Annotated in this window: 52 protein-coding genes and 5 tRNA genes (1 of these 57 only partly in view); 18 read left to right on the forward strand and 39 right to left on the reverse strand. The window is 55.1% G+C overall.

From position 1 onward, the window contains the following. The coding region (locus IAD09_03860) for an SEL1-like repeat protein (protein HIT81362.1) at nt 1-1817 on the reverse strand (1817 nt) is incomplete at its 3' end. 838 nt (nt 1818-2655) lie between these two features. Here IAD09_03860 and IAD09_03865 point away from each other — a divergent pair. Beyond that, entirely contained in the window at nt 2656-4122 is a 1467-nt protein-coding gene (locus IAD09_03865) for a DEAD/DEAH box helicase (protein ID HIT81363.1), read from the forward strand. A gap of 75 nt (nt 4123-4197) precedes the next feature. Here IAD09_03865 and IAD09_03870 read toward each other — a convergent pair whose 3' ends face one another. The 6 genes from IAD09_03870 to IAD09_03895 all read right to left on the reverse strand — a co-directional run bounded on the left by IAD09_03870 (nt 4198) and on the right by IAD09_03895 (nt 10669). Further along, nucleotides 4198-4761, reverse strand: a complete 564-nt coding sequence (locus tag IAD09_03870) for a hypothetical protein (protein HIT81364.1) — start codon at nt 4759-4761, stop codon at nt 4198-4200. 5 nt (nt 4762-4766) lie between these two features. After that, a complete protein-coding gene (locus IAD09_03875; GenBank protein ID HIT81365.1) occupies nt 4767-5327 on the reverse strand; it encodes a sugar O-acetyltransferase in 561 nt (186 codons plus the stop codon). 208 nt (nt 5328-5535) lie between these two features. Continuing rightward, nucleotides 5536-7695 carry a S46 family peptidase gene (locus tag IAD09_03880; GenBank protein HIT81366.1) on the reverse strand — a complete coding sequence of 720 codons (2160 nt, stop codon included), beginning with the start codon at nt 7693-7695 and terminating at the stop codon, nt 5536-5538. 47 nt (nt 7696-7742) lie between these two features. Further along, complete coding sequence (locus IAD09_03885; protein HIT81367.1) at nt 7743-8594, reverse strand: SDR family NAD(P)-dependent oxidoreductase; 852 nt, start codon at nt 8592-8594, stop codon at nt 7743-7745. A 74-nt stretch (nt 8595-8668) separates the two neighbouring features. Beyond that, nucleotides 8669-9886 (reverse strand): NADH:flavin oxidoreductase, encoded by a 1218-nt coding sequence (locus IAD09_03890; GenBank protein HIT81368.1) that lies wholly within the window; start codon nt 9884-9886, stop codon nt 8669-8671. A 21-nt stretch (nt 9887-9907) separates the two neighbouring features. Then, the gene (locus tag IAD09_03895; protein HIT81369.1) at nt 9908-10669 is read right to left on the reverse strand and encodes a DUF1295 domain-containing protein; all 762 of its coding nucleotides are present in this window, start codon (nt 10667-10669) and stop codon (nt 9908-9910) included. 284 nt (nt 10670-10953) lie between these two features. On the opposite strand from IAD09_03895, the gene IAD09_03900 reads away from it, so the two are divergent. From IAD09_03900 to IAD09_03910, 3 genes are all read left to right on the forward strand, one after another. Further along, complete coding sequence (locus tag IAD09_03900; protein ID HIT81370.1) at nt 10954-11307, forward strand: CidA/LrgA family protein; 354 nt, start codon at nt 10954-10956, stop codon at nt 11305-11307. Continuing rightward, complete coding sequence (locus tag IAD09_03905) at nt 11288-11983, forward strand: LrgB family protein (protein HIT81371.1); 696 nt, start codon at nt 11288-11290, stop codon at nt 11981-11983. Before IAD09_03900 ends, IAD09_03905 begins: the two co-directional genes overlap by 20 nt. Nucleotides 11984-12588: 605 nt before the next feature. After that, nucleotides 12589-13206 carry a hypothetical protein gene (locus IAD09_03910; protein ID HIT81372.1) on the forward strand — a complete coding sequence of 206 codons (618 nt, stop codon included), beginning with the start codon at nt 12589-12591 and terminating at the stop codon, nt 13204-13206. 57 nt (nt 13207-13263) lie between these two features. On the opposite strand, the gene IAD09_03915 is transcribed toward IAD09_03910, so the two are convergent. The 12 genes from IAD09_03915 to IAD09_03970 form a co-directional block, all read right to left on the reverse strand. Continuing rightward, a tRNA-Gln gene (locus IAD09_03915) sits at nt 13264-13334 on the reverse strand. Nucleotides 13335-13402: 68 nt separating this feature from the next. Further along, nucleotides 13403-14143: a 1-acyl-sn-glycerol-3-phosphate acyltransferase gene (locus IAD09_03920; protein HIT81373.1), complete on the reverse strand. Its 741-nt coding sequence runs from the start codon at nt 14141-14143 to the stop codon at nt 13403-13405. Nucleotides 14144-14212: 69 nt separating this feature from the next. Continuing rightward, nucleotides 14213-14299, reverse strand: a tRNA-Leu gene (locus tag IAD09_03925). 25 nt (nt 14300-14324) lie between these two features. Next, nucleotides 14325-14409, reverse strand: a tRNA-Leu gene (locus IAD09_03930). 21 nt (nt 14410-14430) lie between these two features. Beyond that, nucleotides 14431-14506: transfer RNA gene (locus IAD09_03935), tRNA-Gly, on the reverse strand. Between the two features lie 29 nt (nt 14507-14535). Next, nucleotides 14536-14608 (reverse strand) — tRNA-Gly (locus IAD09_03940). A 96-nt stretch (nt 14609-14704) separates the two neighbouring features. Further along, the gene (gene folE, locus IAD09_03945) at nt 14705-15304 is read right to left on the reverse strand and encodes a GTP cyclohydrolase I FolE (GenBank protein ID HIT81374.1); all 600 of its coding nucleotides are present in this window, start codon (nt 15302-15304) and stop codon (nt 14705-14707) included. A 3-nt stretch (nt 15305-15307) separates the two neighbouring features. Beyond that, nucleotides 15308-15793, reverse strand: coding sequence for an SPOR domain-containing protein (locus IAD09_03950; GenBank protein ID HIT81375.1), 486 nt, complete (start codon nt 15791-15793; stop codon nt 15308-15310). 74 nt (nt 15794-15867) lie between these two features. Then, nucleotides 15868-16623 (reverse strand): triose-phosphate isomerase, encoded by a 756-nt coding sequence (locus IAD09_03955; protein ID HIT81376.1) that lies wholly within the window; start codon nt 16621-16623, stop codon nt 15868-15870. A 13-nt stretch (nt 16624-16636) separates the two neighbouring features. Next, nucleotides 16637-17986 carry a DoxX family protein gene (locus IAD09_03960; GenBank protein ID HIT81377.1) on the reverse strand — a complete coding sequence of 450 codons (1350 nt, stop codon included), beginning with the start codon at nt 17984-17986 and terminating at the stop codon, nt 16637-16639. Beyond that, nucleotides 17976-18518 carry a DUF1599 domain-containing protein gene (locus IAD09_03965; GenBank protein ID HIT81378.1) on the reverse strand — a complete coding sequence of 181 codons (543 nt, stop codon included), beginning with the start codon at nt 18516-18518 and terminating at the stop codon, nt 17976-17978. The genes IAD09_03960 and IAD09_03965 overlap by 11 nt, the downstream gene beginning before the upstream one ends. 70 nt (nt 18519-18588) lie before the next feature. After that, nucleotides 18589-19860 carry a glycosyltransferase family 4 protein gene (locus tag IAD09_03970; protein HIT81379.1) on the reverse strand — a complete coding sequence of 424 codons (1272 nt, stop codon included), beginning with the start codon at nt 19858-19860 and terminating at the stop codon, nt 18589-18591. A gap of 185 nt (nt 19861-20045) precedes the next feature. On the opposite strand from IAD09_03970, the gene wecC reads away from it, so the two are divergent. Both wecC and wecB read left to right on the forward strand, forming a co-directional pair. Then, nucleotides 20046-21248, forward strand: a complete 1203-nt coding sequence (wecC, locus tag IAD09_03975; protein HIT81380.1) for a UDP-N-acetyl-D-mannosamine dehydrogenase — start codon at nt 20046-20048, stop codon at nt 21246-21248. 32 nt (nt 21249-21280) lie between these two features. Continuing rightward, a complete protein-coding gene (gene wecB / locus IAD09_03980) occupies nt 21281-22411 on the forward strand; it encodes a UDP-N-acetylglucosamine 2-epimerase (non-hydrolyzing) (GenBank protein ID HIT81381.1) in 1131 nt (376 codons plus the stop codon). Nucleotides 22412-22554: 143 nt separating this feature from the next. Here wecB and IAD09_03985 read toward each other — a convergent pair whose 3' ends face one another. From IAD09_03985 to IAD09_04000, 4 genes are all read right to left on the reverse strand, one after another. Then, nucleotides 22555-23463: a LicD family protein gene (locus tag IAD09_03985; protein HIT81382.1), complete on the reverse strand. Its 909-nt coding sequence runs from the start codon at nt 23461-23463 to the stop codon at nt 22555-22557. 14 nt (nt 23464-23477) lie between these two features. Further along, nucleotides 23478-24503 carry a glycosyltransferase gene (locus IAD09_03990; GenBank protein HIT81383.1) on the reverse strand — a complete coding sequence of 342 codons (1026 nt, stop codon included), beginning with the start codon at nt 24501-24503 and terminating at the stop codon, nt 23478-23480. A 12-nt stretch (nt 24504-24515) separates the two neighbouring features. After that, nucleotides 24516-25970: a lipopolysaccharide biosynthesis protein gene (locus tag IAD09_03995; GenBank protein ID HIT81384.1), complete on the reverse strand. Its 1455-nt coding sequence runs from the start codon at nt 25968-25970 to the stop codon at nt 24516-24518. A 145-nt stretch (nt 25971-26115) separates the two neighbouring features. After that, complete coding sequence (locus IAD09_04000) at nt 26116-26628, reverse strand: GNAT family N-acetyltransferase (protein HIT81385.1); 513 nt, start codon at nt 26626-26628, stop codon at nt 26116-26118. Between the two features lie 429 nt (nt 26629-27057). Here IAD09_04000 and IAD09_04005 point away from each other — a divergent pair, with 429 nt between their 5' ends. Beyond that, on the forward strand, nt 27058-28575 hold the full coding sequence (locus IAD09_04005; GenBank protein HIT81386.1) for a rhamnogalacturonan acetylesterase: 1518 nt from the start codon (nt 27058-27060) through the stop codon (nt 28573-28575). Nucleotides 28576-28606: 31 nt separating this feature from the next. After that, a complete protein-coding gene (locus tag IAD09_04010) occupies nt 28607-30013 on the forward strand; it encodes an exo-alpha-sialidase (protein HIT81387.1) in 1407 nt (468 codons plus the stop codon). A 98-nt stretch (nt 30014-30111) separates the two neighbouring features. Here IAD09_04010 and IAD09_04015 read toward each other — a convergent pair whose 3' ends face one another. The 4 genes from IAD09_04015 to IAD09_04030 all read right to left on the reverse strand — a co-directional run bounded on the left by IAD09_04015 (nt 30112) and on the right by IAD09_04030 (nt 36023). Then, entirely contained in the window at nt 30112-32145 is a 2034-nt protein-coding gene (locus IAD09_04015) for an alpha-glucuronidase (GenBank protein HIT81388.1), read from the reverse strand. A gap of 7 nt (nt 32146-32152) precedes the next feature. Then, nucleotides 32153-34096, reverse strand: a complete 1944-nt coding sequence (locus tag IAD09_04020; protein ID HIT81389.1) for a beta galactosidase jelly roll domain-containing protein — start codon at nt 34094-34096, stop codon at nt 32153-32155. Between the two features lie 145 nt (nt 34097-34241). Further along, the gene (locus tag IAD09_04025) at nt 34242-34706 is read right to left on the reverse strand and encodes a DUF695 domain-containing protein (GenBank protein HIT81390.1); all 465 of its coding nucleotides are present in this window, start codon (nt 34704-34706) and stop codon (nt 34242-34244) included. Nucleotides 34707-35114: 408 nt separating this feature from the next. Continuing rightward, the gene (locus IAD09_04030) at nt 35115-36023 is read right to left on the reverse strand and encodes a DUF3078 domain-containing protein (protein HIT81391.1); all 909 of its coding nucleotides are present in this window, start codon (nt 36021-36023) and stop codon (nt 35115-35117) included. Nucleotides 36024-36183: 160 nt separating this feature from the next. On the opposite strand from IAD09_04030, the gene IAD09_04035 reads away from it, so the two are divergent. Further along, nucleotides 36184-36348: a rubredoxin gene (locus IAD09_04035; protein HIT81392.1), complete on the forward strand. Its 165-nt coding sequence runs from the start codon at nt 36184-36186 to the stop codon at nt 36346-36348. 119 nt (nt 36349-36467) lie between these two features. Here IAD09_04035 and IAD09_04040 read toward each other — a convergent pair whose 3' ends face one another. From IAD09_04040 to IAD09_04075, 8 genes are read right to left on the reverse strand one after another with little or no spacing between them, the layout of a single operon-like run. Further along, nucleotides 36468-36662 (reverse strand): hypothetical protein, encoded by a 195-nt coding sequence (locus IAD09_04040; protein ID HIT81393.1) that lies wholly within the window; start codon nt 36660-36662, stop codon nt 36468-36470. Between the two features lie 4 nt (nt 36663-36666). Then, nucleotides 36667-37128, reverse strand: a complete 462-nt coding sequence (locus tag IAD09_04045) for a hydrogenase maturation protease (GenBank protein HIT81394.1) — start codon at nt 37126-37128, stop codon at nt 36667-36669. Continuing rightward, nucleotides 37125-37910 (reverse strand): Ni/Fe-hydrogenase, b-type cytochrome subunit, encoded by a 786-nt coding sequence (gene cybH / locus IAD09_04050; protein HIT81395.1) that lies wholly within the window; start codon nt 37908-37910, stop codon nt 37125-37127. The genes IAD09_04045 and cybH overlap by 4 nt, the downstream gene beginning before the upstream one ends. Nucleotides 37911-37934: 24 nt before the next feature. Then, nucleotides 37935-39653 (reverse strand): nickel-dependent hydrogenase large subunit, encoded by a 1719-nt coding sequence (locus IAD09_04055; protein HIT81396.1) that lies wholly within the window; start codon nt 39651-39653, stop codon nt 37935-37937. Between the two features lie 3 nt (nt 39654-39656). Continuing rightward, nucleotides 39657-40859 carry a hydrogenase small subunit gene (locus tag IAD09_04060; protein HIT81397.1) on the reverse strand — a complete coding sequence of 401 codons (1203 nt, stop codon included), beginning with the start codon at nt 40857-40859 and terminating at the stop codon, nt 39657-39659. A 20-nt stretch (nt 40860-40879) separates the two neighbouring features. Then, nucleotides 40880-41920 (reverse strand): hydrogenase expression/formation protein HypE, encoded by a 1041-nt coding sequence (gene hypE / locus IAD09_04065; GenBank protein HIT81398.1) that lies wholly within the window; start codon nt 41918-41920, stop codon nt 40880-40882. Nucleotides 41921-41930: 10 nt separating this feature from the next. After that, nucleotides 41931-43004 (reverse strand): hydrogenase formation protein HypD, encoded by a 1074-nt coding sequence (hypD, locus tag IAD09_04070; GenBank protein HIT81399.1) that lies wholly within the window; start codon nt 43002-43004, stop codon nt 41931-41933. Continuing rightward, a complete protein-coding gene (locus tag IAD09_04075; GenBank protein HIT81400.1) occupies nt 42973-43245 on the reverse strand; it encodes a HypC/HybG/HupF family hydrogenase formation chaperone in 273 nt (90 codons plus the stop codon). The genes hypD and IAD09_04075 overlap by 32 nt, the downstream gene beginning before the upstream one ends. A 55-nt stretch (nt 43246-43300) precedes the next feature. On the opposite strand from IAD09_04075, the gene hypF reads away from it, so the two are divergent. The 4 genes from hypF to IAD09_04095 are packed head-to-tail and all read left to right on the forward strand — an operon-like array spanning nt 43301 to nt 47310. After that, on the forward strand, nt 43301-45571 hold the full coding sequence (hypF, locus tag IAD09_04080) for a carbamoyltransferase HypF (protein HIT81401.1): 2271 nt from the start codon (nt 43301-43303) through the stop codon (nt 45569-45571). Nucleotides 45572-45589: 18 nt separating this feature from the next. Then, complete coding sequence (locus IAD09_04085) at nt 45590-45931, forward strand: hydrogenase maturation nickel metallochaperone HypA (GenBank protein ID HIT81402.1); 342 nt, start codon at nt 45590-45592, stop codon at nt 45929-45931. Nucleotides 45932-45944: 13 nt separating this feature from the next. Then, nucleotides 45945-46688 carry a hydrogenase nickel incorporation protein HypB gene (hypB, locus tag IAD09_04090; GenBank protein ID HIT81403.1) on the forward strand — a complete coding sequence of 248 codons (744 nt, stop codon included), beginning with the start codon at nt 45945-45947 and terminating at the stop codon, nt 46686-46688. A 13-nt stretch (nt 46689-46701) separates the two neighbouring features. Further along, nucleotides 46702-47310 (forward strand): class I SAM-dependent methyltransferase, encoded by a 609-nt coding sequence (locus tag IAD09_04095; GenBank protein ID HIT81404.1) that lies wholly within the window; start codon nt 46702-46704, stop codon nt 47308-47310. Between the two features lie 92 nt (nt 47311-47402). On the opposite strand, the gene IAD09_04100 is transcribed toward IAD09_04095, so the two are convergent. Together IAD09_04100 and trmD are read right to left on the reverse strand one after the other, a co-directional pair. Further along, entirely contained in the window at nt 47403-48911 is a 1509-nt protein-coding gene (locus IAD09_04100; GenBank protein HIT81405.1) for a potassium/proton antiporter, read from the reverse strand. A gap of 218 nt (nt 48912-49129) precedes the next feature. Next, nucleotides 49130-49810 (reverse strand): tRNA (guanosine(37)-N1)-methyltransferase TrmD, encoded by a 681-nt coding sequence (gene trmD, locus IAD09_04105; GenBank protein HIT81406.1) that lies wholly within the window; start codon nt 49808-49810, stop codon nt 49130-49132. 440 nt (nt 49811-50250) lie between these two features. On the opposite strand from trmD, the gene ligA reads away from it, so the two are divergent. From ligA to IAD09_04125, 4 genes are read left to right on the forward strand one after another with little or no spacing between them, the layout of a single operon-like run. Then, nucleotides 50251-52260, forward strand: coding sequence for an NAD-dependent DNA ligase LigA (gene ligA, locus IAD09_04110; protein HIT81407.1), 2010 nt, complete (start codon nt 50251-50253; stop codon nt 52258-52260). 10 nt (nt 52261-52270) lie between these two features. Continuing rightward, entirely contained in the window at nt 52271-52813 is a 543-nt protein-coding gene (locus IAD09_04115; GenBank protein HIT81408.1) for a hypothetical protein, read from the forward strand. A 30-nt stretch (nt 52814-52843) separates the two neighbouring features. After that, entirely contained in the window at nt 52844-53737 is an 894-nt protein-coding gene (locus tag IAD09_04120) for a 4-hydroxy-tetrahydrodipicolinate synthase (protein ID HIT81409.1), read from the forward strand. A 52-nt stretch (nt 53738-53789) separates the two neighbouring features. Then, a complete protein-coding gene (locus IAD09_04125) occupies nt 53790-54251 on the forward strand; it encodes a DUF4293 domain-containing protein (protein HIT81410.1) in 462 nt (153 codons plus the stop codon). A gap of 86 nt (nt 54252-54337) precedes the next feature. Here the strand turns inward: IAD09_04125 and miaA are convergent, their stop codons facing one another. Beyond that, nucleotides 54338-55243: a tRNA (adenosine(37)-N6)-dimethylallyltransferase MiaA gene (gene miaA / locus IAD09_04130; protein ID HIT81411.1), complete on the reverse strand. Its 906-nt coding sequence runs from the start codon at nt 55241-55243 to the stop codon at nt 54338-54340. 71 nt (nt 55244-55314) lie between these two features. Continuing rightward, nucleotides 55315-56538: a peptidase T gene (gene pepT, locus IAD09_04135; GenBank protein ID HIT81412.1), complete on the reverse strand. Its 1224-nt coding sequence runs from the start codon at nt 56536-56538 to the stop codon at nt 55315-55317. Nucleotides 56539-56707: 169 nt separating this feature from the next. Here pepT and IAD09_04140 point away from each other — a divergent pair, with 169 nt between their 5' ends. Next, a protein-coding gene (locus tag IAD09_04140; GenBank protein ID HIT81413.1) for a DNA/RNA non-specific endonuclease crosses the window boundary here: on the forward strand, nt 56708-57195 show its 5' portion. The gene runs 448 nt beyond the window's last position; only the first 488 of its 936 coding nucleotides appear in the window; its start codon is at nt 56708-56710; its stop codon lies off the right edge, out of view.

Genomic DNA, 57195 nt, shown 5'->3' on the forward strand with positions numbered 1-57195 from the left:
TGCTCGGCGGCTTTGCGGAACCAGTAGACGGCTTGTGCGGAATCTTTTGTGACCCCTTGGCCTTTGCCATAGCAGTATCCGAGGTTGTTTTGGGCTGCGGCATTTCCCTGCTCGGCGGCTTTGCGGTACCAGTTGACGGCCTGTGTGTAATCCTTGGTGACTCCTTGGCCTTTGCCATAGCAGTATCCGAGAAAATATTGCGCTGTGCCATTTCCCTGCTCTGCGGCTTTGCGGTACCAGTCGGCGGCCTGTGCGTAGTCTTTTGAGACTCCTCGGCCGTATTCATAGCAGAATCCAAGCCTGAATTGAGCTGCGGTATCTCCTTGTTCTGCGGCTTTGCGGTACCAACTGACGGCCTGTGCGTAATCTTGTGTCACGCCTTGACCGTCGTAATAACAATCTCCGAGGTTGTTTTGGGCCGTAGCATAACCTTGCTCAGCCGCTTGACGGAAACAGTTGACGGCTTTTGCATAATCTTGCGTCACACCATCGCCGTTGTAATAGCGCAGGCCGATGTTGTAGAGTGTCTCGGAGTCGTCTTGCAGGGTGAAGTCGAGGGGAAGTACCTGCCCCTCTTCGACGGTGATGCGCTGCTCGATGGGGGCGCAGCCCGCCTTGGTGAGGGTGAAGGTGTGGTCGCCGATGAGTACGTCGGTGTAGATGTTGGGGGTTGTGCCCGGGAGGGTTACGCCGTCGATGGCCACGGTGGCACCGCTCGGTCGGGTGCTTACGTTGAGCGAGCCGTAGCGGGGTACGGGAGCCGCCAGGTCGATGTGCCGCTGTTCACCCGCTGCGATTTCGACAGTCTGCCGGGTGGGGTAGTGTGACGCCTTGCGTGCCTCGATGGTGTAGAGCCCGGTCGTCAGTCGGCCGCTCCATCGGCCGTTTCCTTTCCGTTCGTCATTGACATAAATATCGGCATCGCCGGCCGCCGTGATGGTCGTCAGGGCGAAGTTGGGCGGCAACGTGGCCCGCACGGGCTGTGTCGACCCGTCGCCCGGCACGGTGATGTCGAGGGCGTGGTTCTTATATTCGGCCCGCTTGAACAGCAGCCGGTGTTGCCCTGGAACAAGACGTTTGGTGGTGAACGGCGTGGTGCCGGCCGACTCGTAATCGCCGTCGATATACACCTCGGCGCCGGTCGGGTCCGATTCGATTTGCAGCAGACCGTAGGCCGGCCGCAAGGTCACTGCCATCTCTTTCTTGGTGTTGCCCATGTCGATTTGTCCCACCTCGGGCTCGTGCAGGGCGGCCGATACGCGATAGGTGTGTTTGCCATATTTGAGGAAGACGGTCACTTCGTCGTTTTCCACCTCATAGGGCACCTCGTCGATGCTCACCTCGGCGTTGGAGGGGGAGACCTTCATCACCAAATATTGCCCGCCGGCACTCTCCTGCACGACGGTCGTCACCCGACCGGTAGCCAGCACCATCTCGTAGGTGCGCCCCGCCTCGATGGATATGGGGTAGAAATAGTCGCGTAACACGCCCAATTGCGGGTGAGAAATGGTGATTTTGCGGGATTTGGGCGGCACATACACCCATATCTCGCCGGCACGTTGGGTCGTGCCCACGATACCCAGCATGCCGCCGTCGAAGACGAAGTCGGTTTCGGTGGTAACGACTTTTATGAGGGCGGCCGTTTCGTTGTTCTGGTCTTTTTTCAGTGTGCCGGCGGTGTTGGCCGTGAGGTCGGTCTCCAACAGGCGGAAACTTTTCACCGAGATGTTCTGAGCCGACAAGCCAGTGCCGGAGAGTCCGAAAATAATCAGAAGAATAAAAACAAGTCCTCTTTGGGATATTCTTGTGTGAGCCATGTTGCTGAGTCTAAATCCTTTGTTGGGTGCGGTTTTGGGTGCGACCGCACCTCATGTGCAAAAATAGAATGTTTTCACAAATTTACAAAATTTCACCGAGAAGCAATTTTTGTTTTTGTCATTCCCCTTTTCTGCCATTCCCCACATGATGGGGAATCCACAAAACGCCCTCTTTCACACCACTGGATTCCCGCTCCGTGGCGGGAATGACAGAGGGGTCGCAGGAATGGCAAAAGGGTGTCATTCCCCGCATGATGGGGAATCCATGGGGTTTTTTGTTCATTCTTCTCTTCGGTGAGAAGAACGAACCAAGAAGAACCGCCGCCCGGTATCGGGCTTTTTCGCTCGGTCGCCGACGCCTCGCTCGGGGGCTGCGGAACTCGCTGCGCTCACACAGTCCTCGCCCTCTTTCCGCTCTCGGCTGCCGCCCTCCCTGCCCGATAAGGGCGTTTTTTTCTTTTTTCCCTATTTGCGCGTATTTGCTTGTATCCCTTTTGTTCCCTTCACCCTTTTCCCTTGAAGGGTGAGGGTACTGTTATTCCCTGCTCGACGGGGAATCCATAAAACGACCTTTTTCACACCACTGGATTCCCGCTCTGTGGCGGGAATGACAGAAAGAAACGCCCGGAATGACAGAGAGGAGTGGCGGAATGATACAGAGAGAGGAACGCTCGGGAATGACAGGGGGCACCCGGAATGATTGAGAGAAGGGGCGGGAATGAAGACGCTCGGAATGACAAATGACGCGGCTCGGCATAGTCAATGATGAAAACGTTGTTTTCTCCTTGCCTCTGCGCTCGCCTTTCACTATCTTTGTCCCTCGAAAAAAAAAGTAAATATGAAATTTGAAGATTTTGATCTTGAACCCGATGTGCTGGAAGGTCTCGATGCGATGAACTTCAAAGAGGCGACGCCCGTGCAGGAGGCCACCATTCCCGTCGTTCTCGAAGGGAAAGACCTCATTGCTTGTGCCCAGACCGGTACCGGCAAGACGGCCGCCTATATATTGCCGTTGCTCAACCTGCTCACCCGCCGCCCTTCGTCGCGCGATTGTGTGCGGGCCATCGTCATAGCGCCCACCCGTGAATTGGCGCAGCAGATCGACATGCAGTTCGAAGGTTTTTCCTATTTCCTCCCCATCTCGACGTTTGTCGTTGCCGGCGGTGGAGATGGCGCCCAATGGGACCAGCAGAAACGCGGCCTGCAAATGGGCGCCGATGTGATGATTGCCACGCCCGGCCGTCTCATATCGCACCTGCTCAACACCAAGGGCGATCTCTCCGGGGTCGAATATCTCGTGCTCGACGAGGCCGACCGCATGCTCGACATGGGATTCTACGATGACATCATGCAAATCTGTTCGTTCCTGCCCAAAGAGGGGCGTCAGACCCTGCTTTTCTCGGCGACCATGCCGCCCAAGATACGGCAACTTGCCCGTCAGATTCTTCACGAACCGGCCGAAGTGAACATCGCCATATCCAAGCCCAACGAGTCGATACGCCAATCGGCCTACATCTGCTACGAACCCCAGAAAATGGGCATCATCAATGCTATTTTTGCCCAAGGCGTCAAAGGGAAAACCATCATTTTTTCTTCGTCGAAACTCAAAGTAAAACAACTCACGACGACACTCTGCCGGCGTCATTACAACGCCCGGGCCATGCACTCCGACCTCGACCAGCCCCAGCGCGAAGAGGTCATGCTCGACTACAAAAACGGCAAGATAGATATTCTTGTGGCGACCGACATCGTGTCACGAGGCATCGACATTACCGATATTGTGCTGGTTATCAACTACGACGTGCCGCACGACCCCGAAGATTATATCCACCGTATCGGCCGCACCGCCCGGGCCAATGCCGAGGGCGAAGCCATCACGTTTGTCTCGGTCGATGACCAGGAGCGTTTCTACCGTATCGAGAAATTCCTCGAACGCGAAATTCCCAAGACACCGCTGCCCGAGGGGCTGGGTGAAGCTCCCGACTATGACATACTCGCGCTCGACCGCCGCTCTTCCCGCAAAGGCGGACGCGGCCGTTCGCGGAAGGGGGGAGGAGGCGCATCGGGTCGCTCTTCCCGTGAAGTCCGCCCGGGGAAGGACGAGAATCGTCGCAACCGTACGAAAACGTCCGCCGAAGTGCCGGCGCCCGATTCCACGGCAGCACCCGCCACACCGTCGTCTTCGGCCGGAAGCGATGCTCCACAAAAGAAATCCCGCCGCCGCAATCACCGTCGTCGCCGGGGAGGCAACGGCGGGAACAATTCTCCGGCCGGTAATACCCCGGCTCCGGCACAGGACGAATAGATATTCTGTAACGACAAGAAGGGGCTGCTTCCCCCGGGAAGCAGCCCCTTCTTGTCGTTAGATGCTTGAATATATTTATTCAAAACGGATTGTGATGTTTTCCCCACCCACGCTATGTGCCAGTCCAGCAGGATTGTCGATGTGTCCTATTCGAGTGTAGCTATATGGACTCGAGAAAGTCTTGTAAAATAAGACCAGGCAGTCGTTGCCCCACAGCATGATGTCTCCTGCGTAGATGGTTCCCGGTTGATAAGAGTCGGTGGGCAGGCTTTGCGGCAGGTAGTAAAACTTTTCATTACCGGCGTGTTCTTCCATTACAACCGTCATCGGGAGTAGTGCTTTGAGTGCAGTGGTGGTAGGGGTGTTTTCGAGTATGGCGGTAAAAGTGGCATTGCCTATTTTTACATGCATCATATTGGTCTCGGTTGGGACGTCATCTTCATTGTTGTCATTCCCTTCGGGGTTTTCTACATCGCTGTCTCCTGCCGAACTTTCGTTGCCAATGTTTTCATCTGGGGTGGAAGTTGGCGTTGTCTGAGTCGGGGTATCCGAGGGCATAGGGGGCTCGTCGGTCGAACAGGCAATGGTACCTGCCGACAAACATACGACGAACAACAGAATGGAGAGTCGGTTTTTCATGGCAATTATATTTTTATGTTGCGGATAAATCGAGCCGGATTCCCGGCATAAATCGCATTGGCAGGAACATCTTTTGTGACAACCGAACCGGCGCCCACAATAGCATTTTCACCCACCGTGATGCCGGGCAAGACGATGGCGCCGGCGCCTATCCAAGCGTTGCGTTTGATGACAATGGGGCGAGTGTAGACGTTGTGTCGCAAATGAGGCTCTTCGGGGTGATTTTCTGTGATGAGACATACTTGCGGGCCGATGAAAACATCATCTTCGAGTGTGATGCCACCTCGGTCGAGAAAGGTGCACCCCGAGTTGATAAAGACATTTTTCCCTAATCGGGTAAATCGGCCAAATACGGTGTGGAAAGGAAGGAATATACGCACCGTGTCGTCGATGTGGCTGTCTGTGAGCCGACCGAGAATCTCTCGAACCTCTTCGTCGGTGTGAGGTTTGTTGTTGAGTTCATTGACAAGTTTCAGTCCCGACTCGAAGGCTTCCTGTAACAAGTAATAGTCGGGGTCATTTTCGAGAATCAGTTCGCCTGCTCTCATTCTTTCAAAAATATCCATGTTTTTTTTGTAGAAGTTGCGAAGCAAAAGTAGAAAGCTCGGTTTATTTACCAAGTAGACATGTTACAGAAAGAAAGCCCTCAATTACTGTTTTTTTTTGATTGAATAGTATTCATTGCCAAGTTGGCTCGATTTATTTTTACGGCTAAAATAAGGCGGGCCGCTTTCGTAAAGCGGCCCGCCGTGTGATTGACGAGAGGAAACGTCTTTATCGTATGATGGTCATTTCGTCGATGAGGTTCTGTGCGCCGGCATATTTGTCGATGATGAAGAGAATGTATCGTATGTCGACGTTGATGCAGCGTTGCAGGTCTTTCTCAAAGACGATGTCGCCGCTCATGGCTTCCCAGTTGCCGTCGAAGGCGGCGCCGATGAGTTCACCCTTGGCGTTGATGACAGGGCTGCCCGAGTTGCCGCCCGTGATGTCGTTGTTGCTCAGGAAGCAGCAGGGCAGGTCGCCGTTGGCCATGGCATACTCGCCGAAGTCCTTTTTGAGAATGAGCTCTTTGAGCTTGGCCGGTACCACAAATTCCCAGTTGTCGGGGTCTTCTTTTTCGAGAATGCCGCGTTGGGTGGTGTAGTAGCGGTAGTCGACACCGTCGGCCGGGGAGTAGGGCAGCACGTTTCCGTAGGTGAGACGTATGGTGAAGTTGGCATCGGGATAGGTGGGGGCATCACCGGCCATGTCGAGCAGACCTTTGATATACACCTTCTTGGCGCGGGTGAGGCGGTCGCTCAGCGGTTTGCGCTCGGCCGCCAGTTCGAGCGACTTCTCGATGTAGGCGTTGCGCAGGGCAACCATGAGGTCGTTTTCGAGCGTCTTGGCCGAGGGCTTTTTGCAGAATTTCTCGAAGTTGGCCTGGCTGGCGAATACCGATTTCTCGAAAGCGGCGTCGACATAGCGGTCGATGTCGCCCTTGAATTTCTTGTCGATGAGGTCGAAGATGGCGATGCGTTCACCCTCGGGCACGGCATCGCGGTAGGCTTTCAGCATGGCTTTGGCCACCCGGCGGTCGACTTGTGCGTTGTAGTCTTTGTCGGCAAATTGGGCGTAGTTCTCTTTCAGTATCGTCATCAGGGAGTCGACACGCGGTTGGTTTTTCTCTTTGAGGGCTTTTATCAAGGCGGCCGTGGGAGGTACCTGGGTATATTCGATGGCGATGGCCACGCCTTCGAGCAGTTGGTAATAGGCGAGATTGACGGCCGACATTTCGTCCATGACGGCGGCGATGCTGTCGAGGGCGGCGATGTACTCGGGGTGGTTGTTGGCGCGGGCCCATTGGCGCAAAGCCTCTTCGCCCGCTTGTTTTTCGCCGATGACGTTCAACTTGTCGATGCCGCGGTTCATGCCGATGGCGTTTTTATGATAGTTGCTCGAACGGGCGTATTTGCTGGCATATTGTATGCGCACGGCAGGGTCGGCCAGCATCTCGTCGAGCAACTCGGCCTGACGCACTCCCCGCATGGCGATGCGGGTGGCATTCACTACGTCGCGCATGTCTTTTACCTCCCAGGAGGTGTAGTAGCGGTTGGTCGTCCCGGGGAAACCCATAATCATGGTATAGTCGTTCTCGGTTACCCCTTTGAGCGAGATGTTGAAGTAACGTTTGGGTTTCATCGGCACGTTGTCGGCGCTGTACTCGGCCGGTTTGCCGTCGGGTGAGGTGTAGACGCGGAAGAGCGAGAAGTCGCCCGTGTGGCGCGGCCACATCCAGTTGTCGGTGTCGGCCCCGAATTTGCCTATCGACGAGGGGGGAGCGCCTACCATGCGTATGTCGTTGTAGACGGTGATGGTGAACATGAAGTACCGGTTGCCGCCGTAGAACGGTTTGATGACTACTTCGGTGAAGGGGTTTTCGGCCAGGAATTTCTCGCCGGCCATTTTACGGGCCTGTTTGTTGAGAAATGCGGCGTTGTAGGCATTCATCTCGTCGCCCGACTCTTCGACGGCCTTGTCGATGGAGTCGGTCACCTCGACGATTTTCTCGATAAACCGCACTTGCAGTCCCGGGGTGGGCAGCTCATCTTTCTTGCTCATGGCCCAGAATCCGTCGGTGAGGTAGTCGTGCTCGACCGTGCTGTGTTGTTGTATGGCGTCGTAACCGCAGTGGTGGTTGGTGAGAATCAGTCCTTCGGAGGAGATGATTTCGCCGGTGCAACCGCCGCCGAAGATGACTACGGCGTCTTTCATCGAGGTGCTGTCGGGGTTGTAGATGTCGTCGACATCGATGAGCAGACCGGCCTTTTTCAGCTGTTCGCTGTTTTGCTGTTTGAGGAAGGGCAGGAGCCACATGCCTTCATCGGCCATGGCCGGCGAGAGGGCGAGGGTTGCGGCAAGGAGGGTTGCCAATCTTTTTCTTAACTTCATAAGGTTTTGTTTTTAGTGCGTATGTTCGGTTATAAAATATGCGGATTTCAGGACAGGTATTTCTTGACGATTTTCTCGGTCTCGTCCCACAAGGTTTGACGCATGGGGTGTTCGGTGTATTTGGCCGATAGTGGTTTTACCCGGCAACTGGCGTTGAACGTTCCCGTGCGGCCTTCGGCTTCGGGCGAAAGCAGCAGGCCGATGGCCGTGGCGGCTCCTTGCCGGGGGGTGCGAATGAACGGCCTGAAAAAGAGGTCGCACAGGGTGTCGATGACCGGGTTGTGCATCTTGATGATGTTGGTCGACACGATACCCGGGTCGGCGGCGTTTACGGTGATGCCTTGCTCTTTGAGCCGGTCGGCCAGTTCGAGGGTAAACAGGGTGAGGGCCAGTTTGGTGTTGCTGTATATGGGAATGCGCCAGAAGCTGCCTTTCCGGCCGCGGGTGAAGAAGTCGGGCAACTCGATGTGGCCGATGGCGTAGGTGCACGATACCATGTTGACGATGCGGCTTCCGCGGTGCAGGAGCGGGAGCAGCTTGCGGGTGAGCAGGTAGGGGGCGACGTAGTTGACGCTGGTTGTGCGCGCCAGACCGTCGACGGTCTCGATGTGACGGGGGTCGAGGGTGCCGGCATTGTTCATGAGCAGGTCGATGGGGGTGTTGCGTTGCAGGAGCTCTTCGGCCAGACGGTTTACCGAGGCCAGAGAACAGAGGTCGACCTGCATGATTTCGATGGCTTTGTTCCCGCTCTGTTCGATGATAGAGCGGCGCACGGGCTCGGCTTTCTCGGGGTTGTAGCAGACCATGACGACCGGATATCCTGCGGCCGCTACGGCCCGGGTGATTTCCCGGCCCATGCCACCGTCGGCACCGGTAATGACTGCGATATTTTTTTTCATTTTCATGATTGTGCGTCTTGGACGGCATTTCCTCCTGCGGGGCGAGAGGCGCGTTGCCCGACGTCGTGTGTGATTTATTTGAATTCCAGTTTCTTGATTTCTTTTTGCAGACAGTCGGGCAGACCCTCGACCTTGTGGTGGCAAGCCATGTCGAGGGAGTACATGCGGGCGATGCAGTAGTTGCTGTGCCCGCAGTTGTTGCAGGCATTTTCTTCACGCGCCATGCGGTTTACGAAACCGGGCTCGTTGAGCAGGGCGCGCCCCATCTGCACGGCCTCGAAGCCGCAGTCGAGCACCTCGTCGATTTTGGCCCGCGATACGAGACCGCCCACATATACCAACGGTATGTTCAGTTCTTTCCTGAATTTCAGCGCGTCTTCGAGGAAATAGGCTTCTTTGAAAGGTACCGTGGGCACCATCAGGCGGCCAAACATTTTCACGCCGTATTTCAGCCACCAGCAGTCCATGTAGTAGGTCATCGTTTTGAGGGGCATCGTGCCGCGCATCACATACATGGGGGCGCGGCTCACGAAACCGCCGCTCAGGACCAGGGCATGGGCGCCCGACTGTTCGAGGCGGTGGGCCACTTGCAGGCTCTCGTCGATTTCCATGCCGCCCTTGAAGCCGTCGCGCATGTTCATTTTTACAAAGACGGCGAGGTCGTTCCCGGCGGCCTTCATGACCTCTTCCATGCACATGTCCATGAAGCGCATGCGGTTTTCGAGCGAGCCGCCGTATTCGTCTTTGCGGTGGTTGGTATAGGGCGAGAGGAACTGGCTGATGAGGTATCCGTGGCCGGCGTGTATCTCCACGGCGTCGAAGCCGGCTTCGCGGGCCAGGTTCACGGCGCGGCCGAAGTTCTTCGCCATCTCGGGTAATTCCTCTTTGCGCAGTCCCCGCACGAAGGTGGGCGAGTAGGGGTTGAATCCGCTCGATGCCGAGACGGGTATCACGCCGCATGTTTTCTTGTGCGACATGTTGCCGCAGTGTCCCAGTTGTATCGAGACGGCGGCGCCGGAGCGGTGTATGTCGTCGGTGATTTCTTTCAGTCCCGGCACGATTTCGGGGCGCATCCACAGCTGGCTGTCAAACGACAGGCCGCTTTGGCACACGGCCGCATAGGCGATGGTGGTCATGCCCACGCCGCCGTCGGCTACCGATTTGTGGTAGTCGTGCAGTTTTTGGGAGGGTTTGTTACCGGGGCACATGCTTTCAAAAGCGGCCGAGCGTATGGTGCGGTTCCGCAAGGTGAGCGGACCGATGGTTACCGGGGTGAAAAGTTTCGATTCCATGATATGTCGGAGTTGTTTGTGTCAATATAGAAACGGGAAGATGCGTTTGCGGTTGCCCATTTGGGTGCCGAATTCCTGTTGGTAGCGGTGGTAGATGGCGTTGGCGCGGGGCACGAGGTTGGCAAATGTCCACCAGGCGAATACCGCTCCGGCTGCCGACCAGGTGAGAATGGCGAAACCTGTCCACTCGACCAGTTCGCCGAAGTAGTTGGCCGAGGTCACATAGCGATACAGCCCCTTCTGCGGCAGGTAGTGACGGGTGTCGCCCGGTTGGCGCAGGTGGCGTATCACGTTGTCGGAGTGCCAGTTGATGACCATGCCCGTGAAGAAGATGAGGGTGCCGATGATAAATGGCGGCGTGGTGAGCCACTCGGTCGTGTAGCGGTCGGCCGGGGCGAGGTAGAAGAGCCATTCGCCCTGCATGAAACCGTTCAGCACGTTGAAGACGACTCCCATGAGCATGATGCTCACCGGCATGCGGCTTTTCCCTTTCATGAGGAAGGGAAAGACAAACGACCGCTGGAAATAGTGCAGCTCGAAGAGCAGGAAGATGATGAGCGGTGCCGTCTCGAAGCGTCGTTCCGACCCCCACCACAGCAGGGCCATGACGATAAACACGGGGGCTTCCATCAGCACCCAAGCCACCTTGTTGTTGAGCGAGATGCCCCAACGGCTGTCCCTGAACATGCCGTATCCGGCTTTGAGAAAGTAAAGCGCTACGAAGACAACGGCTGCTATGCCGCTCATTATCAGTAGGAAAATGTTAAATTCGTGAAGTGCGATTCCTGTCATGTGACATTGGTGTGATTTTTGTTCTCGGTATGTTGTGTCGCTTCTCCTCCGTTACGGGGAAAAACTCGACAAAAATAGTGAAAGGCGAGAGCTGTGGCAAATGAAAACCCAAGTTTTTCGATTAGGCAAAGCCGAGCCGGCTCCAATCCTCTACAAAGGTAGGGAAAAACTTTCGTTTCCCCAAGAAGTTTTTTCCGTCTTTTTGAATGAGGTCGTGCGACAAATTTCTTAAAAGTTGTACCTTTGCGCCGAATTTTTCAATAGGTCCTGAAATTATGGTACGACAATGTGCTATTCTCTTCGGTTGCTTGGCTTTGGGCGAGCTCATCGTCTATCTCACCGGAGTAAAGCTCCCGTCGAGCATCATCGGAATGTTGTTGCTCACGTTGTTTCTTAAACTGGGCTGGGTCAAGTTGCATTGGGTGCGCGGCCTGGCCGATTTCCTGGTTGCCAACCTCGGCTTCTTTTTCGTGCCGCCCGGTGTGGCGCTCATGCTCTATTTCGACGTGATAGCGGCCCAGTTTTGGCCCATCGTCATCGCAACGGTAGTCAGCACCATGTTGGTGCTGGTCGTTACCGGTTGGTCTCACCAGTTAACCCGAAAAACCAATGGACTTCTTCGAAAATAAATTCTTCCTGCTCACGCTCACCTTCGCCATCTTTTTTGCCGCCAAGGTGTTGCAGAAGAAGACGGGATTGGTTCTGCTCAATCCCATCTTGATAACCATCGCCCTGCTCATCGTCTTTCTGCGCTTCACCGGCATCAGTTACGACACCTATCAGGAGGGCGGATACCTCATCGAGTTTTGGCTCAAACCCGCTGTTGTGGCCCTCGGCGTGCCCCTCTACCTGCAACTCGAAACCATCAAGAAACAGCTCCTGCCCATCATCATCTCCGAGTTGGTGGGCTGCCTCGTGGGTATCGTCTCGGTGGTGCTGGTGGCCAAGCTGTTGGGTGCCACACAGGAGGTCATCGTGTCGCTGGCGTCGAAGTCGGTGACTACCCCCATCGCCATGGAGGTGACGCAGGCCGTCGGCGGCATACCCTCGCTCACGGCTGCCGTGGTGGTGTGTGTGGGCATCTTCGGGGCAATATTCGGTTTCAAGGTCTTGGCGCTCGGCCATGTCAAGAGTCCCATTGCGCAGGGGCTCTCCATGGGTACCGCCTCCCATGCCGTGGGCACCTCGGCTGCCATGGAGGTGAGCGGCAAGTATGGCGCCTATGCCAGCCTCGGCCTCACCCTCAACGGTATCTTCACCGCCCTGCTCACCCCCACGATACTCCGCCTGCTGGGATTGCTCTGAGCCTTGGCTTGGTTGCCTTCCTTCCGTACGTTTTCGGCACCGCTTCCCATGCCGGTTGCACGGTTGTTCCCGTTTTTTGTGAAGGAAGAACTGCGGACTTCCCTGTCGGTGCATTTTATACGCCCTTTTGTGCCCTGCCATTTCCTTGCCGAATGTCATTCCCCGCTTGACGGGGAATCCAAGGGGCTTTTTGTTCATTCTTCTCTTCGGTGAGAAGAACGAACCAAGAAGAACCGCCGCCCGGTATCGGGCTTTTTCGCTCAGACGCCGACGCCTCGCTCGGGGGCTGCGGAACTCGCTGCGCTCACACAGTCCTCGCCCTCTTTCCGCTCTCGGCTGCCGCCCTCCCGGCCCGATAAGGGCGGCTTTTTCTTTTTCCCTATCATTGGGGCTCCTTCTCGCTCGGAGGGGGCTCCGGATTCCGGGCGGAGCCCCGGAATGACATCGGCCGAAGTGAAAGCGAGGTAACACAGGAAATGAAACAAAATCTGCAATTAACCCTCACCACTCCATGTCACGGCAGAGGCGTATATTAAAAAATACCCTCACCATTTGCACGAGCACATTATTTTTTAATATATTTGACAAATACTAAGAATCACATTATGAGACGCGTTATCCTTGCATTGACCTTTGCTCTTCTTTTTTTGTCATCATGCAGCAGTTTAGGTATGGACCCAACGGCCGTAGCTTTTTTTTATTTGATCGTGATCGTGTTCATTATCGTATTCATTTGGGGTTGCAAGATTGACTATAAAAAACTCAAACAAAAGGAAAGGTACCTCACCGATGGGTTTGAATTTATGGGGCATTATGTATATGGGCACCCGAAGGTGAAAAGCCCGGCACCCGATATTGTGTACGGACGATTAGAAACTGGACATATAGTTTTTTATCAAATAGGAGAAACTGAATACAACGTATTTCCTCCTTCTGCAATAGAAGGTTTTAAAATTCTATGCAACAACATTGAGGATGCCCGTGTTGAAGACGAAACGACTTTTGAGAGCCGTATTACGATACCTCGAATGTTTGTTGCCGGTCTTTATTCTCTTGCCTGGAAAAAAAGAGATAAACATGAGGCAGCTTTTCTTCGTGTGATTTGGCGAGACGGCCGTTTTACGAATGAAACGGTTTTTGGTTTCGATGGAACAGGAGCAATATCCTCGGCAGATAAAGCACGAAATTTTGTAATTTCATGTTGCAAAGCAACAGATGACTGACAAAAAGACAGAGGGTCTTATCAAAAATTTGATAAGACCCTCTGTCTCTGAAAATTGTTGCCCGGGAAGGACTCGAACCCTCACAGGCGGAACCAGAATCCGAAGTGCTACCATTACACCACCGGGCAATTTTCGACTGCAAAGGTGCAAATTTATTTGATATGCTGTATGCTTTGCGAAGGCTTTTTTCTGTCGATTAACTTTTGTTAGCAATCGGGCCTCGTTGCGGTAAGGCAGACTCGATGGCGCGGTAGGTCGTGTCGATGAGTGCGTCCATATCGTAGTGTCCATCGGCACCGGGATACACGGGCTCGTGTATGGTGAGGGTGATTTTCCCGGGGCGGATGATTTTGGAATTTTTCGACAGTACCCGGTAAGAGCCGTCGATGGTCATGGGTACGACGGGCAAGGAGAGGTCGTCGGCAATCTGATAGGCTCCTTTCTTGAAACGGTGCAGGTGTCCGTCGGGGGTGCGGGAACCTTCGGGGAAAACGACGAGCGACATGCCGCGGGTGAGGATTTTCTCGGCGGCGGCCAATGTCTCGCGCAGTCCCTTGCCCGAGCGGTCGACGAAGATGAATCCCGCGGCAGCGCAGGCCGCCCCGACAAAAGGTATGCGGCGCAAGGTGTTTTTCATCATCCATTTGAATTTGTGCCCGAGATAGCCATAGACCAGGAATATGTCGTAGGCGCCCTGGTGGTTGGCCACAAAGACATAAGAGGTGGAGCGGTCGAGTTTCTCGCGACCCTTGACTTCGACGTGCACCAAAGATACGATGCAGAAGAGGCGCGACCAAATGAGTCCGGGATAATATCCCCACACGCGATGGTCGCCGAGGAAACAACCGATGATGGTGACAAGAGCCGCGATAATCGTGACGACTACCATGATGGGCATGACGATGAGCCACTGGTAAAGAAAACGCAGGATAATCATAACCGAACGGGTATTAAGAATGTGTAAATACAGAAAAAGGCATTGTAACGATTTACAATGCCTTTTTCTTGGTGTCCGAGATGAGATTCGAACTCACACGATCCAATGATCACTACCCCCTCAAAGTAGCGTGTCTACCAATTTCACCACCCGGACAAATAACGTTTCGTTTATATGAAGGTGCCCAAAACAGGACTCGAACCTGCACGTTCGTAATGAACACTAGTCCCTGAAACTAGCGCGTCTACCAATTCCGCCATTTGGGCTCGAGAACTTCGTAAAACGAATGGAGCGAAAAACGGGACTCGAACCCGCGACCCTAACCTTGGCAAGGTTATGCTCTACCAACTGAGCTATTTTCGCATGATCAATATGTCAAAGAAATTTTGTAGAGCGAAAAACGGGACTCGAACCCGCGACCCTAACCTTGGCAAGGTTATGCTCTACCAACTGAGCTATTTTCGCGTTTGCGGTTGCAAATATACGACGGTTGTTTGACTTGTGCAAATAGTTATGTCGTTTTTTTTCTACAAAAATAAATGCGTTTTGTAAATGAGGCATTTACCGACGGCCAATCATGGCAAAAAATTCTTCGCGACGCGCCAATTCTTCAAAAACACCCGTGTAGGAGCTGGTCGTGGTCACGGCGCCCTGCTTCTCTACCCCGCGCATCTGCATGCAGAGGTGGCGCGACTCGACGACGACGATGACACCTTGTGCGTCGAGGGCAGCCTGCAAGCTCTCGCATATCTCGGCCGTGAGCCGTTCCTGCAACTGCAAGCGGCGGGCAAAGGCATCGACAAGGCGGGCCAGCTTGCTGAGACCGGTCACGCAACCGTTGGGCACATAGCCGATGTGGACTTTCCCGAAGAACGGGAGTATGTGATGTTCGCAAAACGAGTAAAACTCGATGTCTTTGACAACGACCATTTGTCCGCGGGAGCCGTATTCTTCTTTGAAAATGGCCGATTTGATGATGGCTTCGGGCGACTTCTTGTAGCCCGATGTGAGCGCGAGCATGGCTTTGGCTGCACGCAGGGGCGTCTTTACGAGGCCCTCGCGGGTGGGGTCTTCGCCCAGAATTTCGAGTATGGCTTTGTAATGGGCGGCCAACAGTTCCACGCGCTGGTCGTCAGAAAGATTCTTTATACTGTCGGACATGTATTATTCTTTATATAAGGGCAACACGATTTCGTCTTTGACGATACGCATCTCGACCGAATATTTGGGAAATTTTTTCTTCAACTTCTGCATCTGCACATTGGCTTCTTCGTAGGTGCGATAATCGCCTACTCGCAGACGCCAAAAGGGGGAGAGGTAAGTTACATAGATGGGAATCTCGGGCATATCCTGTGCCACGACGTCGGAACGCAACTCGGCCTCTTCGCGGGAGTCGCGCTTGTTGTCGGAGAAAAGTTGTATGCGGTATCCCTGCGTGGCGATGTTTCCGTCTTTGTCGACCTTCAACGTGCCGCTGTTGCGGGAGAGGCGCACGTCGAGTGCCGAATCCTGGTGCAATACGACCCGGGCGCCTTGTACCGAGCGTTGCAACGACTGCACGATGGTCGTGTCGGTGGTGTATTCCTGCGCTTTTGCGACAGAAGCCCCGCACACGACGAGGAGGGATAGGAAGAGCGATTTCAGGGTCATAACGGTAAATCGGGAATAAAACGAGGCCCGGGACGGTGCGAAATCCTCCCGGTGCACTCGCATTGGGGTTATACTTAGAATGCTTCGATGATACCCATGAACGATTCTACTTCGAGAGCAGCACCGCCGATGAGTCCGCCATCGACATCGGGATTGGCGAAGAGCTCTTTGGCATTGGACGGTTTGCAGCTTCCGCCATAGAGGATTGAGCAGTTTTCGGCCACCTCTTTCCCGTATTTCCCGGCGAGGGTCTGGCGAATAAAGGCGTGCATCTCCTGGGCTTGGGCGGCCGTTGCGGTTTTTCCGGTACCGATGGCCCATACGGGTTCGTAGGCGAGAATGATTTTTCCGAACTCTTCGGCCGGGAGGTTGAAGAGCGACCCTTCGATTTGGTCTTTTACGACATCGAAGTGTTTGCCGGCTTCACGTTCTTCGAGCACTTCGCCGATGCAGAATATCGGGGTCAAGTTGTTGGCCAGGGCGAGAAGCACTTTCTCTTTGAGGATTTCGGGCGTCTCGTGATAGTAGGCACGACGCTCGGAGTGTCCCAAGATGACATATTTGGCGCCGGTCGATGCAACCATGGCGGCCGATACTTCACCGGTGTAAGCGCCGGAGGCCTTGTCGGCACAGTTCTCGGCGGCAACGCCTATTTTGGCCGTATCGATGGCTTGTGCTACCGATGCGAGATGGATAAAGGGGGTACCGATTATCACATCGCAATTTACTTTTTTACCTGCCAAAGCGGCTTCAATACCTTTTGCCAATGTCAAACCTTCTTGCAGGGTTTTGTTCATTTTCCAGTTCCCTGCGACAATGTTTTTTCTCATAATCGATTATATGTTATTTATTTGGGTTCTTTTCGATGTTTTTATGGGTTTTCTCCATCAGGTTTTCTCTCATTTTGCGCAGACGGGCCAAACGCCTGACGCGGGCCTGCACGACGTATGCCTCGACCGTCTTCGAGGTGAGCAGCAGTAGCAGCATCGGCACGAAAAAGATAATCAGTACCGTGAGCAACGGCCGCATGGGGTTGTATGGCGTGAGTTGCCCGAAGGGGAGTTCGTCGATGGGCGCGTTCAACTCGACCTCTTCGGGGAGGCGGGAGGGGCGTACTTTCTGCACGATGACTCCGTCGTGGAGGAGCACGATGCCGGGATTGCCGCGTACAATCGTCTGTATGGTCGAAGCGTCCATCGAATATATGGGATAATCGGCGCCCGTGTTGTCTTGCCACTCGGCAATTTCTTCGGGGGTGGAAGCGGTGAGGCAATAGAGGTTGTAGTGGTACTCGCGGGTGTAATCGTAGAGCTCGTCGAGCTTGTCGATGACACCGCTCTCGGCAAAGGCCAGCGACGGCGACATGATGAGGAAGGTGTAGCCGGGGTCGGAGAGTATGGCGTCGGTGATGTCGTCTTCGCCATCGTAGATGACGAAGTTGGTAATATCTTGCTGTGTCGGCATCTTCTCTTCGATGCGTGCCACAAAATGCCAGGTGGTATCGGTGGGCAGCTCATCGACGGTAAAGAGTTCTTCGCGGTCGCCGTTGCGATAGAGATAACGTGTCTGGTCGAAGGCTTCGGACGAGATGGCCCGGCTGATGTCGGTTCCTACTTTGTAGGGACGGAAATCGAATATCGGCTGGTTGTAATAGGCATGCAGCGAAAGCCCCACGGCAAAGAAGAGCACAAAGTAGAGCGTGAGCGATTGTATCTCCTTGTGATAGATGCTTTTCACCTTGCGGTTGCCCCACACCAGGAAGATGGATATGAGCAGGAGTACGACGTTCTTGGCAAACGATTGCCAATGGGTGAGATAGAGAGCCTCGCCGAAGCAGCCGCAGTCGCTGATGGGGTCGGCCAATGCCAGGTAGAGCGTCAGCGGTGTCATGACAAGCATCGTGAGAAACAGCATCACCGATGAGACCCGCCGATAGGAGCCAAAGAGCAGGCTGACGCCCAATATCATCTCATAGACCCCCAGGCATACGGCCAGGAAAAAGGTGATGGGCATCATGAAGTCGATGCCGAAAGCCGAGAGATATTCGCGTATCTTCAACGACATGCCGGCCGGGTCGACCGTCTTGACAAACCCCGAGAATGCAAATGTCGCACCGGCCACCAAACGGGCCAGGACGACAAGCAATGGCGCGACTTTGCGCCGCCACAGGGGGTATGCCTTTTTACTCTCCATACTCGATTTTTATCAAGCCAAAAAGCGAATAGTTGATCATGTCCATGTAATTGGCATCGATTCCTTCCGATACCTTCGTGACACCTTCATGGTTCTCGATTTGCTTGGTACGGCATATTTTCATGAGAATCAAGTCGGTATAGGAAGAAGACCGCATGCCCCTCCAAGCCTCGTCATAGTCGTGATTTTTGGCATACATGAGATTTTTGGTAACCGTCATGTATTTGTCATAGAGTTCGAGCGCTTTTTCATTGGTTATGTCGACTTGGTCGGCATAGCCCATTTCGAGTTGTATGAGGGCGATGATGCCGTAATTGACAATGCCGATGATTTCGGAACGAATGCCTTCATCTATCATCGACGAACCTTTTTCTTCGATGCTTCGTATGCGTTTGGCTTTGATATATATCTGGTCGGTCAGAGACGAAGGACGCATGATGCGCCAAGAAGCGCCATAATCTTCGAGTTTGCGGGCGAAGAGGTCCCGGCAGATAGATATGACGTTCTCAAATTGTGCAACGGTGTCGGACATAAGCGATTCTTTTTCTCGCGCAAAGGTAAGTATAATAAGTGAAACGGGGAAATCTATGCCGACATTGATTTTATCGGTTTTTGCACTTTTCCATTTCTTCCCGGTATAAGGCGATGTAACGGGCGGCCACCACATCGGGGGCGTAGGTCGTGACGACTTTTTTCCGGGCGGCAAGGGCATAAGCGGGGTAATCGGCCTCTTGGAGGAGGGCGATGATGCCCCGGGCAAAATCCTCGGCCGACTTGTGTCGGGCGACATATCCGTTGCGGCCGTGGTCTATCATCTCGGGTATGCCTCCGGTGTCGAACCCTACGCAGGGGGTACCGCAAGCCATGGCCTCCATGACGGTGTTGGGTAAATTGTCTTCGAGCGAGGGAATAACGAAAAGGTCGGCGGCATTGTAAATCTCCGCCATGCGGGCCGCCTCCTCGACATACCCGGTGGAGTAGACCCGAACGGGCAACTTCTCTTCGAGCTCCCGGGTGCAACGCCCCATCACCACGACGGCCAAAGTCTCTTTCAGATGCGGATTTTTTTTGAGAATGATATGGAGCGACTCTGCCAGGTAGTCAAATCCTTTGCGTTTGTCCGATACTTTTACCGAACCGAAAAGGAGCAGTTTTTTGTCGAGCGGGAATCCGCACCGCCGGCGTGCCTCGATCTTGTCGGCAGGAGCAAAGAGCGAAATGTCGATGGGGTTGGGTATGCTCGTTACCGGCATGTCGCGGCAGAGGGCGCTGCTGCGGGCCATCTCGCCCAACCAGCGGCTGCACGAGACCAGGTGCAAGGTGCGACCGCGATAGGTGCGTTCCTTGCGCCGGAAAGCGCGCCACGACAGGTCGTGCCGGCTTCCCCCGTTCCATAACAGGGGGCAGTTGTGGCATTGGGAGCGAAAACGGGAGCACTCCCCCGGATAGTGGCAAATGCCGGTGCAGGGCCAAAGGTCGTGGAGCGTCCACACGACCGGTTTGCCCGAGTCGAGAATGCGACGTATGTCTCCGAGCGACAGAAAGCCCTGATTGACCCAATGCAGGTGGACGATGTCGGCCTCTTCGAAGGCTTCCGTATGGGTAATGTCGGTTCCTGCATAGGCGGCATCGACGGCAAATAATTGATGCCGTCTGAGGCGGTTGGCCACCCACACGACGATGCGTTCCCACAAGAAACGCCAACGCATGAGGCTGCGGTTGCCGACAGCCACCACGCCGGGGGCGGCCGACTCCCTGTCGCGCACGACCATCTGCACATCGATACCCTGCTTGCGAAGGGCTTCCATCAGGCGTCCGGCAGCGACAGCCGCCCCGCCCGTTCGTTCTGAGGTATTGACTAACAGCACTCTCATACTCTTAACCGTTTTTTTATACAGCAAAAATACCTTTTTTTTGATCATAAAAAGAGGCAAAGTCATATTTTATTTTTAATTTTGCACCGCTTTATGGGAAAGGCACATCCGTGCGTACTCGTTCTTGATAAGGGTAAGGCGTTCCCAACCCCGCACACTATACAACAGAGTCATTGAATATCAAAATGAAGAAAGTCATTTTTTTAGGATTAGGATATATCGGTTTGCCCACCGCGGCCATAGCGGCTCATCACGGCTATGAGGTGGTGGGAGTAGATGTCAACCCGTCGGTTGTCGAGACCGTCAACCAAGGGAAAGTGCATATCGTGGAGCCCGATCTTGACAAAGTGGTGAAGGAGTCGGTCCTCAACGGTCATTTACGCGCCGTAATCCAACCCGAACCGGCTGATGCTTTTTTCATCGTTGTCCCCACCCCCTTCAAGCAAAACCACCGGGCCGACATTACCTATGTCGAGGCTGCGACACGCTCGGTCGTGCCCTATTTGCAACCGGGAAACCTCTTCGTCATCGAATCGACCTCGCCCGTTTTCACCACGGAACGCATGGCCGACTTGATTTATCGCCTGCGTCCCGAGCTGAAAGGGAAAATCTATATCGCCTATTGCCCCGAACGGGTATTGCCGGGAAACACGCTCTATGAGCTGGTTCACAACGACCGTGTCATTGGCGGCATCAATCCCGAGTCGACCGAGAAAGCCATCGAGTTTTATTCGGCGTTCGTGCAAGGCACCCTGCATCGCACCAATGCCCGTACGGCCGAAATGTGCAAACTCACCGAGAACTCTTCGCGCGACTCGCAAATCGCCTTTGCCAACGAACTCTCGATCATTTGCGACAAGGCCGGCATCAACGTATGGGAACTCATAGAATTGGCCAACAAGCACCCGCGCGTGAATATCCTGCAACCCGGTTGCGGCGTGGGGGGGCATTGCATAGCGGTAGACCCGTGGTTTATCGTGTCGGATTATCCCGAACAGGCCCAATTCATCAAACGGGCCCGTGAAACCAACGACTACAAAGCCGACTGGTGTGCCAACAAGGTGCTCGAAACATGCCGCGACTTCGTGGAGGCAAACGGCCGTGAACCCGTCATCGCCTGCATGGGTCTGGCCTTCAAGCCCGACATCGACGACCTCAGGGAGTCGCCTGCAAAATATATCGCGTCGAGAATTATTACCGAATCACGAGCCGACGTGTTGATTGTGGAACCCAACATATCATCGCACCCGAGTTTTAACCTGACCGACCTTAACGAAGCCTATGCCAAAGCCGACATCATCGTCTGGCTCGTGCGCCACACGCCCTTCCTGAGCCTGGCCAGAGATGCCAAGAAGATAGAGTTGGACTTTTGCGGCATTAGAAAATAATTTTTCGTCTGCAACAGGATAGAAAGATCACTATGAAGAAAATTCTGCTCGTATTCGGAACCCGCCCCGAGGCCATCAAGATGGCACCGCTGGTCAAAGCCTTGCAAAAAGATTCCGAACATTTCGAGACCAAAATATGTGTCACCGCCCAACATCGCCAGATGCTCGATCAGGTCTTGGAGGTGTTCGACATCGTTCCCGAGTATGACCTCAACATCATGGCGCCCAACCAGGACCTTTACGACATAACCTCCCGTGTCCTTGTCGGGCTGCGCGACGTACTCGACGATTTCGCACCCGACATCGTGCTGGTGCACGGCGACACCACCACTTCCATGGCGGCCGCACTGGCCGCATTCTATCGGCAGATTCCTGTGGGACATGTCGAGGCCGGTCTGCGCACTTACAACATGCTCTCGCCATGGCCCGAGGAGATGAACCGGCAGGTGACCGACCGCATGTGCACTTACTATTTCGCCCCGACCGAGAAATCTCGCCAAAATCTTTTGCGTGAAAATGTAGACGCCACGAAAATCCATGTCACCGGCAACACGGTCATCGATGCCCTGCTGATGGCCGTGGACATCATCGAGAAGAAACCCCAGATCAAAACCGCTATCGAAGACGAGTTGCGAGACAAGGGGTATGCCATGGGCAACAGACCCTACATCTTGGTGACGGGACACCGCCGTGAAAACTTCGGTGAGGGGTTCTTGAATATATGCAAGGCCATTCGCCAAATCGCCGAAGAACACCCCGAGATGGATATTGTCTATCCGGTACACCTCAATCCGAACGTGCAAAAACCCGTTTATGAATTATTGTCGGGCACACCCAACATCTATCTTGTTAAACCGCTCGATTACCTGCCCTTTGTCTATGCCATGCAGCATTCGACGCTGCTGTTGACCGACAGCGGCGGCGTGCAGGAAGAGGCCCCTTCCTTGGGGAAGCCCGTGCTCGTCATGCGGGAAACGACCGAACGTCCCGAGGCTGTCGAGGCCGGAACCGTGAGACTGGTGGGAACCGATGTCGCAGCCATCGTGGGGAATGTGCAAGAACTGCTGCACGACCCCGAGGTCTACCGCAAAATGTCGGAGAGTTACAATCCCTATGGCGACGGCCACGCGTGCGAACGGATTGTCGATGCCTTGCGCAAATAGGAAGATGCCCGTGGCCAAACCGGGGGCAGGGATATACCAATCGAAAAAAGGGGCAAACGCCACTTGTCGGTTCAACGTGGAGCAAGCGGAAAGAAATCGGAGAAATCTCCTGAGAACAGAAACAACGGAAAAGGTAGCTTGTGCTACCTTTTTTCGTGTTGGGCAGCCGACGGATTTCCGCAGGGCCATGCGTCGAGACCATCTTTCCGCGCGTCAAACGACAATACGGTAGGGTAATGATTGACACGTTTGTCCTCTTCTTCATCGGTGTAACGATGCAGGGTGGGATAATTATATCGCAAGAAGGCTTCGAGGCGAACCGGGGCTTTAAGCGACAGCGGGCCGAAAGGTATCGTCTCGAGGTCGTCTATGTCGTGGCATGAGATGTGGTCGGTTTTCGTTATGACATGATTGTAATATGCCGTGCGGCGGGAATTGAAACATGTGGAGGCAAACCGCATCATTTTATAAATGGCTTTCTTTGTGAAAAGCATATCCACAATCTTATTGAGGCAACAAGGTATCACACCTCGGTTTGACGGAGCCGCTATCTGACAGGTACCGCAATGTTTCCACTGCCATATTTCTTTGCCGATAAGGCAACATTTCAGGAAATTGACCGCTTCGAATTGTATACGCCTGAGCAATTTATTATCGGGTATGCGATCAAAGGGGAATATGTCCACAAAGATACCCTGGTGCATGGGGAGCGACTTGTAGTTTTCTTCGACAAAAAGCGTGTTGTTTTTCTTCACCTTGGTAAAGTGGTAAGGTGTTCGAGGGTCGGTTCCCAACCAGGAAAGGAAATAATCCTGGCCTAACTCTCGGGGGGCAATCTGCAAGAAACGTTCATAATCGTCGCGTTTCATGCCGATGTCGATGTCGTCGTCCCACGGTAGTATCGCCTTGTCGTAAAGCGCACCGATGGCCGTCCCGCCTATGACGAAATAAGGTATGTCATGTTTGGTGCAGACCCGAACGACCTCGGCCAGTATCTCATACAAGACCTCGTGCAACTTTTCCAATTCCTGAGAAGAATAGTGTTTGGGCATAGATAGGATAGGATTTATTTGTGGGTGACCGCTTCCTCTTCCGACCCTGTGGCATGTTGCGGCGTGGAAGCCAGGAACCGGAAATAATCGCTGCAAGAAATGGGAAAATAGAACCCGCGGAGGTAACCGGCACAGGTGCGTCGACCCGAAAAGCTGTATATCAGCAACGGATAGTTTTTCATGCAGAAAAATTGCAGCCGGAGGAAATCGAGGCGGGAATGGCTCGTATAGAGGCGTATCATGTGCCGGGCCTGTTTGAGAACCGGCTTGTCCGACTCGACCCGGGCGAGGAACACCCCGGCCGCCATGAGACGTTGGTCGATACCCTCCCTTACCTCTTTATGCAACAGCCAGGTGCGTCGTACCCATCGGAATATGTTTCCCGCCTTCCGGCTGTTGCTGGTGGGCACGATATAGGTGTAGGCCGAAGTATGGCGGCGATGCCACGAAAGGACTTCGGGGAGGAACACAATGCTGTCGAAGGCGGCTGCGGTGAGGGCCAATATCATGTCGTAACAGCGATAGACGGCAAGGGGTGCCGGGTCGGGCATGAGGGTCAACAACCGCCGGGAGAAGAGGGTGGAATGACCGGGAAAAATGCCGACAAAAATCATGCGCAGGAGGTTGCAGTTGGGTACGCGGTCATCGAATGCCACGGGGGTGTCGCTGTCGTAAAAAGGCCGGGAGAAACTGGCACACATGAGTTTGTCGCCGATGGTCTGCACCTGCCGTTCGATTTTGCAGGGCTCCCAAATGTCGTCTTGGTCGGCAATGGCGATGCAATCGCCCGTGGCCTGGGAGAGGGCATCGAAGAAATTTCCATTTACCCCTTTGCGCGTTTTGTTTTGCCGGGGGTGTATTTGCGGATAGCGGCGGGCATATTCGCACACGATGTCATAGGTGCGGTCGGTCGATGCATCATCTTGTATGATAATCTCATTCGCGGGATAGGTTTGTGCCATGATGGAGTCGAGTTGTTCGCGTATGAACGACTCCCCGTTACAAGTGCACATGACTATCGACACAGTTTTCTTCTCCATGGCAGGATGTGATTATGATGGGTTCCGCAAAAAACGCTGCTTTATAAATCCGATGCTCTCCTTCAAAACCTTCGCTCCGCCTGTCCACATCACGGCCAGATAGAGCAATGCGGCCGTCACCACCTTGGCTCCGAGCAGCAAATAGATGTTGTCGATGCCGCATGTCACATAATGGGCCACGACCATCACGACCCCCGCGGCAAAGGCAAAAGGGAGAATATCCCGAAGCATGTCGGCGAAGCGCAGGGCAAGCTGCCGGCGGGCAAAGAGATACCACACACCCAGCCACGCGACGTTGAGCACGACAAACGCGATAATCATGTTTTTGATGCCCAAGGGAGCCGTGGCTATCAGCACGGACATTTGCAGCAGGCACAGCACGATGGTATTCCACATGTAGATGCGCGATTTCCCGCTACTGATGATAAGGTTTGAAAAGAGTCCCTGCACCGGGACGAATGCACCCCACACGCAAAGCATTTGCATCATGGGTACACTGGGAAGCCATTTCTCGGTCACGCACACGACGATGAGTTCCCGGGCAATGAAGGCCAGCCCCAGCATGAGGGGAAAAGACAGGAACGAGGTAAACCGCAGCATCTTGCGAAAGACGGCCAACTGACGGGTCTTGTCGTCGGAGACTTGCGCAAGGACGGGTTGCGCCACACCGGTAATCATGCCGTTGATGGTGTTGTAACCCATCATGTTCCACTTGGCCGCCTGGGTGTAATATCCTACCTGTTGCACCGAAAAGAGCCGGCCCAACAGCACCGAGAAAAGATTGTTGTTGATGTGAAGGAATATGTTGGTGGCCAATACGCGGCTGCTGAAACCGAACATCTCCCTGATGGGGGTGAAGTCGATGTGGAACGAGGGTCGCCACGGCGTGAGCCACCAGTAACAACCCGACGACACCACGATGTAGGTAATGCTCTGCAATGCTATGCCCCAATAGGCCATGCCCTGCCATGCCGCCGTGACCCCCACGGTGCCCGAGACCACCAAAGCCGATAGTTGTGCCACGGTTTTTTTCTTGACCATGAGGTTGCGAAACATATAGGCACAGTGGGCCGTCGTCGTACTCGACAGGATAAAGCCGAGAAAAAGGAACCGCGACAACGGCACCAATTCGGGCTCGTTGTAAAAGCGGGCGATGTACGGAGCCAGGAAAAAGAGCAGTATGTAGACCGTCACCGATACCGACAGGCTGAACCAGAATACGGCATTGTAATCGTTTGCCGTGACACTCTTCTTGTTGGCAATCGCCGAGATGAAACCGCTCTCTTGCAACGAACTGGCAATGAGCGTGAAGATGGTAAGCATTCCCACCATACCGTAGTCGGCCGGGCTGAGCAGGCGGGCCAGGAATATGCCGAAAAGCAGATTCAACAACTGCTGCATGCCGTTGCTGAACCCACCCCAGAACAGGCCTTTTGCGGTTTTCTCTTTGAGTGAGGTTTCTTCCATGTTTTTCCCACCGCGGACATCGGAACGCTGTGCTTGCACAAGCCTCCGCGACACCCGCTCGTTACGGAGTTCAAAGATACGGCTATTTGCCTACAATTCAAAACCCGGGCAAAGATTTTCTGCCTCTCATGGCCGAAGCCTCGGACTATTCGTCGGAAAGCGGTGCTTCGGCGGTTCGCTGGTAGGCCAGCCGTTCGGTCCCGTTGGCGACATGCACGATGCCGCAATAGACAAACCCGTATTTTCCAAGAATATGTTGCAGGATTTTGTTGTCGGCATGAGTGTCGGCTCTGAGATTGTCGCATCGGGATATGACCCAGGAGAAACAGGCATCGGCGACACCCCGGCAAGAGCCGTCGGCGGCCAGTCGGTGTATGGTGGCGTAGGGGCGGTCGTTGAGCCAGGAACCCGCATACATCTTCTGATAGTTGGGGTCTTCGCCCGACACCAAGGCAAAGGTGCCGACCACCCGTCCCGCAGGGTCGACGACGCAATAGCAGTTGCCCTCTGCCATATCCTTCCGCAAAGAGCTCTCCGATGGATACCCTTCGCGCCACTGCGTGGGATTTCCCGTGTCCCTCATATACGCACGGGCCCGGTCGAATATCCGCAACAAGACATCGACATCTTTTTCTTCGGCTTTCCTTATCTGCAACATCTTCGTTTCGTGTTTCTGCAAAAGTAGTGAAAGGAAACCATACCCGGGTCGAAACTGCCCGAAAAGAAAGCGTGTGCGTGGCTCGATGTCATTTATCTGCTTTGCCGTGAACCGGTCGTGCTTTGGTGCAAAGGCTCAACCATGTCCCGTTTTTTGAGCTTCCCTTTCATGGCTCAGCCGAGGACGGATTGCGGCTCGGCCGGGGCCGATGGCGAAAACTTCGTTTTATCCTTGCCGCTGCGGCCTTCTTTTTGTATCTTTGTAGAAGATAGGATTCGGCCCGGCAGAATCAAACGGGAAAACAAAGCAATCCCTGTTTGTTCCTGCACTCGCTTTTCCCTGTCTTTGCCCATTGTGCCGGACAAATCACACAAAACGTCGTGGCTTTAAATACATGAATAATTTTTCAATCTTTCAATATTCTCTGACATGAAAAAGACTCTGTTCATTGCATTGGCCCTGCTCTGCCTGTTCTTGCCGGCAGAGGCCAAAAAGAAAGTTCGCGTGCACACCATCGGCGACTCGACCATGGCCGACTATGCCGAGAACACGACTCGCACCCGTGGCTGGGGTGAGATGTTCCAGGAATTTTTTACCGATGATGTCGAAGTCATCAACTACGCCCGTGGCGGACGCAGTACCCGCTCGTTTATCAACGAAGGCTTGTGGGACAAGGTCAAGGCCAATATTCAGAAAGGCGATTATGTGCTGATACAGTTTGCCCACAACGACGAGAAGGGGGGCGGCACATACAGCGACGACGGCCGCGGTACCGACCCGTGGGGGCACTACAAAGCCAATCTCGAACGGTATGTCGACGAGACCCGCGAACTGGGCGGCATTCCCATACTGGTCACGCCCATCGTGCGTCGTTATTTTACCGGTGAGGGTACGATAAGTGCCAAAGGGTGTCACAACCTGGGCGCGTCGCCGGCCGACTCGACCCTCGACTATGTCTTCGTGATGAAACGGGTGGCTGCCGAGAAACAGGTTCCCCTCATCGACCATACGGCCATGACAAAAGCCTTCATCGAGAAGTTGGGCGCAGAAAAGACCACCGCCCTCATTTATGTCCCCACCGACGGCACCCATACCCAGGCTACCGGTGCCGCCCTCTATGCCCGGATGGTGGCGGCCGACTTGAAGAAGCAAGGTATTCTCAAACGCCAGGTACGTCCCGAGACGCCTATCGTTCTGAATCCTGAGGCCATCGACTTCGGCTCACTCTATGTGGGCGATGAATCCCGCATCTGTTTCGATTTCGTCGGACTGTCGCTCCCGGCATCGGAAAGTGAAGTGACGATAACGGCGCCCCAAGGCATGACCATCGCGGCCAGCCCCGAAGCTCCCAAGAACAAGAAAATCGTTCTGCCATACAGCGACGGGAAATTGTGGAATCAGTGTTTCTATCTCTATTTCAACCCGACGCAGGCGGGGAACGTGAACGACTGTGTGACCATTACCTGCGGAAAAATAAAACGCACGATTCCCGTCACGGCCGAATGCAAGGCTATCAGTAAGGAGACCCCCAAAACAATACGAGTCAAAAAATATGCGTTGAAAGGGTTGCAGCAAGACTCGTTGGGCATCACCATCGAGAAAGGAGAGTGGCCGGCCGACATCGATGAGTCGGGCAGCCGCTATGTCGAGTTCTTTGTCAAAGGTCTGAAAAAAAGTTTTATCGTCCGTCAAATCACCTTCACGCTCTCAGGCAAAGTGGCCTACCGTGCTGCCGTCTCGAAAGGAGGAGATTTCTATCCGAGAACCGACCTGGGTGAAAACCAACGGGCAACAGAGGAGACACAAAAAATCGTCCTTCCGGTAAATGTCACCATCAAACCGGGCGAGCGGTTGGGCATGCGCATCTTCCCGTGGAGTACCGAAGCGACCGATTCGCTGCACTTCACCATCGAAGACTTCACTTTGGAAGGCATGGAAATTGAGTAATACGATTCGCTCACGACAAAAAGATTAAAATATGAAAAATATTGTCATCGCATTGTTTCTCGTGTGTCTGTCAAGTGCGAGTATGGCCGATAACATTCCGTTCAGTCACCCGGCAAACCTTTTCGATGCCTCAAACAGTAACACGCTGGGACTTTCCGTGGCACCCGGGAGTGAAACGGTCACGGTCTTTGCTCCCGGCGACGAAACCGACCATTTCAGCAATGGCGTTGTCATGATAGCCTTTAAAGGTGCCTTGTATTGCATGTGGCAAAGTTCACAAACCGACGAAGATGCCGCCGATACATGGGTGGCATACAGCCGCAGTCTCGATGAAGGGAAAACATGGAGCACCCCCATGGTTCTCGCCGAAGATATAGAGAACGGTTACTGCTCCTCGGGAGGTTGGCACGCAACGGCCGACACGCTGGTGGCCTATATCAATACCTGGCCCGATAATCTGACCCCCAAAGGGGGATATACCCGATATGTAACCAGTACCGACGGGATAAATTGGAGTGCTCCCGCTGATGTTACGATGGCCGATGGCTCACGCATTGAAGGTATCTTCGAACAAGATCCTCATGTGCTTCCCAACGGCCGCATCGTGAATGCGACACACAAGCAGCCCGGCCTGAAAGTGATGCCTATCTATACCGACGACCCGCTGGGAGTGAGTGGCTGGAAAGAGGGTGCCTTCTCTTTTACCGACAAAGGCGAACAGTCCCGTGAATTGGAACCGAGCCTATATTGGAAATCCGACGGTACATTGGTCATGATATTCCGCGACCAGAACAGCACCTACCTTAAAATGGCGGCCACCAGTACCGACAATGGTGAAACGTGGAGCAATGCCGTACTGACAGATTTTCCCGATGCCCGCACCAAACAAAGTGCCGGGAATCTTCCCGATGGCACAGCCTATTTTGCCGGCAATCCGGTAAACAACAAAACCCGCATTCCGTTGGTCCTCACGCTGAGCAGAGACGGGAATGTGTTCGACACCGCCTACTTGCTGCGCAGCAACGACGAGATGCCCCCACTACGTTATGAGGGCTCGGCCAAGCGGGCCGGGTATCACTATCCCAAGTCGATGGTATATAATGATTATTTATATGTGGCATACGCTACGAACAAAGAAGATGTGCAATATACACGCGTACCGTTGTCGTCTATTTCCCTCAACGAGAGCGGCGGCATTGCAACTGAGACAACCGAAGATGCGGGCGTTTTCCTCTCGGGACATGAACTTTGCATACGGCTTGCCTCGACGTCGCCTGTGGAAATCGAGGTATATGCCGTTTCGGGGCATTGCGTGGCTCGATTCGAAGCCTGTGGAGAAGTGTCGCGACACGACATCTCAGCTCTTGCCAAAGGGGTGTATGTCGTGCGTGTAAAGACGGTACAAAAGGTAACTTCCCACGCCGTCCTCATCAAATAATGCCGGCTTTCATAGAACAAAAACAGCGCAGAACCGTTCTGCGCTGTTTTTGTTTTTTCCCCTGCTCGAAATTTGTAACATTCAAGAGTTGAGGAAAATCAATTATGATGTTTCATGTCGAGTTTTATCTGTTTCAATTCGTCGAGGGTATAGACCGGAGGTTCCACGCCGGCAGGGAAGGGCAACCGGGAGAAGGTCTGGAAATAGAGCAGACAGGCATCTTTCCACCACACGGCATCGTGCAACTGCACACGGAGACGCGCCTCGACATGTGCAAAACGTTCGGCATCGATGTATGAAGCGACCGACTGCCAGATACCGGCCAGTTCGCGGGCGGAGTCGACACCCCGCTGGTAGGTGAGGCAAAGCTCGTCCCACAATGTGCGTTGCGAGGCCATGACGTGTGTCCACGGGACGTGATGGAACCAGAGCAACAACGACTCGGGACAACGGCCGATGTCGTTGAAGCGGGAGCGCAACGGTTCGGCATATTGAGAGACGGCATCGCTGCCCGCCTGCGTGCGGTCGAAGCCGATGCCCGTGCTGTCGGCCCGGTGATAATAGGAGGGAAGCCAGTCGGGGCGCATGCCTTCGCGGTAACCCCATGGTTCGGGACCGTAATGGTGGCCGAAGGCAAAAAGGTGGTGCAGGCCCAGTGGCATCATGTAATCGACCGCGGCTTCGCGTGAGAGCATCATGGCGCGTTTCAGGGGGACGACACAACGGTCGTCGTGCGAGAAGGTCTGTTGTAGCCACTCCTCGGCAATCGTCTCGGACGAGAGAGTGTCGCACCAGGCCAAGCGACCGAAGGCGTACCAGTTGGCTTGGGCGAAATGATGGCCGCACCAGTTGGTGTCGAGACCGATGTTGGCGACTCCGGCAATCGCCGTGCGGGAGAGCGGGAATGCCGAACCGTCGGTAACGCGTGCCACCGTCGAGCCGGGTCCGCACGCATAGGTGTCGCTGTCGAGACACTCCTCATAGAGCGGTGCAAGGAAAACCAAGTGATTGGAAAAGCCCAAATACTCCTGTGTAATCTGAAATTCGGGCATGACCGGTGTGTGGCGCATGGCGCCGAAAAGGGGGCTGAACGGTTCGCACGGCTGGAAATCGACCGGGCCGTTCTTGACCTGTATGATGACGTTCTCGCGGAAGGAGGAATCGAGCGGAAGGAACTCGGTGTAGGCTTGTTTCGCACGGTCGGCCTCGGTGGGGTTATACACAAATGCCCGCCACATGACCACCCCGCCGTGGGGAGCCAGCGCGTCGGCCAGCATGTTGGCGCCGTCGGCATGGGTGCGGTCGTAGTCCTGCGGACCCGGCAACCCTTCGGAATTTGCCTTTACCAGGAACCCGCCGAAATCGGGAATCAACGCATATATCTCCTCCACCTTGTCGCGCCACCAGCCGGCGACACGGGTGTCGAGCGGGTCGGCCGTAGGAAGTCCGCCGAGAGCCATCGGCGACGAGAAATTGATGGAGAGATAGACCTTCATGCCATAGGGGCGCAATACGTCGGCAATCTGCCGCACCTTGGCAAGATGCGACGAGTCGAGCACTTGGGGCGAGGCATTCACATTGTTGAGAACCGTGCCGTTGATGCCCACCGAGGCGTTGGCCCGGGCATAGGCCCGGTACAGGGCACGACGCAACGTGTCGCTCTCCCACCAGATGGAACGGCCGGCATATCCGCGCTCGACACTGCCGTCGAGGTTGTCCCAGTGGTTGAGCAGGCGCAATTCGAAAGAAGGTTTTTCGCGCACATCATACGAGGCCGCCCAACGTCCCGAAGCGTAATCGCGCAGAAGACGGTAGACCCCGTAAAGCGCGGCGCGTTCGCTCCCGCCGGCAACCACACACAGGCTGTCGACCGAGCGCACGATAAATTCTTCTTCACCGAGACTTCGCAACTCGGCCTTGGGAATATACCGGCGCAGGCGACGGTCACCGGCCGTCGCCACGAGGGAGTGCTTCACGGGCAGGAGCGTCATTTCGCTACGGGCGATGTCGAGTGTCGAAAGCCCGTCGGCCATCTCAGGAGAGGCCGGCAACCACAGACGGCTCCCGTCTTCGGCGGCAAGAGGAAAGGCAAGACAAACAATCAGGAAGAGGAATGCAAAATTTTTCTTCATTGTCATTTTATGGAGTCGGTGTTTCGGAATCAATCTCTATTTCAAAAGGCGAGGCAGGCAACCCTTCCTTGTTGCGCAGCAACGGTTTGCCGGGATTGTCGGCCCAGGCATAACGCACACGGCGAGGGTTATCGACCGGTGAGAGCAGTGTCACCGTGTCGTCGCCGACGGCAAGCACGCGTGCCCACACATGGCGGCCGTCTTTTCCTTGCACCGAGAAGCCTCGCAGGCTGTCTTCATAGAAAAGCGGCGAACCGCCGTTGTCGAATTGCAACACGATTGTGTCGCCTTGGCAACAGGCTCCTTCGACCATCGGAGCCGTCGTCACGTTTTCTCCATAGGCGAGGCGGAAGAGCTGGCGAGCCACACGGTCGGCTACGGTTTTCTTGTCGAGGGGGTGAATGTCGTTCCATTCGCCGGTGCCCAATGTTACGGCCAGTCCCACGTCAGGAAGGTCGAGGGAGATGCGGCGCTGCACTTCGCGCATGGCAGCCCAACCGCTCTCCGTGGGATAGGAACGCTCGGCCATGAATTCGGGCAGTTGCACCACAATGAACGGGAGCCCGTCATTACCGAGCAGGGTGCGCCACCTCCCGATAAGGAGTGGCAGCAGTTCGGCATAACGCCGGGTGTCGTCCGTGTTCGACTCGCCCTGATACCATACCACGGCACGCACGCCATAGGAAGCCAGCGGCGCCATCATGCTGTTGTAGAGAGCCGTGGGCTGCCACATAAAGAAGGTCTCTCCCGGTAGCGGGGGCATCACGGCTCCGCGGCGGAAAAGCCACTCCCCATCGAGCGGAATCGCCTTTTCGCCCTGCTCGATGCGGTAGGGCTTGTCGGGAACAAAAGCCGGGGTGCCGCTGTAACTGAGCAGGCGCACCGACACCACATTGTCGCCGTTGCGACGCAGCAGACCCGCCGGGACGGTATATTTGCGGGGAGGATACTGGTAAGAGGTCGTTCCCACGAAACGGCCGTTGACAAAGACCGAGTCGGCATCGACCAGGCACCCCAGCCGCAGGAGGGCGGCTTGCGCGGTGTCGATGGACGAGGCGTCGAAGTGATGGCGCCACCAGGTCGAACCGTTCAGCACACGCCCGTCGGCATCGCGCGCCCACGAGGGGTCAAAAGGCAAGCGACGCGTCCAGTCGCTGTCGTCACTCTCGCAGGCCGACCAGCGACCGCAGCCGGGGTCTTCGCGGTTGAGCGCCTCGACCCACAAGCGGCGCCGCAGACGTTCGCTCTTCACCACCGACTGCACATAGGCTTCGTCGCGGTTGAGATAGAGGGTGTTCCGCATCGACGGATAATCCTGCAACGACGCTTCGTCGAGCCACGACTCGACCGTGGAGCCCCCCACCGCATTGTTGATGATACCCACAGGCACCCCCGTACGCTCATAGAGCTGGCGGGCCAGGAAATAGCCCAATGCCGAGAAGTGCATCGCCGATTCGGGCGTAAGTGCCACCCAGCGGCAGGTCGGCAGGTCGTCTTGCGGCCCTTCAAAGGTGTAGGTGGTGGGTATGCGCAACTGGCGAATGGCGGCATTTTCGTAATTTGACACCTCCTCGGCAAAGAGGTCGACGACGCGCGATACGGGCAGTTCCATGTTCGACTGTCCGGCACACAATATTACGTCACCCACCCACACATCGGTGAGCGTGGTGTCGTTGACACGCATCGTGTAGGGACCGCCGGGTTTCTGGGCGGGGAGGGTTATTTGCCAAAGACCCTGCGCATCGGTCGTGGCACGGTATTTTTTCCCGCGGAAAGTAAGGATGATATTCTCTCCCGCATCGCCCCGGCCGTGCAACGTGAGCGGCTGCCCGCGTTGCAATACCATGCCCGAGGCGATGTGTTGCGGCAACCGCACCCGTGCCTGCATATCGACGGGGTCGTGTGTCCAAAAGAAGAGCGAGAGTATCGCAAAAAGAAACAGTTTTTTCATGGTACAAATGAGTTTCCGGAATAAAGGAATCTCCCATGTCCGGCGGACATGGGTAACTCGGCGCCATACACACCCGAAGGGTCGCCTCTTCGCGGCGCGGGATTCCAGGGAACATCGGACACGCTTGACGGTAGGCTGTGGCATGTCACTCTTCCTCGTCGTCGAAGAGGACATCGCGGCAGGCATCGCCGCAGAGCGAACGCATCTCGCGGTACTCGTTCCACTCGGCATCTTTCTCGGTGTAGATGGTGATGGGCAGTTGTTCGAATGGAGCCAAAGCCTCATTGAGCCGTTCGCCGAAAGCCGGGATATTGCGGGTGTAGAAAACCCAGGTGCGGGTGCCGTCGCCTGTGTAGATGCCGGTGAGAATAGCCAGTTTGTCCTTCTCCATGGCTTTGCGCAGGGTCTCTTGCGGAGCTTCCATGCGCATCGATTCTTCCTCGGTGGGCATACCTTGTGCATCGGCCTCATAAGGCCAGGTTATCTCCACGCGCTCGCGCAATTTACCCGATTCCATGAAGGCGTCGATCTCATCGCGGCCGCTCACGAACATCACGGCGCCGTTGTCGCTCTCGGTCACCGTGGTAAACCAGTTATCGGTCAGTTTCATAACAAAGATTCTTTTTTGTCGGGGCGTCCGACGTCTCGTGTAGCACCCGAAGCATCGGTACACGTCGCGGTACAAGCCCTCACCGACAAAGATAGCGAAAGGCGAGCGCAGAGGCAAGGAGAAAACGAAGTTTTCACTCGTTGACTATGCCGAGCCGCGTCCTGTCTTCTGAAAAGATAGTGAAAGGCGGGCGCAGAGGCAAGGAGAAAACGAAGTTTTCATCATGGACTATGCCGAGCCGCGTCCTGTCTTCTGAAAAGATAGTGAAAGGCGGGCGCAGAGGCAAGGAGAAGAAAACTCGGGTCACGAGTGGAAGATCAGACAACCAGGGATATTCATTCCCTGAAACGAATGCCATTGATTCAAGAAGAGGAGGACAATATGTTGCCTCCTCTTCTTTTGTGGATATTAGAAATTGTATTGCAGACCGATGGCGAGGACTTCTTTGAATTGCACTTTGGCGCATTTCCCATGGCCGATGATGTTGCCGTCGGCATCTTTCTTGTCATAGGCAAATTTGATGTCGTTGTCGTAGACGAGATTGGTCGATACCGAAGCCGAAAGCCATTTGTTGATGGTCATGTTGATTTGCACGTCCCACGATACGTCGATGTTGCGGGCCTCTTTCCCGCGCATGTAGTCGGAGAAGAGGTTGAGGCGGGAGTAGAGATTGACGTTTTTCATGACATCGTAGTTGAGTTCTACTTTGAGGTTGGCGCCCATCTCGTTGAGTACGTTTTTCCCTTCTTCCACACCGAAGGCCCCTTGTCGGGCGAGGGCGTCATCGAGGACGAAAGTCCCTTTCCAAGTGACCGGGGTGAATACCGCCGACACGATAGGAGCCGGTGTCCAGGTGATACCGAGACCGGCCGAGACATATCCCGGCGCCATGAAGCGAGAGACAAACGTGCGCTCGTTGTCGCTGCCATACTGGTAGCCGTTGGAAAATTGCGATTGGTAGGTGAGGAATGCACTCAGGTAAAGTGATTTCTCGATTTGGAAACCGTAGTTGGAGTTGAGGTATATTTTATCGGTGGTCTTTTTCAGCGGTGCATCGCCGGTTTGGTTGAAACCGTAGTTGAGTTCTACCCGGTTCTGCCACAAATGTTTTTCATTTTTGTAGTCGGCCTGGTAAGTAAACTGGGCATCGAGAGCCAAGGCGTTCTCGCCTCCGGCGGCCCAGTTGGTAAAGCTCGACTGGGTGAATTTAAGACCCACAAAGCCGGCTTTTGTCCACGGTGACGGTGCCTTTTCCTGGGCAGAGATGCTGGTTGCGGAAAGAAGTACCAATGCAACCAGAAAAATCGAATGTCTCATAGTATTTTGTTTAAGGGGTTATGATGCAAAAATATGTAAAATAATTTTCCCGATATTATGCAATTCAACAAAAAGATGATATATTTGTTTTACTTCTTGATGGAAGATAAAATAAAGACGATTCCGTCGTCGTGTTATTAACTTTAAAAGTCAACTGTTTATGAAAAAGTACAAATGCAGCGTGTGTGATTGGATATACGACCCGGCCGTCGGAGATCCCGAAGGGGGTATTGCTCCCGGAACCGCATTCGAAGATATTCCCGATGATTGGGTATGTCCGCTTTGTGGGGTAGGAAAAGATGATTTTGAAGAGGTAGACGAGTAGTCCGCTTTTTCGATTTACGGATAAAAGTCTCCGCTGCTTACAAGTAGTGGAGACTTTTCTTTTGGAACGATTTCAAGATTTTTTCTCGTCCATGCCGTTTTAAGAGCCGATGGAATTTGTCATTCGTTTTTCTCTTCATGCCGAGGGGCCACGAACACCGCCTTCTCGCACTCTATTTTGAAGGAGGTCGGCGTTGATTCTCCCCCAGTGACGAAATCGCTCCGCACTTTGGAGTAGTCGTAGTGTGAAAGATACACCCCATGGACAATTTTCCGGGGGCGGTTGTCGGTGAAGATAGACGTGTCTTTATCCATAGTATCAGTGTTTTGTGTGAGTGTTTATCAATTCTCGTACCTTTTCTCCGATGAGCGGAATGGCCCGTGCCACATCGGGCGACAGATGCAGCCCGATTTTTTTTACGTTTACGACAGAGACGGCAATGAGGTCGATGTCGGGTATCTGTTCCTGCACCATCATCGCCTCTATCATCTCTTTCAGCCCTATTTCATGGGCACTCAGTAGCGGCGGATAGTCCTGTGAATAATGGGGTTTTATGTGCCTTATCGTCCCCGGTGCATTCCCGTCGAGCGTGGCGTCGATGAGAATCACGCGCTTGTACTCTTGCAAGAGGCCGATGAGGGCGATGCCCCCGGTACCTCCGTCGAGCAGGTCGACCCACGGGGGGAGGTTCTCTTTCTGCAAGGAATCGACGGCATGTATGCCGACGCCCTCGTCGCACAACACGAGGTTGCCCACGCCCATGACAAGTATCTCTTTCATGATTCAACCCTTTCGGCTTTACGCTGTTGCCGCATCAGTTGGCGCGCTCTCAGTTTCTTGGTCGCGATGACGCGTTCTTTCCGTTCTTCGGCTGCCAGCTCATCGACCAGTTGGTTGTCGGCAAACTTCCACCCGCCGATAATTGAGGAGGCGATGCCGTTGCGTTCGATGTAGTCGTGATAGAAAACCAGGTAGACATGCACAAGCATGAAAAGCACAAACACCCATAAGAAGATGTGGTGTATGTTGCGCCACGGGAAGAACCCTCCCGTGGCGATGAGCAGCTTTTCAAAGTATGGCGCATAAAAGGCATCGGACGAGGCGGCAAACATGGCCACGCCGGTGACGATTTGCACCGCCATGGCGACAAACAGTCCCAAGTAGGTGAGGGCGGCCAGGCTGTTGTGCCCGATGTCGTAGAGCGGTTTGGGAGAGAGGAGGAGTATGTCGACCTTTATCGTGTCGAAGATGCTGCGCCATTGTCTCCGGGTGAGGGGTATGTAGTTGGGCCATCGGGCGAAGCGGTTCCCGGCAAAGAGCCAGTATATGCGCACGATGAAGTTGAAGATGAAGACTCCCGCGGCTATGAAATGCGTCAGCCTCACCCAGCCGAACCAGTAGTTGTCGATGGGGGGCGTAGCGTGCATGATGGCCGGCGGGTCGCCGATGATGTAGCCCGTGATGCACAGTATCACGATGCACAGGGCGTTTACCCAGTGGAAGATGCGCACCGGGAGTTGCCACACATAGACTTCGGTGAGATGGGCTTTTTTGCGAATCATTGCAGGTCGTTTTTTAGTTGCACATTACATGGTGTCGAATTGGTGTATGTGTTTGCCCTCTTCGTCATAGAGATGCACCGAGCAGGCCATGCAGGGGTCGAACGAGTGTATCGTGCGTATGATTTCGAGCGGAGCCTCGCTGTCGTGGACGGGAGTTCCCAGCAGGGAGGCTTCGAAGGCCGAACGCTGTCCCCGCACGTCGCGAGGCGATGCGTTCCAGGTCGTGGGCACCACCATCTGGTAGTTTTTTATCTTTTTGTTTTCTATGTCGACGTAGTGAGCCAGGGAGCCCCGGGGAGCTTCGGTCAGTCCGAATCCGTTTGCCTGTTGCGGCCAGGAGTCGGGTTCCCAGTAGATGTTGTTGAACATGCGCTGGTCGCCGTTCTTGATTTGCGTGAGCAGGCGTATGTAAAATTCTTCCATCCAGTGAGCCACCAGTTCCGATTCGATGGCGCGGGCCAAGGTGCGTCCCACGGTCGAGTACATGGCCTCGAAGGGAACGTGCAGTTGCGATAGGCTGCGGTCGATGAGTTCTTTGTAGTCTTCCTGTCCCGCCGCATAGGCAATGACGGCGCGGGCCAGCGGCCCTGTTTCCATGGCGAGCCCCTTGTAACGGGGTGTTTTTATCCAGCTGTATGGTTCCCGGGTGTCGAGGTGGGCGTAGGGCGGGGTGGGACCCGTGTAGTCGAGGACGGTTTCTCCCGCCGAAGGGTGGAGGCCGGCCTCTTTGCCCTCTTTGTAACGGTACCACGAGTTGTTGACAAACTCTTGCAGACCGTCGTCGGCTGTCGGGTCGAACTCTTCGACGTGCGACAGGTCGCGGTCGACGACTATGCCGCGCGGACTTTTGTAGGTGCTGGTTTCACCGTAGTTTCCCATCGGGTAGTCGCCATAAGAGATGTAGTTGCGCAATCCGCCTCCGATGCGTGTCCACTCGGGATAGTAGGAGGCAATGGCGATAACGTCGGGCAGATATACTTCATGTATGAAGTCCCGGCTCTTCTCGATAATCTCGGCCACCAGGCTCAGGCGTTCGAGGTTCAAGGCATTCGGGTCGTTGATGTTTACGGCGCAGGCCATGCCGCCCACGAGGAAGTTGGGGTGTGGATTTTTCCCGCCGAAGATGGTCTGTATTTTCACAATCTCCTTTTGCACGTCGAGTGCTTCGAGGTAGTGCGCCACGGCGATGAGGTTCACTTCGGGCGGCAGTTTGTAGGCCGGGTGACCCCAGTAACCGTTGCTGAAAATGCCCAGTTGCCCGCCGTTTACGAACTTCCCGATTTTTTGTTGCACCTCTCTGAAATAGCCCCGGGAACTTTTGGGCCATGCCGAGAGCGACTGGGCTATCTCCGAGGCTTTGCCCGGGTCGGCCTTCAAGGCCGACATCACATCGACCCAGTCGAGTGCTTGCAACTGGTAGAAGTGCACGACATGGTCGTGCATGAAGAGGGCTCCCTGCATGAGGTTGCGCACCATTTCGGCGTTGGGCGGGACGACGATTCCCAATGCGTTCTCCACGGCTCTCACCGAACACAGCGAGTGTATCGAGGTGCACACACCGCATACGCGTCCCACATAGGCCCAGGCTTCGCGCGGGTCGCGGTCGCGCACGATGATTTCGATGCCGCGCACCATGGTGCCGCTGCTGAACGCGTCTTCGACAATTCCATTCTCTATATCGGCTTCAATGCGCAGATGACCCTCGATGCGGGTGACGGGGTCTACGACGATTCGTTTGCTCATGATTTATAACGATTGAGGGTTATCATTCTTGTCGTCTTCCAGCGTGGCCAGTGACGCATCTATTTCTTTCTCCTCCCGGTCGAGTTCCGACTTGTTTTCCCGATGTACTTCCCGATTGAGCGAAAGGTCGTCGGTGCGGTTTTTTATCAGGTTGCGTTTCTGAATGTTGGTCGCCACGGCATGTGCCAGAATACCCCCGATGGCCACGGCGCTGAGGCCGGCTCCGATTTTGTCGGCCGTGGCTTCGATGCCGATGCCGTGCACATGGGGAATGTGGCTGTAAAGCGGGCCGTAGTCCCAGAAATTGGCTTCGGAGCAGCCTATGCAGCCGTGTCCCGACTGTATGGGGTAACTCACGCTGTCGTTCCACTTGATTACGGCACAGGAGTTGAAGGTGTTGGGACCTTTGCAACCCATGTAATAGAGGCAATATCCTTTGCGGGCGTTTTCGTCGTCGAACGACTGCACAAACAGTCCCGCGTCGTAAGCCGGCCGGCGGTAGCAGGTGTCGTGTATGCGTCGGCCGTAAAAGACTTTCGGACGTCCGGCGTTGTCGAGTTCGGGCAGGCGGTCAAAGGTCAGCATGTAGGTGATGACCCCGGCCATGACGTCGGCAATGGGAGGGCAACCCTGCACGTTGATGATGGGTTTGCCCGAGAAGATTTTCCCAACGGATTCGGCGTGCGTCGGGTTGGGGTGGGCATGTTGTATGCAGCCCGACGAGGCGCAGTTGCCCCAGGCGATGATGGCCTCGGCACCGGCCGCCCCTTCTTCGAATATCGTGCGGGCATCGCGCCCGGCAATGGTGCAATAGCCGGGGCTGCCGAGCGGTATGGCTCCTTCGACCACCATCACATAATTGCCGTAGTTCTCGCGCATGGCTTTTTCGCGCAGAGCCTCGGCCTGTTCGCCTGCCGCGGCCATGAGGGTGTCGCTATATTCGAGCGAAATCATCTCCATGAGGATTTGGCTCACGAGGGGGTGAGAAGCCCGCAAGAACGATTCGCTGCAACAGGTGCATTCCTGGAAGTGATACCACAATACCGGTTTACGGGGTTTGCGTTGCAGGGCATCTACCACTTGTGCCATACCACTGGTTTGCAACCCCAGTAGCGCGCTCATGATGCCGCAGAATTTGAGGAATTCCCGACGTGTGTACCCCTTGCGCCTCAATTCATCATACAAACTTTTTCTTTCCATATCGATTCAGTAAAAAAAGAAGATATTCAACAAATGCGGGGCAGTTGTTCGCCGCTCGCCCGGTAGATGTTGCGGGGGGTGCCGAGCCAGGTGCGCATCACCACTTCGCCGGCCCGTCCCTCGGTGACCCGACCGATGATGCGGGCTTCCCGGCCGAGCCGCGTGTCGCGGATAAGACGGAGGGCGCTCTCGGCTTCATTGCCGGGCAATATGATGACCAGTACGCCCTCGTTGGCAACAAAGAGCGGGTCGAGACCCAGCAATTCACAGGCGGACGAGACCGCTTCGCTCACCGGGATTTCTTTTTCCTCGATTTCGATGCGGCAGCGCGCGGCCTCGGCAATCTCGCACAGCACTTCACCCAAGCCGCCGCGTGTGGCGTCTCGCACGACATGTATGTCGTCGATGTTCGAGACCATGCATTCGACGACCGGTGTCAGGGCCGCCGTGTCGCTCTTGATGCGACTTTCGAGCCCCAGGTTGTTCCGGGTCGAGAGTATGCACACGCCGTGTTCGCCGAGCGGGCCGGTGACGATGATGGCGTCGCCTTTGCGCACATGGCAGGGCAGCCACTCCTGTTCGCCATAGAAGGTGCCGATGCCGGCGGTGTTGATATACACGCCATCGCCCTTGCCGTGTTCCACCACCTTGGTGTCGCCGGTAACGATATACACGCCGGCTTCGTGGGCGGCAGCCGCCATTTCACCGACGATTTTTTCGAAATCGTCGAGGCGGAATCCCTCTTCCAAGATGAAACAGGCCGAGAGATATTGGGGCTTGGCTCCACAACACAACAGGTCGTTGACGGTGCCGTTGACGGCCAGACGTCCGATGTTGCCGCCCGGGAAAAAGAGCGGGGTCACGACAAACGAATCGCTGGTAAAAGCCACCCTGCGGCTGCCGACGGGAAGAATGGCTCCGTCGTGCCGTTGTTGCAGGAACAGGTTGTCGAAGGCCGGAAAAATGATTCTGTCGAGCAACTCCTGGGTCAGTTTGCCGCCGCTCCCGTGAGCCGCCACGATGTGGCGGTAGCGTTGCGACGACAGGGGACAAGATAGTTCTTTCATAACATCTTCTTTAACGGCGGTATCGGTAATAGGCGGCGCAAGCCCCTTCGCTCGATACCATGAGTGCTCCCAACGGGTGCTCGGGCGTGCAGCGCCGGCCGAATGCCGGGCAGTGTGCCGGCGTGGTTTTCCCTTTCAACACATCGCCGGCCCGACACTCGCTTTTCCTGTCGGGAAAGACCTCTCCGACAGGAAAACGCTTTAAAGCGTCAAAATGTTCGTATCTCTTTTTTATTTGCAGGCCGCTTGCCGGCAGGCGGCCTATGCCCCGCCACGTCTGGTCGCAAGGTTGGAATACCTCCTCCACGGCCTCTTTGGCCTTCCGGTTCCCGTGGCGGCTTACGGCGGCCGGGTAGGCATTATAGACGTCGTGTTCCCCATTTTCGAGCAGGCGTATGTCGTGGTAAATGCCCAATAGCAGTTCGACGGGCGTGAAGCCGGTCACGCTGATGCTTACACCCTGCCGGCGGGCCAGTTCTTCATATCGGCCATATCCTTCGACGGTGCAGACATGCCCCGCCGCCAAGAGACCGTCGATGCGGCATTCGTCGTCGGCCATAATCGCCTCGATGGCCGGGGGGACGGTGTAGAGCGACGTGAGGAGGGAGAAGTTCGTTATCTTTTGTCGTTGCGCCGAGAGGATAGCCGACGCATATACGGGAACCGTCGTTTCAAACCCGACGGCGAGGAACACCACCTCTTTCCCCGGCAAAGCCTTTGCTATCGGGAGGGCGTCGAGCGGACTGTATAGCATGCGTATGTCGGCACCCCGGCTTTTCAGTGAGAGCAGGTCGCCCGATATGCCGGGTACGCGCAACATGTCGCCGAAGGTGGTGAAGACGACGTCACTCCGGCCGGCAATCTGCATCGCTTTTTCCACGGTCGTTTCGGGGGTCACGCACACGGGACACCCCGGTCCGTGTATGAGTGTGATTTGTGGGGGCAAGAGCTTTTCGATGCCATATCGGGCGATGGCGTGGGTCTGTCCGCCGCATATCTCCATGATGCGCCACGGGTGGCGGGTGATGCGGTGCAGGGCATCGACGATTCTATCAATGGCGTCGGTCGCTGGCTTCTCCATCATGATGACAGGTGTTGTGTGGAAAAAGTTTTTCAAAATCGTCCCAAGCAGCTTCGGCGTCGTCGCGGTTGACCACCGTGAGGGCGATGCCGGCATGAGCCAGGATATATTCTCCCGTCTGCACGTCGACCCAGTCGATGCAGATGGTACGCACGACGCCGCCGAAGTCGACCGTCGCCATGCGCGGTTTCTCCTTGTCGGCATTCTCAATGGCGACAACTTTTCCGGGAATGGCCAAACACATGATTCACAGTTTTTAATTCCAAGAACAATTTCCTGCGCGAATTGTTTTCTTCGGCATGGAATATCAGATACACGTCAGGGGCCTGGTGCAGGGTGTCGGGTTCCGTCCCTATGTCTGCCGGTTGGCTCGGGAGATGGGGTTGGCCGGTTCGGTCGATAACGATACCTCCGGAGTGTCGATTGTACTGCAAGCCGCACCCGAACAAGAATCTTCGTTCATGCAACGGCTCCTGGCCGAATTGCCCCCCGTGGCGCGTGTCGATGCGGTCGAGGTGCGGTCGTGCAGGGAGACTCGTCGTTTGGAACGCCCGTTTGCCATCACACCCAGCCGCGATACAAACGAGGGCGTCACGCACGTCAGCCCCGACATTGCCGTGTGCGACAAGTGTCTCGACGACATGCGCACGCAGCCGCACCGCATCGATTATCCTTTTATCAACTGCACCGCATGCGGGCCTCGTTTTTCTATCATCAGGGAGTTGCCTTATGACCGTTCGGCGACAACGATGTCCCCGTTTGCCTTGTGTCCCGACTGTTCCCGCGAATATCGCGATGAAAACGACCGCCGCTTTCATGCCGAGCCCGTGGCCTGCAACCGTTGCGGTCCCGGTTATTGCATGCGTTGCCCGTCGGGGTTGTGTGTCGATACCTATGCCGAGGTGCGTCGCCACCTGGCTTCGATACTCTTGCGTGGAGGGGTGGTCGCCCTGAAAGGCGTGGGGGGATATAACCTGATTGCCGATGCCTTTTCACCGGCAGCCGTGGCACGGCTGCGTGCTTTGAAGGAGCGGCCGCGAAAACCTTTTGCCGTGATGTTCCGTGATGTGGTTGCCGCGCGGCGCATTGTCGCACTCTCCCCCCAGGAAACGGCATTGCTCACGTCGTGGCGCCGTCCCATATTGCTGGCCCGGCAACGGGGCGCATTGTCGCCGGGCATCAATGAGGGATATTGTACCTTGGGGGTGCTCTTGCCTTTCCAACCCATTCACTATCATATTTTTGCCGATACCGGTTTGGAGGCGTTGGTCTTTACCAGCGGCAATCGCAAAGGTTTCCCCTTGTGCGCCGACGATGCGGAGGCTTGGCGGCAGTTGGGCGATGGGGTCGATGGCTTTGTCTCCTATAACCGAGCCATTTATAACCGGGTCGATGATTCGGTCGTTCAATATGTCGCCGGAGCTCCCCGGCTGCTTCGTCGGGCAAGGGGGTATGCTCCCGAACCCTTGTGCGTGGGGGATAATGTCGATGGTGTTTTTGCGGCCGGAGCTGAACGCACCAACCATTTTGCCATCGGGCGCGGACGCGATGTGATACTTTCGCCTTATATTGGGACGCTGCGCGATGCGGCTGTCGCGGCGCTCTATGACGATACGGTCGGACGTTATACGCATTTGTTCCGCTTTGAACCTCGTGTGGTCGTGTGCGACAGGCACCCCGATTATGTCTCGACCCGTTTTGCCGAGGCATACGCCTCCCGTCGGAACCTTCCCTTGATACGGGTGCAGCACCACCATGCCCATGCGGCGGCTGTCATGGCCGAGTATCGGCTCTTCGAACCCGTACTGGCGGTTTGTCTCGACGGAACGGGTGCCGGAGATGACGGTTGTGTGTGGGGCGGAGAGTTCCTATGGACCGACCGTGCCGAATACCGCCGCCTCTCGCATTTCCCATACCTCCCCATGCCCGGGGGCGATGCCGCCGCCCGTCAACCCTGGCGCATGGCGGTCGCTCTCCTGCATGCGTTTCGCAAGGGTGCACGATTTTATCCGCCCGGTTTTTGCCGTCGGGTGGGGGAGGCCAAGGTCTTAGGGGTCGAACGCATGTGCTTTTCGCAGGAACTCTCTCCATCGACCTCGGCGGCGGGGCGATTGTTCGATGCCGTGGCTTCCCTGTTGGGCATATGCGATGAGAACAGTTATGAGTCGGAGGCGGCCGTTCTTCTCGAACAGACGGCCTGCCGCGCGACCAATCGTACCCTGCGCTATCCGCTGAATCGCCAAACGCCTCTCGACCTGTCACCGCTTTTCTCGGCTCTGCTCGACGATGTGGCCGGCGGCCGTCCCGCGGCCGATGTGGCCTATGCCTTTCATGCGACGTTGGCCGACGTCGTTTTTGCCGAGACACTCCGTCTTTTCGACCGTTCCCTTTTTTGCGGGGTGGTGTTGTCGGGCGGCGTGTTTCAGAACAAAATCCTTTCGGAGTTGTTATGTAAAAGGTTTGCGGTGCAAGGCATACCTTTTTTCTTGCCCGAGAAAATGCCCGTTCACGACGGTGCGATAGCCGTGGGACAGGCGGTCGTGGCATCGGCCTGTCGGGGGGTGGATTGAAATTTTTTGAAATGATTTATGCACGAACTTTCTATTGCACTCAGTATTCTCGATTTGGTCGCATTGGAGGCCATCAAGCAGAAGGCGCACGAAGTAAAGGAAATCGAGCTCGAAGTGGGACATTGGGCGGGGGTCGATATTTCGGCGCTCTCTTTTTCGATGCGGGCGGCGCAACGCTATTCCCCGTTTGAGAAAGCGCGGGTGACCATTGTCGAGGTGCCTCCCGTGTCGCATTGCAAAGTGTGTGGTTGCCAGTTCGCCCCCACCCATCAGTTTTGTGGTTGCCCGCATTGCCATTCGGCTGAAACCGAACTTTTGCAGGGTCGGGAATTGCGCCTCAAATCAATCCTTGTCGAATAAAATTCTTTCTATCATGTGTGACCATTGTGGCTGTACGCCCTCAGACTCTCTTCATCATCATCTCCACCGGGAGGGAATCCCCCATGACCATCAGCACCGATTGACGGTCGAGAAAGACATTCTCTCCCTCAACGACCGACAGGCCGAGGAGAATCGGCAATATTTTTCCCGTTGTGAAATCTGTGCCGTGAATATCGTCAGTTCGCCCGGAGCCGGGAAAACGTCGCTTCTCGAACAGACCCTCTTGCCGCTCCTGCGGAAATTTCCCGTGGCGGTCATCGAAGGTGACCAGCATACCGACAACGATGCGCGCCGCATTGCGGCAACCGGAGCCATTTGCCGGCAAATCAATACCGCACAAGGGTGCCATCTCGATGCCGCCATGGTGCACGACGCACTCCTGACGCTCGACTTGCCGACACGTTCGTTGCTCTTCATCGAGAATGTCGGCAATTTGGTCTGTCCGGCCATGTTCGATTTGGGCGAGACCTGGCGCGTGGTTGTCATAAGCGTCACCGAGGGTGACGACAAGCCCTTGAAGTATCCGTATATATTCGAGAGCGCCCGGTTGTGCGTCATTCACAAAGTCGACCTGTTGCCCTATTTGAGTTGCGACATCGGGACGTTGAGAAGGAATCTTTTGCAAGTCAATCCCTCCTTGCGCATTTTCGAAATTTCTTCGCACACCGGCGAAGGTCTGTTGTCTTGGCGGCGTTTTTGGGAAGAGCAGGTCGCCGCCTTGCCTCATGCATTGTGATAATCTGTTGCCTATGAATATCGCGATAGCCACCGACGAGGTGCGGCAATTTTTCGATGCCCAAAGCCGCTCATGGGATTCCCGCACCCCGCGAAATCCTGATGTGTTGCGCAGCTTGTTGGCCTGGTTGCCCATGCAGCCGGGCGATTCGGTGCTCGATGTGGGTACCGGGACGGGCGTGCTGTTGCCCTATATCCGGGAACGCAATCCCCAAGGGGTCATCGATGCCGTGGACCTTTCGCCCGGCATGCTGGCCGTGGCGAAACAGAAGTACGGTACCGACCCGTTTTTGCATTTTATTCCGGCCGACGTCACCCGCGAGTCGCTGTCACGCCGTTATCATGCCATTCTACTCTATTCGGTATTTCCCCATTTGGCGCGGCGCGACGAGACGGTGGCACGTTTGGTCTCCCGCAACCTCATGCCCGGGGGCTTCTTGCTGATAGCCCATACCGAAGGGCGCAAGTGGCTCAATGAGATGCACCGCAACCAGCTGTCCCCGTCGATGCGGCGCGATTTGTTCCCGGTGTCGGTGCAGGCACAGCGTTTCCGCCGCATGGGATTGGAGGTCGTCCATGCCGCGGAGTCGGACGTCACCTATTTTATATTGCTCACGCGCTGAGCGCGCCACAGGTTGTTTTTGAGAGGTATCATGAAATAAAAGCAGCGCCCGGTGAGGGACGCTGCTTTTATGGGTCAGACGGGTGTGCCCGTTCAATTCTTTTCGATGGAGTAGTCTTTGATGCCCAAGGCTTCATAGGCTTTTTTCAGTTCCTCTTCGTTGTCGCTGATGACGAGAAGTTTGTCGCCCGGTTTCAGAACCGTGTTGCCTTTGGGCACGAAGAAATTGGTATCGCGTTTCACCATGACGGCCAAGGTGTTGTCGGGGAGGGTCATGTCCATTAGGCGGTTGCCTTTTGACAAAGTCTGTTCGTTGATTTCGATTTCCGACATCGACGATTTGATTTCGTCGGGAAGTTGCACGTCAAACTCTTTCTTGTCACGCCCCGGAGCAATGAGACCCAACCATTTGGCCATGGTCCCGACGGTAGTGCCCTGTATCAGCAGGGAGATGAGGGTGATGAAGAACACGATGTTGAAGATGAGGTTGGCATTCTCGATGCCGGCAATCATGGGATAGGTGGCAAAGATGATGGGCACGGCACCACGCAATCCCACCCATGAGATGTAGAGCCGGGCTCGTGTCGAGAAGTTCTTGAACGGCAACAGGCAGAGGAATACGGTGATGGGACGGGCCAAAACAATCATGAAGATGCCGATGGCGAGACCTATGCCTATGATGGGGGGTAATTGGCTGGGAGTCACCAGTAAGCCGAGCGTGAGGAACATGACGATCTGGAAGAGCCAGGTAAGGCCGTCGAAGAAAGTTTCCATGCTGCGTTTGTGCACGACTTTGGAGTTGCCGATAACCAGTCCGGCCAGATACACGGCGAGGTAGCCGTTTCCTTTCAGCATATCGGTAAACGAGAAGATGAAGAACACGAAGGCCAACAGGAGAATCGGGTAGAGCGACTGGTTCTGCACGTTGAGCCGGTTGATGGCCATGGCGGCCAATTTGCCGAAGAGGTATCCCAACAAGCCGCCGATACTCAGTTGTATGATGAGGGTGGAGATGAAACTCCAAAAAGAAAATTCGCCCAGTTGTATGATTTGTATCAATATGATGGTGAGCATGAAAGCCATCGGGTCGTTACTACCGCTTTCGAGTTCGAGCGTGGGTCGCAACCGTTCTTTCAGGGAAAGCCCTTTGGAACGCAGGATAGAGAATACCGACGCCGAATCGGTCGATGACATGACTGCCGCCAATAACATCGATTCCCAAATATTGAGATTGATTGTCGGAATGAAATCGCAGATGAAGTAGATAAACAAGCCCGTGATAAAGGTCGTCAGGAGTACCCCCAGGGTTGCGAGCGTGACACCCGGGCCGATGATGGGTTTTATATCTTGGTATTTGGTGTCCATACCGCCTGAGAACAGAATGATGCTCAGGGCGATGACTCCGATGAATTGGGTTGCTTTGGGATTGTCGAACTGGATTTGCAGGAACGGTATCGGACCGTCGCAGCCGAAAAACATTCCTACACCGAGGAACAGAAGCAAGGCGGGAAGGCCGAATTTATAACCGGTTTTTCCGGCCAGTACGCTGCAAAAGAGAAGTATGGCACCGACCATTACGAAATTTTCGGGATTCAAGTTCATGAGAATGGGTTTCTTCTAAATGGGTGGTTATGGGTTGGGATATAAACGTTTTCTTTGAGGTATAACAAAATCGCGAACGAAAAATTTTCGACGGCATGATGTTTTTCAATCTCGGGAGGGCGTGAAAAACTTCCTCGGGAGGACCGTAATATTACTGTTTCACAGTTGGTCGTTTGTTTTTTTTGATGGTATGTTTTTATCTGTGGCGTCAAAAATTCTTATTCCTCGGCAAGAAGATCGGGGCGCAGGCGACGCGTGCGCTCTATCGACTGCTCGTGGTTCCACTCGTCGATTTTGCGTTGGTGACCCGACAACAGCACGTCGGGGACGCGCCAGCCTTTGTATTCGGCCGGACGGGTATATACGGGCGGTGCCAGCAGGTTGTCCTGGAACGAATCGGAGAGAGCCGACTGTTCGTCGCCGAGAGCACCCGGTATCAGTCGCACGATGGCATCGCACATGATGGCTGCGGGCAACTCTCCGCCGGTGAGTACATAGTCTCCCACCGATATTTCCCGGGTGATGAGGTGCTCGCGTATGCGGTAGTCGATGCCCTTGTAATGCCCGCACAAGATGATGAGGTTTTCGGCCAGGGAGAGAGAGTTGGCCAGGGGTTGGTCAAAGAGCTCTCCGTCGGGAGAGGTGTAGATGACCTCATCGTAGGCGCGTTCGCTTTTCAGTTGCGAGATGGCCCGGTCTATCGGCTCGATTTGCATCACCATGCCGGCTGCTCCGCCGAAGGGGTAGTCGTCGACGCGCCGGTGTTTGTCGGTCGAGAAATCGCGCAGGTTGTGCACGACGATTTCGACCAGCCCCTTGTTTTGGGCCCGTTTCAGAATCGATTGGTTCAGAGGGCTGTCGAGCAGCTCGGGTAAAACGGTGAGAATATCGATACGCATGATGACGATGCACTATTTTTTCGGTAGGCAAAGGTACCACAAAAAAGTGACATAACGAAGTCGTCGGTATGAGAAATAATGTCTGTTTTTAAGACTTGTCAAGGAAAAAGAGAAATTTTTTCGGGCTTTGAATTGGTATCATGCCGTTCTTGACCGATACACCTGTTAGCCGCTACCCTTTAAAACCTTTTATCCGGTTCATGTTCCCTACATGAAATCTTTCAAATTTCGCGGCTGGCGCACCGATTTTGGAGACCGCACCGACCGGGTGAACCTCTCGCCCAAGTCCGGTTTCTTACGGGAACACCCTTTTCCCGCACATTCCTTCAGGAGTGACGGAGAGAGGGGGACTTGTATTACAGTCTCGTGCAATATTCTCGGGTGACAAGCTTCCGTTTCTTACATTTTTGTGGTATCTTTGTCAACCTAAACAGGCGACCATGAATGAGACAGAATTTCGCATACGGCAGTTGAGAAAAGAGTTGGACGAGCATAACTACAACTACTATGTGCTCAATGCTCCGACCATCGACGACCGGGAATTTGACCGCCTCATGGCCGAGTTGCAGCAACTCGAAGAGGCCAATCCCCAATATGCCGACCCACATTCTCCCACCTGCCGGGTGGGGAATGACCACAATCAGGCTTTCACACAGGTAGCTCACCGCTATCCGATGCTATCGTTGAGCAACACTTACACGCGTGAAGAGGTGGCCGCTTTCTACGAACGGGTGAGTGCGGCATTGCAGGAGCCCTTTACCATCGTCGGGGAGTTGAAATACGACGGCACGTCCATCTCGCTCACCTATGAGCACGGCCGGCTGGTGCAGGCCGTTACCCGGGGCGACGGCGTGCAAGGCGACGATGTGACCGAGAATGTCAAGACCATACGCACCATACCGCTCGTCCTGCGTGGAGCGGGTTACCCCGACCGTTTCGAGATTCGCGGCGAGATACTCATGCCTTGGTCGGTCTTTGAGCAACTGAATGCAGAGCGGGAACGCGAAGAGGAACCGCTCTTTGCCAATCCGCGCAATGCGGCATCGGGCACCCTCAAACTGCAAAATTCGGCGATTGTCGCCTCCCGGCACCTCGATGCCTATCTATATTATCTCTTGGGCGAAAATCTGCCCTCCGACGACCATCTCGACAATCTGCACACGGCCGCCGGTTGGGGATTTAAAATCTCCGAGGCCATGACCCGTTGTCATTCGCTCGAAGAGATGTATGCCTTTATCGACTATTGGGACGTAAACCGCAAAAATCTGCCGGTGGCGACCGACGGCATCGTTTTCAAAGTCGCTTCGTTGCGTCAGCAGAAATATCTCGGCTACACCGCCAAGTCGCCCCGCTGGGCCATTGCCTATAAGTTCCAGGCCGAGCGGGCGGTAACCCGGCTCAACTCCATCTCCTATCAGGTGGGGCGCACCGGAACCATCACCCCGGTGGCCAACCTCGACCCCGTGCAACTGTCGGGAACCATAGTGAAGCGGGCTTCGCTCCACAACGACGACATCATACAGGCGCTCGACCTGCACATCGGCGATTTTGTCTATGTGGAAAAGGGGGGCGAAATCATACCCAAGATAACCGGAGTCGACACCGATGCCCGCATCTTGGTGGGAGAGAAGGTGCAGTTTATCACCCATTGTCCCGAGTGTGGAACCCCCTTGGTGCGGTATGAGGGAGAAGCGGCTTGGTATTGCCCCAACGACGAATCCTGTCCCCCGCAAATAAAGGGCCGCATCGAGCACTTCATCAGTCGCCGAGCCATGAACATCGACGGCTTGGGAAGTGAAACGGTCGACCTCTTTTATCGTCTGGGAATGATACACGATGTCGCCGACCTCTATACCCTGCGCGAAAGCGACATCGCCTCGCTCGACCGCCAAGGCGACAAGTCGGCGCGCAACATCATCGAGGCGGTGGCGGCTTCGCGCGAGGTTCCCTTCGAACGCGTGCTCTTTGCCTTGGGCATACGGTTCGTGGGAGAGACCGTGGCAAAAAAACTGGCCAACGCATTCGGAAGCATCGACAAGTTGGCCGCTGCCACCGAAGAAGAGCTCATGCAAGTCGATGAGATAGGAGCGCGCATAGCCGGCAGTGTGAGAGCCTATTTTGCACACCCGACGACGGCGAATCTCATCGCGCGGCTGAAAGCCGCCGGTTTGCAGATGGAGCTGTCGGCCGAGCGCCTGGCCCATCGCACCGACCGTCTGCAAGGAGCTACGGTTGTCATCAGCGGCACCTTTACCCATCACTCCCGTGATGAATATAAAAATCTCATCGAGCAACACGGCGGGAAAAATACCTCTTCGGTCTCGGCCAAGACAACCTATCTCCTGGCCGGAGAGAATATGGGCCCCGCCAAACTCGAAAAGGCAACGAAGTTGGGTATAAAAATCATCTCCGAAACAGAGTTCCTGCAACTCATCGGTTCGGAAAATTAACCGGATTTTCATGTGGAAATATCTTACACAGAAAGCAATACGACGCCGATATGCCAAAAGCCCGAAACAGCGTGACCGGCGTTTCATTCCCTATCGCGAGGCGAAGACGGTTGCCGTCCTGGCCGATGAGGCAGGCGTGCGACAGGCTGTGCCGCTCTTGCAGGCGATGAGCCGCGAAGGGAAAAAAGTCGTGCTTTATTGCCTGAACCTGTCGCCATCGAAGATCGAACTTCGGCCCTCCGGCATCGACATCGTCGAAATATCCCCCGCGGAACTCTGCCACGGCGGCACCGCACCGCGCCCCGAGATATGCCGCGATTTTGTCGCTTTGCAACCCGATGTGTTGCTCGACCTGACGCTGGTCGACTCTTTGCCGACGGCCTTTTTGTCTGTCATAAGCAGGGCTCCCATGCGTCTCGGTGTGCAGAAGAATTCCTTGGCTCCGGCCGACATTATGCTACAAATCGACCCCGAAAAGGCGACGGTCGAATACTTGTTGCAAAATATGCTGTTTTATTGGAAGAATATTGCGGTAAAAAATAATAATTCGTAATTTTACCGCCGAAAATATGCACAACACTATATGGCACAAATCAATTTAAGAGGTATGGGCGTTGCCCTTATCACACCTTTCAATGAAGATGAAACAATCGACTTCCCGGCTTTGGCCCGCCTTGTCGAATATCAAATACAAAACGGCATCGATTATCTCGTCGTCTTGGGAACAACCGCCGAGACGCCGACTCTCACCGAAGAAGAAAAAGCCCGGGTACGCTCTTTTGTCATCGAAAAAGTTGCAGGTCGGGTTCCCATCGTCATGGGGCTCGGCGGCAACAATACCCGTGCCATAGTCGACAGCCTTAAAACCCAGAATTTCGATGGCGTTGATGCCATACTCTCGGTAGTCCCCTACTACAACAAACCCTCGCAGGAGGGCATCTATCAGCACTACAAAGCCATCGCGCAAGCCACCAAACTGCCGGTCATTCTTTACAATGTGCCCGGCCGCACCGGCGTGAACATGACCGCCGGGACCACCTTGCGCCTTGCCCGCGATTTTGATAATATCGTCGCCATCAAAGAAGCCTCGGGCAACATCACCCAGATGGACGACATCATCAAAAACAAACCGGCCGATTTCATGGTCATCTCGGGCGACGACGGCATCACTTTCCCCCTTATAACCTTGGGAGCGGTGGGCGTCATTTCGGTAATAGGAAATGCCTTCCCCCGAGAGTTCAGCCGCATGGTGCGTCTGGCGCTCAATGGCGACTATGCGTCGGCACTGACGATACATCACCGTTTCACCGAGCTGTTCAGCCTGCTTTTTGTCGACGGCAATCCGGCCGGAGTGAAATGCCTCCTCCATGCCATGGGGTACATACAGAACCAGTTGCGCCTGCCCTTGGTGCCCACACGCATTACGACCTACGAAAAAATACGCGACGTGTTGCAGAAACTCAACATTGTTTGCTGACGCTGTGAACAATACTCCTTTCCCGACGTTATAATCCTAAAACCGTACAACTATGATACAACGATTGCAATCCGTATATCTCTTTCTTGTTGCCGCTCTCGTGGCAACCTGCATGTTTATGCCCCTCACGACCATCGTAACCCCCGAAGACACGGTAATACTCTCGTCGCTGGGAGCCTATACCCCCGCTCCCGAATCGAAACTCCTCTTCGAGATGTGGCCCCTTACCATCGTTGCCGCACTCGCGGCACTGTTGGCTCTGATCAACATATTCCTTTTCCGCAACCGTCCTTTGCAGATGCGGGTATGTCACTTTACGACCTTGTTGCTTGTCGCTTTCTATGTGATAGTGGGCATTTACATCTATGACCTCTACATTGCGCTCAACGGCGAAAGTTTGCAGTTGCAGGCCGCCCTCTCCATGCCGGTGGTGGCACTCGTGCTCAATTACATTGCCTACCGCCGCATACGGGCCGACGAACGTCTTGTGCGTTCGGCCGACCGCCTGCGTTAACCTCTTGCAAAGCTTCGTACAGCAAAAGCGCCGCACAGACCACTGTGCGGCGTTTTGTATTTCATGGGTAGGGTCGGGGAGGTTGCCTATTCATGCAGTCGTTTCTCGACGTAGGCAAACAGTTTCAGACGGTCGTCGGGCGTGAACCACACGATGGTGTCGTCGCGCCGGAACCACGTCATCTGTTTGCGGGCGTAGACCCGCGTGTTGCGTTTTATCTTCTCGACAGCCGCGGGCAGGTCGTAGGTGCCGTCGAAGTAGGCAAACATCTCTTTGTATCCTACCGTGTTGAGCGCATTGAGGTGGCGGTAGGGGTAGAGCTTGCGGGCTTCGGCTTCGAGCCCGTCGCGCATCATGGCGTCGACCCGGCTGTTGATGCGCTCGTAGAGCTCCGCCCGTGGGCGGGTGAGTCCTATCTTCACGATGTCGAACGGACGCTCTTTTTTCGTCTCTGTACGCAGCGAGGAGTAGGGTTGCCCGGTCATGCGGCATATCTCCACGGCATGAATCACCCGTTTGGGATTCCGTCGGTCGACCTTCTCGTAGAAGTCGGGGTCGAGCCGCAACAACTCTTCGAGCAGAACGTCGAGACCGGCCTCTTCGTAGCGCGTCACGACGGCACGGCGCACCTCGTCGCTGATGGTGGGTATCTCGTCGATGCCGTTGCACACGGCATCGATATACATCATCGAGCCGCCGGTGAGCAGCAGGGTGTCGTGGCGGGTAAACAGTTGCTCGATGAGAGCCAAGGCATCGGCCTCGTATTGGGCGGCACTGTAATAGTCGGTGAGGGAAAGTGTGCCGATAAAATGGTGCGGCACACGAGCCAGTTGTTCCCGGGTGGGGGCTGCCGTCGCCACGACCATGTCGCGATAGAGCTGCCGGCTGTCGGCCGAGATGATGGGGCAACCCAGCCGTTCGGCCAGTTGCAGGCTCAACTCGGTTTTCCCCACGGCCGTGGGGCCTAAAAGTACGACGAGTTTTTTTCTCATGGGCAACAACGGTAGGGGAGAATAAAGACGGGAGGCCGACACGACGGCGGCCTCCCGGAATAAGTGTCACATTATTTCTCGGCCACGAGGCGGGCTATTTCCACAATCACGTCGCGGGCTTTTACCATCGATGCGATGGGCACGAACTCATAGCGGCCGTGGAAGTTGAGACCGCCAGCAAAGATGTTGGGGCAGGGGAGCCCTTCGAACGAGAGACGGGCGCCGTCGGTGCCGCCACGCACGGGAACCACCACGGGGGTTACGCCCACGTTTTTCATGGCCTCTTCGGCAAGGTCGACAATGTGCATGACCGGCTCTATCTTCTCGCGCATGTTGTAGTATTGGTCTTTGATTTCGAGGCTGGCACAGTCGGGGAACTCCCGGTTGATTTTCCGCACGAGGTGCTCAAACTCCTTCTTGCGGCGCTCGAAGCGGTCGCGGTCGTGGTCGCGGATAATGTAGCTGAGCGTGGTCTCCTCGACGCTGCCTTCGCACGAAATGAGGTGGTAGAAGCCTTCATAACCCTCGGTGTGTTCGGGAGTTTCCCAGCGGGGGAGCATGATGGCGTATTGTATGGCGACACGCAGTGAGTTGATCATCTTGTGCTTGGCGTAGCCCGGGTGCACGTTGCGTCCCTTGAAGGTGATGCGAGCCACGGCGGCGTTGAAGTTCTCATATTCGAGCTCGCCGATTTCACCCCCGTCCATCGTGTAGGCCCAGTCGGCGCCAAACCGTTTCACGTCGAAGTGGTCGGCTCCTTGACCGATTTCTTCGTCGGGGGTGAATCCGATGCGTATCTTGCCATGCTTGATTTCGGGGTGGGAGAGGAGGTACTCCATGGCCGATACGATTTCGGCCACGCCGGCTTTGTCGTCGGCACCCAGCAATGTCTTGCCATCGGTGACGATGAGGTCTTGACCGATGTAGTGCAGCAACTCGGGAAACTCGTCGGGGCGCAGTGCCACATTGTCTTCGGCGCAGAGCACGATTTCTTTGCCGTCGTAGTTCTCGACGATGCGAGGCGAAACTTTGCGGCCCGAGCAGTCGGGACTGGTGTCGAGGTGGGCGATGAATCCCACCGTGGGCAATTCCTTGTCGCTGTTCGAGGGCAGGGTGGCCATTAAGTATCCGTTATCGTCGAGCGATATATCGGAGAGACCTATGCGCTGCAACTCCTTTTCCAGTTCTTTGGCAAAAAACATCTGTCCCGGAGTGCTGGGCGTCATATGGGTCAATTCGTCCGATTGTGTATCGAAACTTACATAGTGCAGAAAACGTTTGACGAGATTTTCCATTGTAAAGCGGTTTTATGAAGGTATAAATTCGGTTGATGTCGGGAGTCGGGTAGACTTTCGATTCGGCCGTTTTTCACCTTAGCGGCAGGGGAAACGACCTTTCTGTCGAAACATCAAACAAAGATACGGAAAAATATGTAAATTTGCGTCACCAAACCGGTAAAAACAAATGTCAGGCAATCGCAAGAAACGGAAAAATACGCCCAAACGGGCGTGGAAGTCTTTGCTGTGGGGCGTTCTTTTCTTCCTGCTGATAATGTGGGGGGCCTATTATTTCACGACCCCCATCGATACTATGCTTGGCACTCCCTCTTCGACGACGCGAAACTGGTTGGAGGCTCGCATTGCCTCCATAATGCCCCGTAAGCACACTCGACCCGATGCCGTGCATCGTCGTGTGGTGCATTACGATGATTTGGAGATTCCGGCTCCCTTTGCCGATGGGCGTCCCGACAGGCTTTGTACCTATGCCGGCTATACGCTCTCGTACAACAGCGAATGGCGCCTGCCCAACTGGGTCGCCTATGAATTGCTGCGCAGCGAACTGAAAGCGCAGGTGTCACGTCGCGACGACTTCCGCCCCGACGAGTCCCTGCCCCTCGACGAGCAGGCCGGTCTGGCCGATTACCGCCGCAGCGGTTTCGACCGCGGACACAT

This window comes from Candidatus Caccoplasma merdavium (assembly GCA_018715595.1).
Classification (GTDB): domain Bacteria; phylum Bacteroidota; class Bacteroidia; order Bacteroidales; family UBA11471; genus Caccoplasma; species Caccoplasma merdavium.

Bases quoted from the DNA above. Each gene is read 5' to 3' on its own strand.
- IAD09_03865 (HIT81363.1), top strand. From the start codon at position 2,656: ATGAAATTTGAAGATTTTGATCTTGAACCCGATGTGCTGGAAGGTCTC.
- IAD09_03870 (HIT81364.1), bottom strand. From the start codon at position 4,761: ATGAAAAACCGACTCTCCATTCTGTTGTTCGTCGTATGTTTGTCGGCA.
- IAD09_03875 (HIT81365.1), bottom strand. From the start codon at position 5,327: ATGGATATTTTTGAAAGAATGAGAGCAGGCGAACTGATTCTCGAAAAT.
- IAD09_03880 (HIT81366.1), bottom strand. From the start codon at position 7,695: ATGAAGTTAAGAAAAAGATTGGCAACCCTCCTTGCCGCAACCCTCGCC.
- IAD09_03885 (HIT81367.1), bottom strand. From the start codon at position 8,594: ATGAAAAAAAATATCGCAGTCATTACCGGTGCCGACGGTGGCATGGGC.
- IAD09_03890 (HIT81368.1), bottom strand. From the start codon at position 9,886: ATGGAATCGAAACTTTTCACCCCGGTAACCATCGGTCCGCTCACCTTG.
- IAD09_03900 (HIT81370.1), top strand. From the start codon at position 10,954: ATGGTACGACAATGTGCTATTCTCTTCGGTTGCTTGGCTTTGGGCGAG.
- IAD09_03905 (HIT81371.1), top strand. From the start codon at position 11,288: ATGGACTTCTTCGAAAATAAATTCTTCCTGCTCACGCTCACCTTCGCC.
- IAD09_03910 (HIT81372.1), top strand. From the start codon at position 12,589: ATGAGACGCGTTATCCTTGCATTGACCTTTGCTCTTCTTTTTTTGTCA.
- IAD09_03920 (HIT81373.1), bottom strand. From the start codon at position 14,143: ATGATTATCCTGCGTTTTCTTTACCAGTGGCTCATCGTCATGCCCATC.
- folE (HIT81374.1), bottom strand. From the start codon at position 15,304: ATGTCCGACAGTATAAAGAATCTTTCTGACGACCAGCGCGTGGAACTG.
- IAD09_03950 (HIT81375.1), bottom strand. From the start codon at position 15,793: ATGACCCTGAAATCGCTCTTCCTATCCCTCCTCGTCGTGTGCGGGGCT.
- IAD09_03955 (HIT81376.1), bottom strand. From the start codon at position 16,623: ATGAGAAAAAACATTGTCGCAGGGAACTGGAAAATGAACAAAACCCTG.
- IAD09_03960 (HIT81377.1), bottom strand. From the start codon at position 17,986: ATGGAGAGTAAAAAGGCATACCCCCTGTGGCGGCGCAAAGTCGCGCCA.
- IAD09_03965 (HIT81378.1), bottom strand. From the start codon at position 18,518: ATGTCCGACACCGTTGCACAATTTGAGAACGTCATATCTATCTGCCGG.
- IAD09_03970 (HIT81379.1), bottom strand. From the start codon at position 19,860: ATGAGAGTGCTGTTAGTCAATACCTCAGAACGAACGGGCGGGGCGGCT.
- wecC (HIT81380.1), top strand. From the start codon at position 20,046: ATGAAGAAAGTCATTTTTTTAGGATTAGGATATATCGGTTTGCCCACC.
- wecB (HIT81381.1), top strand. From the start codon at position 21,281: ATGAAGAAAATTCTGCTCGTATTCGGAACCCGCCCCGAGGCCATCAAG.
- IAD09_03985 (HIT81382.1), bottom strand. From the start codon at position 23,463: ATGCCCAAACACTATTCTTCTCAGGAATTGGAAAAGTTGCACGAGGTC.
- IAD09_03990 (HIT81383.1), bottom strand. From the start codon at position 24,503: ATGGAGAAGAAAACTGTGTCGATAGTCATGTGCACTTGTAACGGGGAG.
- IAD09_03995 (HIT81384.1), bottom strand. From the start codon at position 25,970: ATGGAAGAAACCTCACTCAAAGAGAAAACCGCAAAAGGCCTGTTCTGG.
- IAD09_04000 (HIT81385.1), bottom strand. From the start codon at position 26,628: ATGTTGCAGATAAGGAAAGCCGAAGAAAAAGATGTCGATGTCTTGTTG.
- IAD09_04005 (HIT81386.1), top strand. From the start codon at position 27,058: ATGAAAAAGACTCTGTTCATTGCATTGGCCCTGCTCTGCCTGTTCTTG.
- IAD09_04010 (HIT81387.1), top strand. From the start codon at position 28,607: ATGAAAAATATTGTCATCGCATTGTTTCTCGTGTGTCTGTCAAGTGCG.
- IAD09_04015 (HIT81388.1), bottom strand. From the start codon at position 32,145: ATGAAGAAAAATTTTGCATTCCTCTTCCTGATTGTTTGTCTTGCCTTT.
- IAD09_04020 (HIT81389.1), bottom strand. From the start codon at position 34,096: ATGAAAAAACTGTTTCTTTTTGCGATACTCTCGCTCTTCTTTTGGACA.
- IAD09_04025 (HIT81390.1), bottom strand. From the start codon at position 34,706: ATGAAACTGACCGATAACTGGTTTACCACGGTGACCGAGAGCGACAAC.
- IAD09_04030 (HIT81391.1), bottom strand. From the start codon at position 36,023: ATGAGACATTCGATTTTTCTGGTTGCATTGGTACTTCTTTCCGCAACC.
- IAD09_04035 (HIT81392.1), top strand. From the start codon at position 36,184: ATGAAAAAGTACAAATGCAGCGTGTGTGATTGGATATACGACCCGGCC.
- IAD09_04040 (HIT81393.1), bottom strand. From the start codon at position 36,662: ATGGATAAAGACACGTCTATCTTCACCGACAACCGCCCCCGGAAAATT.
- IAD09_04045 (HIT81394.1), bottom strand. From the start codon at position 37,128: ATGAAAGAGATACTTGTCATGGGCGTGGGCAACCTCGTGTTGTGCGAC.
- cybH (HIT81395.1), bottom strand. From the start codon at position 37,910: ATGATTCGCAAAAAAGCCCATCTCACCGAAGTCTATGTGTGGCAACTC.
- IAD09_04055 (HIT81396.1), bottom strand. From the start codon at position 39,653: ATGAGCAAACGAATCGTCGTAGACCCCGTCACCCGCATCGAGGGTCAT.
- hypE (HIT81398.1), bottom strand. From the start codon at position 41,920: ATGAAAGAACTATCTTGTCCCCTGTCGTCGCAACGCTACCGCCACATC.
- hypD (HIT81399.1), bottom strand. From the start codon at position 43,004: ATGATGGAGAAGCCAGCGACCGACGCCATTGATAGAATCGTCGATGCC.
- IAD09_04075 (HIT81400.1), bottom strand. From the start codon at position 43,245: ATGTGTTTGGCCATTCCCGGAAAAGTTGTCGCCATTGAGAATGCCGAC.
- hypF (HIT81401.1), top strand. From the start codon at position 43,301: ATGGAATATCAGATACACGTCAGGGGCCTGGTGCAGGGTGTCGGGTTC.
- IAD09_04085 (HIT81402.1), top strand. From the start codon at position 45,590: ATGCACGAACTTTCTATTGCACTCAGTATTCTCGATTTGGTCGCATTG.
- hypB (HIT81403.1), top strand. From the start codon at position 45,945: ATGTGTGACCATTGTGGCTGTACGCCCTCAGACTCTCTTCATCATCAT.
- IAD09_04095 (HIT81404.1), top strand. From the start codon at position 46,702: ATGAATATCGCGATAGCCACCGACGAGGTGCGGCAATTTTTCGATGCC.
- IAD09_04100 (HIT81405.1), bottom strand. From the start codon at position 48,911: ATGAACTTGAATCCCGAAAATTTCGTAATGGTCGGTGCCATACTTCTC.
- trmD (HIT81406.1), bottom strand. From the start codon at position 49,810: ATGCGTATCGATATTCTCACCGTTTTACCCGAGCTGCTCGACAGCCCT.
- ligA (HIT81407.1), top strand. From the start codon at position 50,251: ATGAATGAGACAGAATTTCGCATACGGCAGTTGAGAAAAGAGTTGGAC.
- IAD09_04115 (HIT81408.1), top strand. From the start codon at position 52,271: ATGTGGAAATATCTTACACAGAAAGCAATACGACGCCGATATGCCAAA.
- IAD09_04120 (HIT81409.1), top strand. From the start codon at position 52,844: ATGGCACAAATCAATTTAAGAGGTATGGGCGTTGCCCTTATCACACCT.
- IAD09_04125 (HIT81410.1), top strand. From the start codon at position 53,790: ATGATACAACGATTGCAATCCGTATATCTCTTTCTTGTTGCCGCTCTC.
- miaA (HIT81411.1), bottom strand. From the start codon at position 55,243: ATGAGAAAAAAACTCGTCGTACTTTTAGGCCCCACGGCCGTGGGGAAA.
- pepT (HIT81412.1), bottom strand. From the start codon at position 56,538: ATGGAAAATCTCGTCAAACGTTTTCTGCACTATGTAAGTTTCGATACA.